The 57,671-nt window shown below is 68.9% G+C and carries 46 protein-coding genes (1 of these 46 running past the window's edge); 25 read left to right on the forward strand and 21 right to left on the reverse strand.

The window, feature by feature from the left end:
* Positions 1-275 precede the first annotated feature (275 nt).
* Positions 276-863: a hypothetical protein gene (locus NR810_RS44230; RefSeq protein ID WP_257461577.1), complete on the reverse strand. Its 588-nt coding sequence runs from the start codon at positions 861-863 to the stop codon at positions 276-278.
* A 159-nt stretch (positions 864-1,022) separates the two neighbouring features.
* Here NR810_RS44230 and NR810_RS44235 point away from each other — a divergent pair, with 159 nt between their 5' ends.
* A complete protein-coding gene (locus NR810_RS44235; protein WP_257461579.1) occupies positions 1,023-2,012 on the forward strand; it encodes a cupin domain-containing protein in 990 nt (329 codons plus the stop codon).
* A 31-nt stretch (positions 2,013-2,043) separates the two neighbouring features.
* On the opposite strand, the gene NR810_RS44240 is transcribed toward NR810_RS44235, so the two are convergent.
* On the reverse strand, positions 2,044-3,180 hold the full coding sequence (locus NR810_RS44240; protein ID WP_257461581.1) for a DUF819 family protein: 1,137 nt from the start codon (positions 3,178-3,180) through the stop codon (positions 2,044-2,046).
* Between the two features lie 196 nt (positions 3,181-3,376).
* On the opposite strand from NR810_RS44240, the gene NR810_RS44245 reads away from it, so the two are divergent.
* Both NR810_RS44245 and NR810_RS44250 read left to right on the forward strand, forming a co-directional pair.
* Positions 3,377-4,591 carry a CPBP family glutamic-type intramembrane protease gene (locus tag NR810_RS44245; protein ID WP_257461583.1) on the forward strand — a complete coding sequence of 405 codons (1,215 nt, stop codon included), beginning with the start codon at positions 3,377-3,379 and terminating at the stop codon, positions 4,589-4,591.
* A 75-nt stretch (positions 4,592-4,666) separates the two neighbouring features.
* Positions 4,667-5,221, forward strand: coding sequence for a hypothetical protein (locus NR810_RS44250; RefSeq protein ID WP_257461585.1), 555 nt, complete (start codon positions 4,667-4,669; stop codon positions 5,219-5,221).
* Positions 5,222-5,321: 100 nt separating this feature from the next.
* Here the strand turns inward: NR810_RS44250 and NR810_RS44255 are convergent, their stop codons facing one another.
* From NR810_RS44255 to NR810_RS52400, 3 genes are all read right to left on the reverse strand, one after another.
* Positions 5,322-6,830, reverse strand: coding sequence for a methyl-accepting chemotaxis protein (locus NR810_RS44255; protein ID WP_257461588.1), 1,509 nt, complete (start codon positions 6,828-6,830; stop codon positions 5,322-5,324).
* 132 nt (positions 6,831-6,962) lie between these two features.
* Positions 6,963-7,808: an aldo/keto reductase gene (locus NR810_RS44260; protein WP_257461591.1), complete on the reverse strand. Its 846-nt coding sequence runs from the start codon at positions 7,806-7,808 to the stop codon at positions 6,963-6,965.
* A gap of 132 nt (positions 7,809-7,940) precedes the next feature.
* The gene (locus tag NR810_RS52400) at positions 7,941-8,663 is read right to left on the reverse strand and encodes a L,D-transpeptidase family protein (protein WP_306819034.1); all 723 of its coding nucleotides are present in this window, start codon (positions 8,661-8,663) and stop codon (positions 7,941-7,943) included.
* A 133-nt stretch (positions 8,664-8,796) separates the two neighbouring features.
* Between NR810_RS52400 and NR810_RS44275 the strand changes: the two genes are divergently transcribed.
* A complete protein-coding gene (locus NR810_RS44275; RefSeq protein WP_257461592.1) occupies positions 8,797-9,882 on the forward strand; it encodes an aldo/keto reductase in 1,086 nt (361 codons plus the stop codon).
* Here the strand turns inward: NR810_RS44275 and NR810_RS44280 are convergent, their stop codons facing one another.
* Positions 9,883-10,254, reverse strand: coding sequence for a hypothetical protein (locus NR810_RS44280; protein ID WP_257461594.1), 372 nt, complete (start codon positions 10,252-10,254; stop codon positions 9,883-9,885).
* Positions 10,255-10,345: 91 nt separating this feature from the next.
* On the opposite strand from NR810_RS44280, the gene NR810_RS44285 reads away from it, so the two are divergent.
* From NR810_RS44285 to NR810_RS44310, 6 genes are all read left to right on the forward strand, one after another.
* The gene (locus tag NR810_RS44285; protein WP_257461597.1) at positions 10,346-11,473 is read left to right on the forward strand and encodes a spore photoproduct lyase family protein; all 1,128 of its coding nucleotides are present in this window, start codon (positions 10,346-10,348) and stop codon (positions 11,471-11,473) included.
* A gap of 34 nt (positions 11,474-11,507) precedes the next feature.
* Positions 11,508-13,010: a pre-toxin TG domain-containing protein gene (locus NR810_RS44290; RefSeq protein WP_257461598.1), complete on the forward strand. Its 1,503-nt coding sequence runs from the start codon at positions 11,508-11,510 to the stop codon at positions 13,008-13,010.
* Between the two features lie 9 nt (positions 13,011-13,019).
* On the forward strand, positions 13,020-13,796 hold the full coding sequence (locus tag NR810_RS44295; protein ID WP_257461600.1) for a hypothetical protein: 777 nt from the start codon (positions 13,020-13,022) through the stop codon (positions 13,794-13,796).
* A gap of 157 nt (positions 13,797-13,953) precedes the next feature.
* The gene (locus tag NR810_RS44300) at positions 13,954-15,393 is read left to right on the forward strand and encodes a pre-toxin TG domain-containing protein (protein WP_257461603.1); all 1,440 of its coding nucleotides are present in this window, start codon (positions 13,954-13,956) and stop codon (positions 15,391-15,393) included.
* A 7-nt stretch (positions 15,394-15,400) separates the two neighbouring features.
* Positions 15,401-16,162, forward strand: a complete 762-nt coding sequence (locus NR810_RS44305; RefSeq protein ID WP_257461604.1) for a hypothetical protein — start codon at positions 15,401-15,403, stop codon at positions 16,160-16,162.
* A gap of 14 nt (positions 16,163-16,176) precedes the next feature.
* Positions 16,177-17,211, forward strand: a complete 1,035-nt coding sequence (locus NR810_RS44310; protein ID WP_257461607.1) for an alpha-hydroxy acid oxidase — start codon at positions 16,177-16,179, stop codon at positions 17,209-17,211.
* Positions 17,212-17,222: 11 nt separating this feature from the next.
* Here NR810_RS44310 and NR810_RS44315 read toward each other — a convergent pair whose 3' ends face one another.
* The 5 genes from NR810_RS44315 to NR810_RS44335 all read right to left on the reverse strand — a co-directional run bounded on the left by NR810_RS44315 (position 17,223) and on the right by NR810_RS44335 (position 21,538).
* On the reverse strand, positions 17,223-18,428 hold the full coding sequence (locus NR810_RS44315) for a hypothetical protein (RefSeq protein WP_257461609.1): 1,206 nt from the start codon (positions 18,426-18,428) through the stop codon (positions 17,223-17,225).
* Between the two features lie 61 nt (positions 18,429-18,489).
* Positions 18,490-19,458: a DMT family transporter gene (locus NR810_RS44320; RefSeq protein ID WP_257461610.1), complete on the reverse strand. Its 969-nt coding sequence runs from the start codon at positions 19,456-19,458 to the stop codon at positions 18,490-18,492.
* Between the two features lie 104 nt (positions 19,459-19,562).
* Positions 19,563-20,813 (reverse strand): hypothetical protein, encoded by a 1,251-nt coding sequence (locus NR810_RS44325; RefSeq protein ID WP_257461612.1) that lies wholly within the window; start codon positions 20,811-20,813, stop codon positions 19,563-19,565.
* Between the two features lie 110 nt (positions 20,814-20,923).
* The gene (locus NR810_RS44330; protein WP_257461614.1) at positions 20,924-21,325 is read right to left on the reverse strand and encodes a phage holin family protein; all 402 of its coding nucleotides are present in this window, start codon (positions 21,323-21,325) and stop codon (positions 20,924-20,926) included.
* A 39-nt stretch (positions 21,326-21,364) separates the two neighbouring features.
* On the reverse strand, positions 21,365-21,538 hold the full coding sequence (locus tag NR810_RS44335; RefSeq protein WP_257461615.1) for a hypothetical protein: 174 nt from the start codon (positions 21,536-21,538) through the stop codon (positions 21,365-21,367).
* 171 nt (positions 21,539-21,709) lie between these two features.
* Between NR810_RS44335 and NR810_RS44340 the strand changes: the two genes are divergently transcribed.
* Positions 21,710-23,035: an MFS transporter gene (locus NR810_RS44340; protein WP_257461616.1), complete on the forward strand. Its 1,326-nt coding sequence runs from the start codon at positions 21,710-21,712 to the stop codon at positions 23,033-23,035.
* Between the two features lie 46 nt (positions 23,036-23,081).
* On the forward strand, positions 23,082-23,462 hold the full coding sequence (locus NR810_RS44345; RefSeq protein ID WP_257461617.1) for a VOC family protein: 381 nt from the start codon (positions 23,082-23,084) through the stop codon (positions 23,460-23,462).
* A gap of 104 nt (positions 23,463-23,566) precedes the next feature.
* On the opposite strand, the gene NR810_RS44350 is transcribed toward NR810_RS44345, so the two are convergent.
* Together NR810_RS44350 and NR810_RS44355 are read right to left on the reverse strand one after the other, a co-directional pair.
* Entirely contained in the window at positions 23,567-24,589 is a 1,023-nt protein-coding gene (locus NR810_RS44350; RefSeq protein WP_257461618.1) for an Rpn family recombination-promoting nuclease/putative transposase, read from the reverse strand.
* Positions 24,590-24,925: 336 nt separating this feature from the next.
* Positions 24,926-25,252 (reverse strand): hypothetical protein, encoded by a 327-nt coding sequence (locus NR810_RS44355; RefSeq protein ID WP_257461619.1) that lies wholly within the window; start codon positions 25,250-25,252, stop codon positions 24,926-24,928.
* Positions 25,253-25,303: 51 nt separating this feature from the next.
* Between NR810_RS44355 and NR810_RS44360 the strand changes: the two genes are divergently transcribed.
* The 12 genes from NR810_RS44360 (at position 25,304) to NR810_RS44415 (ending at position 43,927) form a co-directional block, all read left to right on the forward strand.
* Positions 25,304-26,662 carry an MgtC/SapB family protein gene (locus tag NR810_RS44360; protein WP_257461620.1) on the forward strand — a complete coding sequence of 453 codons (1,359 nt, stop codon included), beginning with the start codon at positions 25,304-25,306 and terminating at the stop codon, positions 26,660-26,662.
* Between the two features lie 150 nt (positions 26,663-26,812).
* Positions 26,813-27,184 carry an STAS domain-containing protein gene (locus NR810_RS44365; RefSeq protein ID WP_257461621.1) on the forward strand — a complete coding sequence of 124 codons (372 nt, stop codon included), beginning with the start codon at positions 26,813-26,815 and terminating at the stop codon, positions 27,182-27,184.
* A 141-nt stretch (positions 27,185-27,325) separates the two neighbouring features.
* Positions 27,326-30,343 (forward strand): tetratricopeptide repeat protein, encoded by a 3,018-nt coding sequence (locus tag NR810_RS44370; protein ID WP_257461622.1) that lies wholly within the window; start codon positions 27,326-27,328, stop codon positions 30,341-30,343.
* A gap of 22 nt (positions 30,344-30,365) precedes the next feature.
* Positions 30,366-31,301: a sigma factor-like helix-turn-helix DNA-binding protein gene (locus NR810_RS44375; RefSeq protein ID WP_257461623.1), complete on the forward strand. Its 936-nt coding sequence runs from the start codon at positions 30,366-30,368 to the stop codon at positions 31,299-31,301.
* 68 nt (positions 31,302-31,369) lie between these two features.
* Complete coding sequence (locus tag NR810_RS44380; RefSeq protein WP_407653897.1) at positions 31,370-33,589, forward strand: ATP-binding protein; 2,220 nt, start codon at positions 31,370-31,372, stop codon at positions 33,587-33,589.
* Between the two features lie 587 nt (positions 33,590-34,176).
* On the forward strand, positions 34,177-35,223 hold the full coding sequence (locus tag NR810_RS44385; protein ID WP_257461624.1) for a hypothetical protein: 1,047 nt from the start codon (positions 34,177-34,179) through the stop codon (positions 35,221-35,223).
* On the forward strand, positions 35,216-36,064 hold the full coding sequence (locus NR810_RS44390) for a hypothetical protein (protein ID WP_257461625.1): 849 nt from the start codon (positions 35,216-35,218) through the stop codon (positions 36,062-36,064). Before NR810_RS44385 ends, NR810_RS44390 begins: the two co-directional genes overlap by 8 nt.
* A gap of 182 nt (positions 36,065-36,246) precedes the next feature.
* Positions 36,247-37,200, forward strand: a complete 954-nt coding sequence (locus tag NR810_RS44395; RefSeq protein ID WP_257461626.1) for an efflux RND transporter periplasmic adaptor subunit — start codon at positions 36,247-36,249, stop codon at positions 37,198-37,200.
* A 96-nt stretch (positions 37,201-37,296) separates the two neighbouring features.
* Positions 37,297-38,244 carry an efflux RND transporter periplasmic adaptor subunit gene (locus NR810_RS44400; RefSeq protein ID WP_257461627.1) on the forward strand — a complete coding sequence of 316 codons (948 nt, stop codon included), beginning with the start codon at positions 37,297-37,299 and terminating at the stop codon, positions 38,242-38,244.
* The gene (locus NR810_RS44405) at positions 38,237-40,465 is read left to right on the forward strand and encodes a peptidase domain-containing ABC transporter (protein ID WP_257461628.1); all 2,229 of its coding nucleotides are present in this window, start codon (positions 38,237-38,239) and stop codon (positions 40,463-40,465) included. The genes NR810_RS44400 and NR810_RS44405 overlap by 8 nt, the downstream gene beginning before the upstream one ends.
* A gap of 259 nt (positions 40,466-40,724) precedes the next feature.
* Positions 40,725-42,590, forward strand: a complete 1,866-nt coding sequence (locus tag NR810_RS44410; protein WP_257461629.1) for a hypothetical protein — start codon at positions 40,725-40,727, stop codon at positions 42,588-42,590.
* Positions 42,587-43,927, forward strand: a complete 1,341-nt coding sequence (locus NR810_RS44415; RefSeq protein ID WP_257461630.1) for a hypothetical protein — start codon at positions 42,587-42,589, stop codon at positions 43,925-43,927. Before NR810_RS44410 ends, NR810_RS44415 begins: the two co-directional genes overlap by 4 nt.
* A 19-nt stretch (positions 43,928-43,946) precedes the next feature.
* Here NR810_RS44415 and NR810_RS44420 read toward each other — a convergent pair whose 3' ends face one another.
* The 3 genes from NR810_RS44420 to NR810_RS44430 all read right to left on the reverse strand — a co-directional run bounded on the left by NR810_RS44420 (position 43,947) and on the right by NR810_RS44430 (position 49,795).
* Entirely contained in the window at positions 43,947-44,822 is an 876-nt protein-coding gene (locus tag NR810_RS44420) for a fibrinogen-like YCDxxxxGGGW domain-containing protein (RefSeq protein WP_257461631.1), read from the reverse strand.
* Positions 44,823-44,908: 86 nt separating this feature from the next.
* The gene (locus tag NR810_RS44425; RefSeq protein WP_257461633.1) at positions 44,909-46,342 is read right to left on the reverse strand and encodes a DUF4114 domain-containing protein; all 1,434 of its coding nucleotides are present in this window, start codon (positions 46,340-46,342) and stop codon (positions 44,909-44,911) included.
* 84 nt (positions 46,343-46,426) lie between these two features.
* On the reverse strand, positions 46,427-49,795 hold the full coding sequence (locus NR810_RS44430; protein WP_257461634.1) for a PA14 domain-containing protein: 3,369 nt from the start codon (positions 49,793-49,795) through the stop codon (positions 46,427-46,429).
* Between the two features lie 480 nt (positions 49,796-50,275).
* Between NR810_RS44430 and NR810_RS44435 the strand changes: the two genes are divergently transcribed.
* Positions 50,276-51,286, forward strand: coding sequence for a hypothetical protein (locus NR810_RS44435; RefSeq protein WP_257461636.1), 1,011 nt, complete (start codon positions 50,276-50,278; stop codon positions 51,284-51,286).
* Between the two features lie 15 nt (positions 51,287-51,301).
* Here NR810_RS44435 and NR810_RS44440 read toward each other — a convergent pair whose 3' ends face one another.
* From NR810_RS44440 to NR810_RS44460, 5 genes are all read right to left on the reverse strand, one after another.
* Positions 51,302-52,054 (reverse strand): SDR family NAD(P)-dependent oxidoreductase, encoded by a 753-nt coding sequence (locus NR810_RS44440; protein ID WP_257461638.1) that lies wholly within the window; start codon positions 52,052-52,054, stop codon positions 51,302-51,304.
* A gap of 161 nt (positions 52,055-52,215) precedes the next feature.
* A complete protein-coding gene (locus NR810_RS44445) occupies positions 52,216-54,102 on the reverse strand; it encodes a M4 family metallopeptidase (protein ID WP_257461639.1) in 1,887 nt (628 codons plus the stop codon).
* A gap of 110 nt (positions 54,103-54,212) precedes the next feature.
* A complete protein-coding gene (locus NR810_RS44450; RefSeq protein ID WP_257461640.1) occupies positions 54,213-55,598 on the reverse strand; it encodes a HEAT repeat domain-containing protein in 1,386 nt (461 codons plus the stop codon).
* A 36-nt stretch (positions 55,599-55,634) separates the two neighbouring features.
* The gene (locus tag NR810_RS44455; RefSeq protein WP_257461642.1) at positions 55,635-56,693 is read right to left on the reverse strand and encodes a TIGR04500 family putative peptide maturation system protein; all 1,059 of its coding nucleotides are present in this window, start codon (positions 56,691-56,693) and stop codon (positions 55,635-55,637) included.
* On the reverse strand, positions 56,690-57,671 hold the 3' portion of the coding sequence (locus NR810_RS44460) for an MvdC/MvdD family ATP grasp protein (protein ID WP_257461643.1). 50 nt of this gene lie beyond the right edge of the window; only the last 982 of its 1,032 coding nucleotides appear in the window; its start codon lies beyond the right edge, outside the window; its stop codon occupies positions 56,690-56,692. Before NR810_RS44460 ends, NR810_RS44455 begins: the two co-directional genes overlap by 4 nt.

A 57,671-nucleotide genomic window follows, 5' to 3' on the forward strand; every position in this document is an offset into this window, starting at 1 on the left:
CGCGGCACTCGCCTCCGCTTCGTCGGCTGCTCTTCTGGTGGGCAGCAGGTCGTCTCCAGCATGGTTGCTTGCTGTTACCTACTTTTCCCGTCACCTTATTCCGACCAACCCTGCCATCGGACCAGTTGCTCGAACTCGCGCCCGGAGACCACCTCTTGTCGCTCCGAGACTATGTTGAAAAACCTGTCGGACACTCCACCAGTCCGCCACCCGAGCGCCGAGCACCCTCCTACAGGAAGTAGGGCGAGGTGGCGTGGTCAATCCGGCTGGCGAGGTCATCCGTCGCGAGCAGCTCCGTCCCCGACAGGCCCGGGCGTGCCACGGTGAGCGCCTCTCGGGCCTCCCGTAAAATGGCGAGGGCCTGGAAGCTCTGCATTCAGGAGCCAGTTGATGTCGACGTAGACGCTGGCACCCCGTGTCTCGCCCGTGTTCGGATTGCCTCGCACGCTGACGAAGCTGGAAGCCAAAGGCCATGTTCCACCCCTCCACGCCCCTGCGCACCGCGCCCACGATGTCGTACTGGCTGAATAGTGCTCCTTCTCGGGCAGTAGGGCCGGCGTATAGCCCTGTCCTTCCTGATAGCGGCGCAGCGCGATGCCGAGCGTCCCCGAGGCGCGGTAGAGGTTGTGCTCCACCTCGTCATCCCAGTCCTCGCTGTCCCTGAGCGGCTGGTCCGAGTACCCGGTGAACAGCGTCTCGAAGGTGACGCCATCGGAGGTCCTCCTGAAGTTCTGGGCGAAGGTGAGCTCCGCCTCGAAGCGCCGGAGCGGCGCACCATCCCAATCATCCATCACGCCGAACCGGTTGAGCCCGACCGCCGGGTCGACGAGCACGCGCCACGGGCATGGAACCGCCCTCTTCATGTCGTTCCTCGCTTCAAGGAGCGCAAGGCGCGTCAGGGCATGTCGCCTCCATGCGCGGGAACCCGGGCGCCGAGGAGGTTGGACCTCACGGCACCACACCGTCTAGAATTCCCGGCCTACGCGCTGCGGTCGAGTCCGGGCACGACAAGGGAGCACTCCATGGAGCAACAAGGCCTGTCTCCAGAGTTCTGGAACACGTTCGTGAAGGAATACTGGAACAAGAAGCCCGTGGTCTTCAAAGGAGTCCTTCCGAAGGACCTGCTGACCGACGAGGACGTGCTCGAGGCCCTGGGCAACTACGCGAACGCGGCGCTCCGCGATGAGTTGGATTCCTTGCGCCCCAAGCGTCCCGGTGGCTTCGCCCGCCTCTATGTCGAGGGACGGCAGATCGGCCCCATGGAGATCGGCAAGTTCATGCCCCGAGGGGCGAACGTACCGGAGTACATCAAGGAGGTCGGCGGTTCCTTTGGCGGCTCGCGGGTCGGCGTCATCCTGAATGATGTCGAGTTGTTCAGCGAGCGCGTCGGGGCGGTCAATCGCCAGCTGGTCGTTCCCATCATCGAGCGGGTCGGCATCCCCTCCAGGAACGTCGAGGCGACCATCTTCGCCGGCGACTACGACGTGACTCCCTTTGGCATCCACAAGGACGATCACGCCGACGTGATGACCCTCGTCATCGCGGGACGCAAGCGGATGCTCGTCTGGCCGGAGGAGTATTTCGATCAGCACCCCGAGCGCATGGAGCAACTCACCCTCCGGGAGGATGCGATCGAGCTCTTCAGCAAGGATGCGACCGTGCTCGATGCCAGCCCCGGAGACCTGATGTACTGGCCCGGCTCCGCCTACCACGTCGCCACGAGCATGGGCGGCGTCGTGGCCACCTGCGGGCTCGGCTTCTGGCACAAGACCGCGCTCTCCGAGGTGATGAGCGAGTTCGTGAGCGAGTTCCTCTCCGCGAAGCTGGGCGCCAGGAACAAGGTCATCAAGACCTGGCAGCCCGACGTCGAGCTGCCCTCGGAGCTCGACGCCGCCACCCAGGAGCTGCGCGCGCTGCTGGACAGCGGCGAGTTCCGCGAGGCGCTCCGCAAGGACTGGAAGCAGCGCGTCGACAGGCTCGGGTTCCTGGCGTGCAGGAAGAGCAAGGACTGAGGACCTCGCGCACCTCGAGCCCGGGGTGCGCTCAGCCGCCCGCGAGCCAGCGCAGCCCCCAGGCCGTGGCGAGCCCGAGGTAGTTGCCCAGCGCCAGGCCCGCCAGCCCGAGCGTGAGGCCGGGCCCCACCAGGCTGCGGTTCTTCAGCGCCGCCGCCACCGGGCCTATCTGCGCCGGTCCGTAGATGGTCGCGGTCGAGCAGATGATCGTGCTGTCCACGTCGATGCGCAGCAGCGCCGAGAGCGCGACGTGGAGGACGATGGCGAGCCCCATCACCAGCACCACGAAGAGCGCCAGCATCATGCTGCCCCCGCCCAGCAGCCGCGCATCCGCCAGCGAGCCCATGGCCACGCAGAAGACGAGCAGCACGTACTCCCCCAGCTCATAGGCCCCCGTCAGCGCGCGGATCCGCTTCGACAGCGAGGCCAGGATGCCCAGCGTGGTGATGCCGAGCAGGGCCGGGCCGGCCTCCAGCTTCCGGAACATGGCCCACGTCGCGCCCAGGGCCACCGCCACGATGAGCACCGAGAGCGCGAAGCCGAGCCCCATCTCCCGCAGGTGGTGCCGCGTCCAGACGCCGAGCCGCTCCCCGGGGTGCTCGAAGGCCTCGTGGTGCGGCGCCGCGGTGAAGGGCCGCATGAAGCGCAGGAGCAGCCGCTGCGCGAAGGTGAGCAGCACGATGAGGTAGGCGCCTCCCGCCGCCAGGTCCGCCGCGTTGAGCAGGATGAAGGTCTCGCTCCGCGCCTCCAGCACGCGCCCGATCGCGGCCATGTTGGCGGTCCCCCCGACGTACACTCCCACCAACATGCCGGCGATCTTCCACCACTCGTCCGTCCTGTCCCGGAAGAACCAGCCGACGAGGCCCGCCGAGACGACCGCCGCCACGCACGCCAGCGCGAAGGAGATGAGCAGCGAGCGCGCGAGCTTCGGCCACTCGCGTACATCCGTGGAGAACAGCAGCAGGGGAATGGCCAGGGGCACGGCGGCCTCGCTCACGCTCATCGCCGTCTCCCCCGAGAGCCGCACCCCGGGCACGTTCGCGGCGAACACTCCCGCCACGTAGCAGAGCGTCACCGGGCCGAGGAACCGCACCGCGCGGAAGCGTTCCGACGCCCAGATGGCCACCACCGGGAAGAACACGCAGAACAGCACCTGGATGATCGTCATCGGCGAACTTCCTCCCGGGGACTCCACCCTACTGGAACGCCGGGCATCCCGTGCGCCGCCTGTCGCGCAGCCGGGCCAGCACGCAGCCCAGGGTGAGTCCGGCGAGCACTCCGTCGAGCCCGTGCCACACGAGCCATTTCAGCTGCATCTCGACGTGGACTCCCGGTAGCGTGCCACGGAACACAGGAACCTCCTCGTGCGGATCTCCGCCCAGCTCCTCCCCAACACGCCTCCACGCGGACGGGCGCTCGCCGAAGCGGCCCTCGTGCTCTTCTCCGTCTTTCTCCCGGCGAACTTCGCCGTGCTCGGAAGGGCTCCCCTCCTCGCCGCCACCTGCATCCTGTTCGCGTGGGGCCTCCTCCTCCTGCGCCCCTGGGCGGACTGGCGCTCCGGCCATGCCGGCCGCGCCCTCGTCCTGCTCCTCCTCTTCTCCATGGCCCTCGGGGCCCTGACGGCCAGTGAGTGGTTCGGCGAGGCGCCCTCTCCCCGGCTCGGCGTGACGCACCAGAGCGTCTCCCTGCAACGCGACGGGCAGCCCGCGCGAGAGGTCGTCGAGCTCACCCGTGTGCTGCCGGGTCTTCCCGCCGACGGGCTCCTGGAGGTGGGAGACCGCATCCTCGCCGTGGACGGTCAGCCCCTGTCCTCCTCCGACCCCGAGCTGGACTTCCAGAAGCACATCCGCGAGGCCGGTGGCGGAAACAGCACCGCCCTCCGTCTGGACATCGAGCGCGAGGGAGAGCCTCGAGAGGTGACCGTCCAGCTCGGGCCCGCGCGCAAGGCGGGGCTCGCCAGGTCCGGCGCCATCCTCTGGCTGTGCCTCCGCGCGCTCGGCGCCATCCTCCTCGTCGCGCTCCTCCTCTGGCGGGATGGGCAGGGCCCCGCTCAGCTCGGGCTCGTCCGCGACGGGCTCGGCCGCGAGCTCCTCCTCGGCATCCCCGTCACCCTCGGCACGTACGCCGCGCACATCGCCGCTTCCGTTCCCATCGCCTTCTTCGGCGCGCTCCTGAAGCTCGCCGGCAAGGAGACGCTCGCGCGCAAGGAAGTCGCCACCGCGCTCGTCGAGACCGGCCTCAGCGTGCCCGCCTTCGCCGCCGCCATGGTGCTCGTCACCGGCTTCGAGGAGATCGCCTTCCGCGGCTTCCTCGTCCCTCGGCTGCGCGCCGTCCTCGGCCACTGGTACGCCGCCGTGGTCGTCTCCGCCGTGCTCTTCGGCCTCGGGCACTTCTACCAGGGCACCCTCGCCGTCTTCCAGACCGCCGCCCTCGGCGCCTGGTTCGGCCTCGTCTTCATCTACCGCTTCCGTCTCCCCTCCGTGATGCTCGCCCACGCCGCCTTCAACACCCTCAACTTCGCCTTCATGCTGTGGCTCCAGCGCTCCGGGCTCCTCGAGAAGCTCACCGGACAGCAGTAGGCGCGCCGCGCTCCGCCCCACCTCCGTCACATTCCTCGTCCACCCCCCGTCTCCCCGGTGGGGAGGAATGCACCCATGGAGATGATCATCCAGGCCGCCGCCGTCATCGCGGCCTTCGCGGCGGTACATGAGCGCGTTCTCGAATTGATGCGCAACTGGCTCGTCAAGCAGTGGAAGGTGATGTCCGAGGACCAGTTCGACCGCCGCAACATGCTGTTCGCCGTGGGGCTCGCCCTCGTCACCCACGCCAACCTGCTCGAGCTGTTCACCCCCGTCACCCGCGACGGAGCGCCCACCCTGCTCTTCTTCGAGCACTACATGGACTGGGACGACGTCCTCGCCGACTGGAAGGCCCGCGGCGGCATCGTCTCCAACGTCCTCCGCGATGCCCTCGGCTGCACCTTGATGGGCTTCGCCACCGCCTTCGGCGCCAAGTTCTGGCATGACGCCATCAAGAGCATCGCCAGCTTCCGGCAGCAGGCCCGCTCCATCGGCAAGCTGACCGACCTGAAGGTTCAGCAGCCGGCTGTCCCGGCCTCCGCCTCCATCGCCACCCCGGTCAATCCCCAGCCGGAAACGCCTCCCGCACCGCCCTCCGAGCCTCCCGCTCGCGCGTCCGGTTCGAAGTGACGGGCTCGGAGTGACTGGCTCCGAGTGACTGACCCTCACCCCAGCCCTCTCCCAGAGGGAGAGGGGGCTTACACGGGTATGACCCGGGGAACCCTTACCCTCACCCTTTCCCTCTCCCGGAGGGAGAGGGGGGGGTCTTCGGTTGTGACTCCTCTGGCAACAGCTTCTTCAGCTCGTCCGCCATCTTGCCCAGCTGCAGCGCCGTCGCCGATACGTCCGTCCCCATCTGGGCGTACGTGTCCACCAGCTCCAACAGCCTCGCGCACCCCTGCGAGATGTGCGTCGTCTGCTCCGCCTGCCGCTCCGCCTCGCCCGAGCTCTTCTCCATCAACTGCTGGTTCTGCAGCACCGTCTCGCGGATGGAGCGCAGCGTCGTCCTCGCCGACTCCAGCACCGGTGTGAAGCGCGCCGTCGTCTCCCGGATGTTCCCCACCGCCTGCAGCGTCTCCGCCATCTGCCGCGTCACCCCACCCACCACCGCTCCAATCTGCGCCGAGCTCCTCCCCGACTCCTCCGCCAGCTTGCCCACCTCCTTGGCCACCACCGCGAAGCCCCGGCCGTGCTCCCCCGCTCGCGCCGCCTCGATTCCGGCGTTCAGCGCCAGCATGTTCGTCGCCGCCGCCATCTCCTGAATCGTCTCCACGAAGCCGTGGATCCGGTCCGAGCTCTCCTCCAGCTTCTGCACGCTCAGCGCGCTGCGGCCCACCGCGTGCGCGATGGCCGTCATGCTGCTCTCCATCCCGCTCACCAGCGAGTCCACCTCGCCCGTGTACCGCTGCGCCTCCTCCGCCTGCGTCGCGCTCGCCCTCGAGTGCCGGAACAGCGTCCCCGCCGCGCTCGCCATCTGCTCGCTCGCCGAGGCGATCCGCAGCGCCGCCATCCGCACGTGCGCCGCCTGCTGCGACATCTCCGAGATGGTCGACGACAGCACCTGCGCCGAGCCCGCCAGCGTCCGCCCCGTCTCCACCACCTTGCTCCGCGACGTCTCCAGCTCCTTGAGCGCCGCCTGCATCTCGCGCCGCAGGAGGAACTGCCGCCGGTGCCCACCGTGCAGCGACTCCAGCAGCACGCCCACCGCCACCAGGGCCACCAGCAGCGTGACGTCCAGCACCAGCTTGCTCGCCAGCGGCGCGCCCGACAGCAGCATGTCGAAGGCCACGTGCGCCAGCGCCAGCAGCCCGTAGAAGCCCAGCCTCGCCCACCGGCCGATCGGCATCACCGACGGGCCCACCAGCGCGTTCAGGAACACCAGCACCACGTGGTAGCCCGAGCCCGCCGTCCCTATCTGGTAGAAGGTCCAATCGTTGCCGATGGAGAACAGCCCCGTGGCCAGGAACGCCGCCACCGGCACGTCCGCCGGGCCCAGCACCCCACGCAGCACCCCCAGCAGCAGCGGCACCAGCACCCAGGGCAGCCGCGCCAGGGCAATGTCCCCCAGGCTGGCCTCCCCGCCCGTCGCCACGAGCACGTTCAGCACGTCCAACGCGAACAGCACCGCGGTGGCCACCACACCGAGCACGGACAGCTGGCGCAGCCGGCCAGGACCTCGCGTCAGCAGGAACTCGCGGTAGGCCTCATCGGCCTGGAGAGAGCGGGGGGATGTGTCCATGTCGCTACGCCGGGCCCGAGGACCGATGCCTCGTCACCCATCGTGCCACCGTATCAGATCGCCGAGCACTCCCCGGCGCGGGCATTCGCACGCCCGCCCGCTCTCCCGGGTCCCCACCCACCCACGCGGGTCCTACACCACCGGCAGCTCCCGCTGTACCGGCCCCGGGGGGAAGGCGGCCTCCAGCCGGGCGAGCTCCTCCCCCGTCAGCCGCAGCCCGTCCGCCGCCGCGTTGTCCCGGGTGTGTGCCTCGTGGCTCGCCTTGGGGATGGCGAAGAGGGGTGCACGGCGCGTGAGGAACTTCAACGCCACCTGGCGCGGCGTCGCCCCGTGCGCCCGCGCCACCTCCTCCAGCACCCGCCCGTCCGGACTCTCAGCCCCTGGGAAGTCTCCGCTGCCAAAGGGGCTGTAGCCCACCAGCGCCACCCCGTGCCGCTCGCACCACGGCAACACCCGGTGCTCGATGTAGCGCTCGCGCAGGTGGTAGAGCACCTGGTTGCAGGCCAGCTTCCCCGGCCCCACCAGCTCCAGCACCTCCTCCAGGTCGTCCACGTCGAAGTTGCTCACCCCCCAGGCCCGGATTTTTCCGTCCGTCCGCAGCCGCTCGAAGGCGCGAAGGGTCTCCTCCAGGGGGTGTGCCCCCGGCCAGTGCAGCAGGTAGCAGTCCAGACGGTCCGTCTTCAGCTTCCGGAGGGAGCGCTCGCAGGCCTTCAGCGTCCCCTCGTAGGTGGCGTTGTTGGGCATCACCTTGGACACGAGGAAGACCTCGTCGCGCCGCCCGGCGATCGCCTCGGCCACCAGCTCCTCCACCTCGCCGTAGCCGTAGAGCTCCGCCGTGTCCACGTGCGTCAGGCCCAGGTCCAGCCCCACCTGGAGCGAGCGGATGGCTCCCTCCCGGTCATCTCCCTCCATCTGCCAGGTGCCCTGCCCGAGCACCGGCACGGACACACCCGTGGGGCCGAAGACGCGCTTCTCCATGTGCCTCCTCCTTCACGCAGGCTCGCAGGCCCCCGGCCCCGCCGCACGCCAGTCCCCGCCGTCCGTTCCCTGGCCCACACTCGCTCCCTGGTGGGCCAACCCCCGAGCCCCCCACCGCTCGTCCCGGCCTCTCTACCGCCCGGGCCGCACGTGGTAGGCCCCTGTCCTGGAATCCACTGTCACCCGGGGCGGGCGCCGCGTCTCCTCGAAGAGCCGCCAGCCCGGCTCCAGGCCGCGCCAGAAGGCCACCCGCTCCGGTGTGGCCCGTGGGTGCTTCGCCAGCGCCGCCAGGCCCGCCGCGTCCAGCCGGCGCGGGAAGATGTGGATGGGCACGTCCCGCTTCATCCGCGCCCGCGCGTCCAGCACCATCAGGTACAGCTCCTCGATGGGGCCATCCTCGATGGCGATGCAGCCGAGGCTCGCGCAATCGCCGTGGATATAGATGTTGCCGCCCAGGGGACGCTCGCCCCGGACGCGGTCCGCGTCGTTCGGGTAGCTCACCCGCATGGACAGGTGGAACAGGCTGCGCGGGTTGAAGTGGTCCAGCGTGTAGAAGCCCTCCGGCACCTGCTCGTCGCCCTCGCGGCGCTTGGGCCCCACGTCCCCCGAGGCCGCGCAAAAGGGGAACGTCTTCACCATGCGCAGCGGCTGACCCCGCGCCCCCGCCCAGACCTCCAGCTCCCGCTCCTGTTTGAAGGCCCGCACGTACAGCTCGTCCGGCGGCCAGGAGACTCCCGCCGCCGCGAAGGTGTCCGCCACGACGCGCGCCTTCGCCCGCCTCGCCTTCTCCACCCGATCCTCCGCACCCGCAGTCAGCGCTGTCAGCAGCCCCACCATGAAGAGCATTCGTGTCATGCCCCGGGTACGCCTCGCACGCCTCCAACGTTCCATGGATGTCACAACGAAGCGAGGACGGGGCTCCCGCGTGGCGGGCCACCGGGGGACGCGTTAGCACCGGGCTCCCCTCCACCTGGAGAGACTCCACACCATGCCTCTCAACCACTACGTCACCCTCGGCCGCTCCGGCCTGCGCGTCAGCCCCCTCTGCCTCGGCGCCATGACCTTTGGCGATGACCTCGGCTGGGGCTCCAGCGTCCAGGACTCCAACGCCATCATGGACCGCTTCCTCGCCCTGGGCGGCAACTTCATCGACACCGCCAACGCCTACACGCGCGGCCACTCGGAGAAAATCATCGGCGACCACATCGGCCGCACGCCCTCGCGCCGCGACCGCGTCGTCATCGCCACCAAGTTCTTCGGCAACCTCTTCCCCGAGGATCCCAACGGCGGCGGTGCCGGCGCCAAGGCGCTCATCGCCTCCACCCACGAGTCCCTGCGCCGCCTGCGGACGGACTACATCGACCTGCTGTGGATGCACGCGTGGGACCGCCACACCCCCATCGAGGAGACGATGCGCGCCCTGGATGACCTCGTGCGCGCCGGCAAGGTCCGCTACATCGGCTTCTCGGATACTCCCGCGTGGAAGACGGCCCAGGCGCAGCTCGTCGCGCAGTTCCGCGGCTGGACACCGCTCGTGGCGCTGCAAATCGAGTACTCGCTGCTGGAGCGCACCGTGGAGGGCGAGCTCATCCCCATGGCCCAGGAGCTGGGGCTGGGGGTGACGCCCTGGTCCCCCCTGAAGAGCGGCGTGCTCAGCGGCAAGTACACCCGGGAGAACGCCGGCAAGGTGAAGGCCGGCCGCGGCGCGTGGGTGGAGAGCAACCTCAACGAGCGCGCCTACTCCGTCATCGACGTGCTGCAACGCGTCGCGAAGGAGGTGGGCGCCACCCCCGCGCACGTGGCGCTCGCCTGGGTGCAGAACCGCCCCGGCGTCACCTCCACCATCATCGGCGCTCGCACGATGGAGCAGCTCGAGGCCAACCTGGGCGCACTGGACGTGAAGCTCTCCCCGGCCCACGTGGCCGCGCTCGACGAGGTCTCCCAGCCGACGCTCAACTTCCCCGCCGCCTTCCTCCAGGGCTCGCCCACCTTCATGCACGGAGGGCTCACCGTGAACGGCGTCTCCGCGCCCCCGCTGCCCTGGGCGCCGAAGTCGGACGCGGAGCGGTACTAGCTACTTGGAGGAGCCGCCCTGACCGGACCCCGAGGTCGAGAACCAGGCGGGTCCGGAGAGGTTCTGCGGCTCCACCGAGGAAGGCAGGAAGGGGGTCGCGTCCTCGGCCCCGGCCTCGGAGAACGAACCCTCCCGGGCCGGACGCAGCGGTCCTCCCGCCTCGTCCACGGAGTCGATCGCCATCATCAGCAGCGACCCCATGACGCCCACCAGCACCACACCCGTCAGCAGCACCCCCCACTTCATCCGGCGCGCCCGGACGACATGGAGGGGCTCGCGAGGGCGCTCCACCACGGGGACGGTGGGCAGAGAAGGGCGAGGTTTGACGGGGAGCCGGATGACGGGCGCCAGTCCTGGCTCTTCAGGGGGCATGGCGCCATTCTAACCGATGTCCCGCGAGCAAGGTACCGCCTGCCCGCCCTCTCGCCGCAGCTCCGCGCACCCTGGAGGAACGTGTGGGTCCGTGACGCATCCTACCTGGACCGTGACGAACCTGGACCTGTTTCCCCCAGAGCCACTCCCGCCCGGCCCGCTCGCCCACCTGCTGAAGGTCTCCCGCATCTATCTGGAGCCCGGCATCGAGCGCTTCACCCGGGGCCGGGACATCCTCGCGCGCTTCCCCGGCGCCGAGCGCATCGAGGTGCGCTCGCACTGGAACATCCCCGGCCTCTTCGGCAACGAGGGCAACGCCGAGGCGTGGAACCGCATCAAGGGCAGCACCCTCGTGCTGGGCGTGAAGAAGTCCATGTCCTTCGAGGAGAACGGCCGCAGCGCCGACTTCCTCCCGCCCTCGGCCGCCAACGGCTGCGTGATGAGCTGCGCCTACTGCTACGTGCCGCGGCACAAGGGCTACGCCAACCCCGTCACCGTCTTCGTCAACATCGAGCAGATCGTGGCGGCCATCCGCCGCCACGCGGGGAAGCTCGGGCCCAAGACGGAGCCCAACTCCGTGGACCCGCGCTACTGGGTCTATGACATCGGCTGCAACAGCGACTGCTCGGCCGACGCGGCCCTGAGTGACAACGTGCGGGACCTGGTGCGGCTCTTCACCACGCTGCCCAACGCCATGGGCTCGTTCGCCACCAAGCTGGTGAACCGCGAGCTGCTCACCTACTCGCCCCGAGGCAAGACGCGCATCCGCTTCAGCCTCATGCCGCACGGCAAGGCGAAGCTGCTCGACGTGCGCACCAGCCCCATCGCCGAGCGCATCGCCGCCATCGACGACTTCGTGGACGCCGGCTACGAGGTGCACCTGAACTTCTCGCCCGTGGTCATCTCCGAGGGCTGGCAGGACGAGTACGACGCGCTGTTCCAGCAGGTGGACGACACGATTGGCGACAAGGCGAAGGAGCAGCTCGCCGCCGAGGTCATCTTCCTCACCCACAACGAGCGGCTGCACGAGGTGAACCTGCGCTGGCACCCGAAGGCCGAGGAGCTGCTGTGGCGGCCCGAGCTCCAGGAGGCCAAGGTGTCCCAGGGCGGCGGCGCCAACGTGCGCTACCGCACCGGGCTCAAGGGCAGGCTCGTCGAGGAGCTCAAGCAACTGCTCGCCCGGCGCATGCCGTACTGCCGCGTGCGCTACGCGTTCTGAGCCGGGCACGGGGCCTCTGACATAGCCTGGGGCCGTGCCGGCTCCGCGCTCGACGCTTCCGCTCCTGTCCGCAGCAGCCCCGCGACCCATCGCGGCCCTGCTCCTGTTGTGCCTCGTGGCCTGCGCCGGGCCTGGGTACCAGGGCGGGCCACTTCGCCTGGGCACGCTGCGCTACGAGCCCGGGGGCTCCTTCAGACACTCCCGCGCCCTGAGCCCGGAGGAGGCCGCGCATTGGAAGGCCGTGGAGGCCAAGCTGGAGGAGTACCTGCAATGGGGCATGCTCCTCATGGAGACCCATGCCTCGCACCTGCGCCGCATCGCTCCCGGCTACCTCCTCACCGAGCACCCCCTGCGTGAGAAGTCCCTCGATGCCCTCGTGCGCGCCACCCTCGCCTGGGCCTACTCGCACACGCAGGACCCCGACTTCCTGCGCCGCAGTCCCTCCGAAGTCGCCCTCTACCTGCTGGCCAGCCGATCCTCCCTGGCCACCGCCATCGAGCTGGGCAAGCGCGCCCCTCCCCACCTCGACTACTCCCCTCCTCCCGCCGACTCCTACTCCGAGGGCGAGCTGGTGGCGGAGCTGGCCATCGGCCTCACTCCCTTTCTCGGGGAAATCACCGACCTGACGGCGGCCCTCTCCGGCGAGAGCTTTACTGGCCACCCCCTCACTGACACCGAGCGGCTCATCCACGTGCTGGGCGTGGTGCTGCCCTTCGCTAACGGCAAGCTGCTCAAAGAGGGCGGACAGGCTGCCCTGGAGCGGGTGGCACTCGTCACCGGCAGGAGCCTGCACGAGGTGCGGGTGCTCTCCCGCGTCGCTTCCCAGCTGAGCGCCCAGGACGTGAAGGAAATCGAGCGCATCCTCCAGCGGGCCGCGGACAGGGGTGGCACCCTGGCCGATGAGGAGCTGGCCTTCCTGCGGAAGGTGGCCGGCAAGTTGGAGAAGCCCTTGGACGAGGCTACCGCGGCCCTGCGTCGCGGGCAGAAACCACCCCTTCTGGGAGCGCGGGCCCTTCCCACGGGCGCACGCATGCTGCCCGGCAGCGCCGAGCACCTGGCACAGTGCTGGGTGGACTACCAGTTCCGCCACCCGCTCAAGTACCGGCGCTTCTCCTACGCCGTCGACCCCGAGTGGGAGCGCCTCTACCGCTCCATCCTCGCCAACAAGCCGGCGGGCAGTGCCTTCGAGGACTCCATCCTCAAGGCCGCCAGCTTCGAGAAGAACACCGCGCTGATGCTGCCCCCACCGGGCAGCCAGGCCGTGGGCTTCATCCCTGACTCAGTGCGTGGCAACCCCGGCGAGTTGCTGTGGGGTCAGCCCTACCACTTCGTCGAGGCCAAGGGTCGCCAGGAATTGGCGCTCACTGGAAACCTCAAGGCCATGCTCGACTACGTGCGTGATCATGGAGGTCACGTCGAGTTGTGGATTCGTTCCGCCAGGCATCCCGCCGGCAAGACTCGACTCACGGAGCCGCTCCGACGGTATTTGGATGAACTCGCCGACGATGGCAAAGCGAGCTTGAAGGACTCCCCTTAGGATTCACACATGCCCGTGCGGTACCTCTCCACGGATATCTACCTGCCGCCAGGACCACCATCGAGCGTGGTCATCGAGAAGTTTCTCAGGCTCGTTTTCGAGAAGTATCGATGGTTCGTCCCCGTACGCTACGGAAGGTCCCCATCCTGGGACGAGAGGCTCGAGCCGGGACACATCAACTATGACGCGCTGATTTCGGTCTACGAAAAGTACCAATCACTCTGCGTCGCTGCCCGGACTGACAAGGACTTCATCTGCATCTTTCCGGCCCGCGCCGATTCCCCACCGCACAAGGGGAAGCTCCTCTGGGATACATCCGTGAGATCCGCCCTTGGGGCCTCCTGGCGTGTAGCGCATATCGACCAGGTTGCCGAGGTGATGCGAATCGTGCGTTCGCCTCTGGCAGTGGCCGCGTTGGCCGAGGATCGCGAGCGCAAAACCAGGCGGATGGTTCCCTGTGACGACGGCATTGGCTCAATGGAGAGCCCCACCGTCCGCAACTACAGCGAAGGTCTCGCGGGCCTCTTCTGGCGCAACTTCTTCGGCCCTCCCTTCGTGAGCATGTTCGGCGAGCGCCTCGCTTCACTCCCCGAGGACTGTCGCAAGCCGCTCGGTGACGGCCTCGTCCTCGTGCAGCCCTATGAGCTGCCCACCGACGCCGGCACCGAGCACGGTGACGCCCTCGAGCGCGCCCTCATCGAGCACCTCGGCCCCGAGTGCTTCTACGACCATACCCACCACCTCAAGCCCTCCCGCCTCCCCCTCCTGGCTCCTCCTGGGACCTGAAGAGGCCACCCGGCTCCCCGTGTTGCACCCGCCTGGTTGACGAATGAGCCCTCTTTGCAACTGCTCGCCCAGCGCATGCGCATAGCCTGGGGCCGTGCCGGCTCCGCGCTCGACGCTTCCGCTCCTGGCTGTCGCTTCCACACGGCTCCTGGCCGCGATGCTCCTGGTGTCCCTGGTGGCCTGTTCCGGACCCGGGTACGCGGGCAGGTCGCCTCGCTCGGGCACGCTGCGCTACGAGCCTGGCGGCTCCTTCAGACACTCCCGCGCCCTGAGCCCGGAGGAGGCCGCGCATTGGAAGGCCGTGGAGGCCAGGCTCGAGGAGTACCTGCAATGGGGCATGCTCCTCATGGAGACGCATGCCTCGCACCTGCGCCGCATCGCTCCCGGCCACCTCCTCACCGAGCACCCCCTGCGTGAGAAGTCCCTCGACGCCCTCGTGCGCGCCACCCTCGCCTGGGCCTACTCGCACACGCAGGACCCTGACTTCCTGCGCCGCAGCCCCTCGGAAGTCGCCCTCTACCTGCTGGCCAGCCGCTCCTCCCTGGCCACCGCCATCGAGCTGGGTAAGCAGGCTCCTCCCCACCTCGACTACTCCCCTCCTCCCGCGGACTCGTACACCCAAGAGGAACTGGTGGCGGAGCTGGCCATCGGCCTCACTCCCGTTGTCGGTGACGTGTCGGACCTCGCGGCCGCCCTCTCCGGCCAGAGCATCACCGGCCATCCGCTCAGTGACACCGAGCGGCTCATCCACGTGCTGGGCGTGGTGCTGCCCTTCGCCAACGGCAAGCTGCTCAAAGAGGGCGGAGAGACGGCCCTGGAGCGGGTGGCGCTCGTCACCGGCAGGAGTCTGCACGAGGTGCGGGTGCTCTCCCGCGTCGCTTCCCAGCTGAGCGCCCAGGACGTGAAGGAAATCGAGCGCATCCTCCAGCGGGCCGCGGACAGGGGTGGCACCCTGGCCGATGAGGAGCTGGCCTTCCTGCGGAAGGTGGCCGGCAAGTTGGAGAAGCCCTTGGACGAGGCTACCGCGGCCCTGCGTCGCGGGCAGAAACCACCCCTGCTGGGAGCGCGGGCCCTTCCCACTGGCGCACGCATGCTGCCCGGCAGCGCCGAGCACCTGGCACAGTGCTGGGTGGACTACCAGTTCCGCCACCCGCTCAAGTACCGGCGCTTCTCCTACGCCGTCGACCCCGAGTGGGAGCGCCTCTACCGCTCCATCCTCGCCAACAAGCCGGCGGGCAGTGCCTTCGAGGACTCCATCCTCAAGGCCGCCAGCTTCGAGAAGAACACCGCGCTGATGCTGCCCCCACCGGGCAGCCAGGCCGTGGGCTTCATCCCTGACTCAGTGCGTGGCAACCCCGGCGAGTTGCTGTGGGGTCAGCCCTACCACTTCGTCGAGGCCAAGGGTCGCCAGGAGCTGGCTCTTACCGGGAATCTCAAGGCGATGATTGATTACGTGAGCAAGTATGGGGGCCACATCGAACTGTGGATTCGTTCCGCCGGCCACCCAGCAGGCAAGACTCGACTCACGAATCCGCTTCAGCAAGATTTGAGAGCGCTCATCCAAGATGGCAGGGCAGCCATCAAATACTTCCCGTAGAGTCCTGATGCGACACCTCGAAACGCAGATTGAGCTGCCCCCCGGTCTTCTCTCATCCGCTGTCGTCCGTGAGTTCCTCCGACTCGGCCTTGAGCAGTATCGGTGGTTCACGCCCATGCGGTACGGCACGGGCACTCTGCGGGAGACGCTCGACCCGAAACATGTCGACTTCGATGTGCTCCTCGCCTTCTACGAGGAACGCGAGTGCCTGTGTGTCGCCGCCAGGACCGACCAGGACTTCTTCTGGCTCTCGCCCGCCAGACCGGAGAGCCAGCGCCGTTTTGGAAGGCTCGTCCTGGCCACGAGTCCCAACACCGCCAAAAAATCCGCCTGGCGAGCCGCGCATATTGAACAGGTGACCGAGCTCATGCGGCTCTTACGCGCCCCCCTGGCTTTCGCCGGTCACCAGGAGGACATCGATCGCAAGACCGATCTTCTGGTTCCCGAGGAGCTCGGCAGCAGGCTGGACTTCACCGTCCGCAACTACAGCGAAGGGCTCGCCGGCCTCTTCTGGCGCAACTTCTTCGGCCCTCCCTTCGTGAGCATGTTCGGCGAGCGCCTCACCTCCCTCCCAGAAGACTGTCGCAAGCCGCTCGGTGACGGCCTCGTCCTCGTACAACCCTACGAGTTGCCCACCGACGCCGGCACCGAGCACGGTGACGCCCGCGAGCGCGCCCTCATCGAGCACCTCGGCCCCGAGTGCTTCTACGACCACGCGCGTCATCTCAAGCCTACCCGGCTCCCCGTGTTGCATCCGCCAGGGATGTGACAGGCTCCCAGGTCATGCTCCCCTACGACGCCCTGGAGGCACTGGCCCGCGAGCGCCTGCCCCAGGCCGTGTTCGACTACTTCGCCGGCGGCTCCGGTGAAGAGTCCACCCTCGCCGAGAACTCCGCCGCCTGGGCCCGCCTCCGCCTCCGCCCTCGCATTCTCCGCGACGTGTCCTCCGTCGACACCTCCACCGAGCTGCTCGGCACCCCGCTGCGCGCCCCCGTCCTCGTCGCTCCCACCGCCTTCCACTCGCTCGCGCACCCCGAGGCCGAGCTCGCCACCGCCCGCGGCACCCGCGAGGCCGGCTCCCTCCTCGTCCTCTCCTCGCGAGCCTCCCGCCGCATCGAGGCCGTCGCCTCCCACGCCGGGCCCTGGTGGTTCCAGGTCTACGTCTTCCGCGACCGCGGCCTCACCCGCTCCCTCGTCCAGCGCGCCACCGCCGCCGGTGCCCGCGCCCTCGTCCTCACCGCCGATACCCCCTACGTCGGCCTCAAGCGCAGCAACCGCGGGGACTGCACCCTCCCCCTCCCCGATGAGGACTTCCTCGCCAACCTCGAGGGCCTCACCCACCGCTCACTCGCCGAGCAAGCCCCCGATGTCACCTTCGCGGACATCGACCGCCTGCGCCAGGACTCCGGCCTGCCCGTGCTCGTCAAGGGCGTGCTGCGCGCCGATGACGCCCGCGAGTGTCTCCACCACGGTGCCGCCGGCCTCATCGTCTCCAACCACGGCGGCCGGCAGCTCGACGGCGCCCTCGCCACCGCCGACGCCCTCCCCGAAGTCGTCGAGGCCTCCGAGGACCGCGTCCCCGTGCTCGTCGATGGCGGCGTGCGCTCCGGCCGCGACGTGCTGCGCGCCCTGGCCCTCGGCGCTCGCGCCGTGCTGCTCGGCCGGCCCGTCCTCTGGGGACTCGCCACCAACGGCGCCGACGGCGTGCGCCAGGTGCTCGACTCCCTGCGCGAGGACACCGCCCATGCGCTCGCCCTCGCCGGGCTCCCCCGCCTCTCCGACGTGGGCCCCGACCTGCTCGCCCCTCGCCGGCCTTGAGCGAACCTCGCCTACGCCCCGCGCGCCGCCTTCTCCGGAGGTGACTCCTGGCGCCGCGCCTCCGCCTCCGCGGCGAGCCGCTGGCGCACCAACGCCGCCGCCCACTCCAGCTCCTCGCGTGGCAGCCCCGCCCCCAGCGCGAGCAGCTTCCCGTCACTCCGATCGATGATGAGCATGGGACAGGTGGAGGGCTCGAAGACCCCCGTCATCGGAGCTCCGTCCGAGTGGTCTCGCACGTCGATGTCCCGGATGAGGTGCGCCGGAATCCGGATGGGGCGGGTGAGCCCGCTCGTGGAGCGCTCCACCGCCAGGCCCGGCCGTGACACGGAGAGATGACAGGTGGTGATGGCCCCCATCGCCGCCTTCCACACGAAGCGGGCTCCGAACAGTCCGAGCACCAGCACGAAGGGCATCACGGTGAGGTAGAGCAACGCCTCCATGCTCAGCGAGAGCAGGTAGCCACACACGCCCACCGTCAGCACCAGCGTCACGACGCCCATACCGAACTGGACGCGGAACCCATTCACCCAGCCGGGCTCGGGGAGGATCAGCCTCCACTGTCCGTCCCCCTCGTGGACCCGGACGCGGCAGCCCGGCGGAGGCGCGGGCACCTCGATGGGCTCGGACCGCGAGGCATCCAACAGGGAGCCCGCCCCCGCGCCTTGAAGACGGGCGCTCAGCTGCGCCAGGGCCCGTGCGCGCTCGGGTGAATCCAGCTCGCCGGGTGGACGCACACGCCCGGTGCCCACCTGCAATCCCAGACGGACGTGGCGGACCACGGCCTCGGCCAGCGCGAACACCTCGTCGGGGTCCGTGCCGCTGGCCAACAACTGGTCCCTGCCCGGCCCGACGAGCCGGACGTCGCGCACTGGCGACTGCTCCTGGGTGAAGAGCCGCACCCGGTCGAAGTCCGCGACTCGCCGCGACCACCGGAACATGGGCACCCCCAGTCCCCACACCCAGGACACCTTCCCGCGCACCCGGTCCAGCGACACCTCCCAGACCCCCAGCGTGCTCTTGAGCCCGTAGGCGAACGCGAGCGCCACGAGGAGGAGCGCCTGCGGATCCCACGAGCCTCCCTTCACCAGGAAGAACGACCCCGCCGCGGACAACGCCAGGGCCGCCACTCCCTTCAGGACCCGCTTCACCCCGCGCTCACGCCGCACGTGCAGCGTCGCGTCGTCGATCCACCACCGGTTGGCACCACAGCGCCTCATCGTGGGGACGACGTTAGCCGAGCCTCCGCCCCGGAGGGGAGACGCGGGCGAGCCCCGGGCCTCAGGTCGCCTCGCGGGGAGAGGAAGTCACGGGCTCGGAGCGTGGCGTCCCGGGGGCCTCATCGGGAGGCGGCTTGGACGAGGAGGGCGAGAGGTTGGCCAGGGCGGCGCTGACGAGGATGAGCGCACCGCCCATGAGCAGTGAGGAGTCCACGCGCTCGCCGAGCATCAGCACGCCGAGGAACACGGCCACGAGCGTGTCCAGCAGGGGCATGGCGCCGACAACAGCGAGCGGCACGCGCTGCAGCAGCCAGAAGAGGAGCTGGTAGGTGAGGGCCGTGGCGCCCACCGCCAGGTAGACGACGGCGAGCACGGCGCGAGGCGTCCAATGGCCGGGCAGGTGGGACTCGAAGACGAACGAGGCACCGAGCAGCAGCACGGAGCTGCTGAGCGTCTGCACGCACACGGACAGGCTGGTGGACACGTGCGCCAGCGAGCGCCGGACGAGCACGTTGGCCACGGAGATGGAGATGGTGGCCACCAGCGTGAGCAGACACCCGGCCACCACCAGGCCCGAGAGGCTGAGGCCGCGCAGGTGCTCGTGCTGGAGCGCGACGATGCCGGCGAGCCCCAGTCCCGCGGAGACGAGCTTGAGCGGCGTGAGCGGCTGATCCGGCAACAGCATCCGGCCCACCAGCAGCAGCCACACCGCATAGGTGGAGAAGAGGAGCGCGGACCAGCTCGACGGAATCCACTGCTGCGCCACGAAGAGCAGCCCGTAGGGGAGGGCGATCTGCAGCACACCCACGCCCGCCAGCATCCCCCACGTCCGGGCGTCCGGACGCACGCGGCGCAGCCCGCTGAAGGGCAGCAGCACCAGGCCGGCGAGCAGCATGCGCGTGGCGGCGAAGCGCAGCGGCGGCAGGTCCGCGAGCCCCACCTTCACCACGGACCAGGTAGAGCCCCACAGGACGAAGCAGGCGATGTAGGCGAGCAGCATGCGGGCACGCGAGGCCCCGGGAGCGGACATGGCGGCGCCAGTACCACGCGAAGCCCTCCGCCGCCACGGACCGGTGGTTCTGCCTGCCACCGCCTCGATTCGAATGCCTTGGAGGTCCGAGAAGCGGAAGCCCGTCAGGGCGAGCCACTCACGCTCACCCGCTCCTGCACCATCCGCAGGTTGCCCGTGAAGGACACCTCCGCCTTCTCCACCATGCCCTGGGCGTCCACGGTGAGGGTGGCCTCGAGGGGACCCATCTCCAGCTTCAGCTCGCGGCCGGTGTCCGACTCCCTGCGCAGCACCTGGTCCACCGGGGCGACGGGGTTGGCCGCGGGGTCGTAGACCCGCAGCGTCAGCTCCTTCTTCTTGCCCGCCAGCAATTGCTCGCGCACCAGCCGCGCGGTGCCCGGGCCCGTGGACAGGTCCTTCTTCACGGTGAAGGTGCCGCGCAGGTCCTTGCCGCTGTGCTTGCCCTCGTAGTGGTACTCGCGCCCCCCCACCAGCTCGAGCGACATCTGGATGTCGAGCTCGCCATTGGTGGAGCGGGCATAGTCGCGCGCCACCAGCCTGCCCTCCTTGTCCGACAGCTCCGTGGAGACGGTGTCCTGCACCATCAGCTCCCGGGCCGTGCGCGGCAGCAGGAGGCTCGTCTCCACCTCGGTGAGCTTCGCGCCCCCCGCCGAGTCGCGGATGACGCGCTTCTCGAACCCCACCGGCCGGCCCTCCACGCGGACGAGGTGGAACTCGGAGTAGCGCGAGGCCTTCCGCTTGCCGGCGGAGGGGCTCGTCAGCGAGCCGGCCAGCGCGCTGGTGATGCGCACGAAGCTCTCCGAGTAACCCAGCTCGTCGTGCGAGCACACCAGCGGAACCTGGTCGTCCACGTGCACCATCAGCCGGGCCTGGCCCACGGCCTTGCCCTGGGGCGTGTCCACGAGGTACTGCGCCTCGGCGAACACGGCCGGGGCGTCATCGATGAGCCGCACGTCCGTGGCACGCGCGAGCTGGATGTCCGTGTGCTGGCCCACCTTGGACAGCAACCGGTGGACAGCCGCGCCCGCGTCCAGGGGCTCGGAGTAGATGAAGCACGTGAGCGGGCTGCGGGTGCCGAGCGGCACGCTGAGCACGACGAAGCCCTCCTGCTGCTGGATGGTGGGGGTGCCCGCGGCCTCCACCTCGCCGGTGAAGGAGCCATCCGGCGCGGACACCTGCTGCTTGGAGAGAGGGGCCAGCTCGCGCGCCGAGAGCGCCTTGAAATCGAGCTTCGAACCGGCGGCGGACGGGGCCTGCGCCGAGGCGGTGCCTCCAGCGGAAGCCTCGGGCCTGGAGGAAGCCGTGGTGGCACAGCCGGTCAGCAGGCCCAGCAGAAGCGTCGTGCGCAGCCGCATCGTCGGTGTCTCCGGAGGTGTCCGCGGGGGCCTCGATGGCTCCCCGGTGCACGCGAGACCCTAGCGGCCCGGCTCGGGGCCGTGCCAGCGCTGGATGCTCCCCAAGCGCCTCAGTGCTTCCGGAGCTCGACGTGCTGGCGGATCTCCTCCAGGTCCATCGACAGGCGCTCGAGCGTGTGCCGCATGGGCTTCTTCGGCAGCTTCACCCAGCCGATGGCCGCGCAGATGGCCGCGAGCACGAAGACCACGCCCGCTCCGAGGAGCGCCCCCGCCCAGAGCGGCAGGGCCAGCGCCGCCGCGCCCGCGGTGAAGAGGAGCGTCAGCCCCACCAGGGACAGGGCCGCCGCGCCTCCCAGGAACACCCCCGAGAAGCGCGCCGCGCGAGCCTCCTTCGCGAGCTCCACCTTGGCGTGTAGCAGCTCCGCCTTCGCCAACAACCGCGCCTCGTACATCGCCCGGCGGACGAGCTCGTTCGTCGACATGCCCGCCTCGGGATTCCTCCAGCTCTCCACGGCCTGCCTCCTCTCGACCACCGCCGCACGCGGCCCGGCTCACGTCACCCCGCGCCTCCACTCGTAGGCGAAATGAAGGATGGCCAGCAGCACCACGCCCACCGCCACCCCGAAGGTCAGCCAGAGGAACCAGTCCACCACCCCTCCCTGCACCAGGGCGACGATCCACAGGGCCAGCAGCCCCAGTCCCATCAGCAGGTAGAGAATCGGCATGGCTCCCCTCTTCCAGTCGGCCCAAACGTGTGGCCCTGAACGGTTCCCGGCAAGGCAGGGCAGCCGTACCGAGCTCCCCTGACTGGGCAGGCGTGGGTATCCGACTCCCGGGCTCGATTGGCTGGCTGCTGGTCCTTGCCCGCCCGGTGCCTGTCACGCTCTCATCCGCCCATGCCGACTTCCCCGACTCCCGAGGCTGGCCAGCCAGCCGCCCAGCGACCGCTCACCCGCCAGGATGCCAAGACGCTCGCGCTGGCCGCGCTGGGCGGCGCGTTGGAGTTCTACGACTTCATCATCTACGTGTTCCTCGCGCCGGTCATCGGCCAGCTGTTCTTCCCGCCCAACACGTCGGACGTGCTGCGCCAGTTGCAGACGTTCGGAGTCTTCGCGGTCGCCTATTTCGCACGTCCGCTGGGCGGCATCATCATGGCGCACTTCGGCGACCGGAGCGGCCGCAAGCGCATGTTCGCGCTGAGCGTGTTCATGATGGCGGTGCCGACGCTCATCATCGGCCTGCTGCCGACCTACGCCACGGCGGGGTACGCGGCGCCCCTGGCCCTGCTGGCGCTGCGCGTCCTGCAGGGCGCGGCGGTGGGCGGCGAGGTGCCGGGCGCCTGGGTCTTCGTCTCCGAGCACGTGCCGGAGCGCCGTGTGGGCTTCGCCTGCGGAACCCTCACCGCGGGCCTCACGTTCGGCATCCTGCTGGGCTCGCTGGTGGCGAGGGCGGTCAACGAGGTCTACACCCCGGAGGAGGTGCGGACCTTCGGCTGGCGCATCCCGTTCATCATCGGAGGCGTGTTCGGCTTCTTCGCCGTGTTCCTGCGCCGGTGGCTCGCGGAGACGCCGGTCTTCGAGGAGATGCGCCAGCGCAAGGCCCTGGTGCGGGAGTTGCCCATCAAGGCCGTGCTGCGCGGCCACGGCGTCGCGGTGACGGTGTCGATGCTGCTCACCTGGGTGCTCACCGCTGGCATCGTGGTGGTCATCCTGATGACGCCCACGCTGCTCCAGCAACACTTCGCCATCTCCCCCACCCACGCGCTGAAGGCCAACAGCATGGCCACGCTGAGCCTCACGTTCGGCTGTATCGCCTTTGGCCTGGCCACGGATCGCTTCGGAGCCGGGCGTGCGCTGGGCGCCGGGTGCATCGCGCTGCTCGTGACGGTGTACCTGCTCTATCGCGGCGTGGCCGGAGCGCCGGAGCGGCTCGTCGAGCTGTACGCCCTGACCGGCTTCTGCGTCGGCGTGGTGGGCGTGGTGCCCTCGGTGATGGTGCGCGCCTTCCCCGCGGCGGTGCGCTTCTCGGGGCTTTCGTTCTCGTACAACGTGGCCTACGCCATCTTCGGTGGCCTGACGCCGCCGGTGGTCACCCTGCTGACGAACACGAACCGGCTCGCACCCGCGCACTACGTGATGGCGCTGTGTGGCGTGGGACTGCTGGTGACGCTCTACCTCTTGAGCGTGGGCCGCTCACGATTCGCCGCGGTGAGCGCTTCATAAAGGAGTGTCCACGAAGTTCTTGAAGCCAGACGACAAGGAGCCATCCATGACGGTCCGTTTCAACCACACCATCATCGCCGCGAAGGACAAGGTGCGCTCAGCGAAGTTCCTCGCCGAGCTCCTCGGGCTCCCCGAGCCGAAGCCCTTCAGTCACTTCCAGGCGGTCACACTGGATGATGGGGTGTCGCTCGATTACATCGACACCGACACCGACTTCCCCGGCCAACACTATGCGTTCCTCGTGTCGGACGACGTGTTCGACGCGCTGATCACCAAGCTGCGCGATCGGGGGATCGAACACTGGGCGGACCCACGCGGCCAGCGCCGCAATGAGATCAACACCAACTACGGGGGCCGCGGGGTCTATTTCCAGGATCCGTCAGGACACTACATGGAGGCCATCACCGTCCCCTACGGTGGCTGGTGACGGCTCGCCGGAGGTTCCGTCATCCCGCCTTGCACTGACACACATCGAGGTACGAGCGCTCGGGTGAGAGCGCTCGTACCGTGAGCCGCACGCCAGGAGTTGGCTCAAACGGACAGGTCGTCCAGCACGTCGGAAAGCGTGGTGGCGTTCAAGGAACGGTCGAACCAGCGGTCGAGGGTGGCCACGTCCGTGCAGGTGAGGACGTGCTGCCGGGCCACCTCATCGACGTGTACTCCCCGCGCGACGAGAATCCGCAGGATGTCCTCGGCACGCCCTCGGCTCAGCCCCTGCTGCCGGCCCTCCTCCAGGCCCCTCGCCAGACCCTGCTGGAGTCCCCGCTCGATGAGTTGCTCGCCATAGCTGCGCATCAGCTCCTCCGCTCGTTGCTCATCCAGCACTGAATGTAACACCCCTCTGGCCGCTTCATGGACGGTCTCATCCCCCACCCACAGCAGGTACCGGATGAGCACCACCAGATGCTCGGCCCCCTCCGGTCCCTCCTGCACCTGGGCGAAGAGCGCCACCCACTCCGGTAACTTCCGGGCCAACTCCCCACTGCGCCCATGGCGCAGCACGAGCCAGGCCAGCCGGGCCAGCGGCGGACCGGAGCGCATCCTCAACGCCTCTTCCCGCTCGGCCGTCAGGTCGTCGAGCAGGTATTCGAATCGAGGCACCAGTGCTCGCCACTGCTCTCGCTCCTCTTCGGGTAGCTCGAAGAGTTCCTCCACCCGGCGCGGGGCGGTCCAGGCTCCCTCCGACCCGTGGTACATGACGAGCGGGATGATGAGGGGGAGCAACACACTCTCGGGGTGCTCCTGGCGCCAGCGCTCCACCTGGCGCACCACGTAGCGCAGCATTCTCAGCGCCATCCACCCATCCACCGACGACTGGTGCTCCAGTAGCACGTACAGCAGCAGCGGGTGGCCCGTGCGCAGCCGGGCCGAGAAGAGCAGGTCGCTCTCGGTCTCCCTCAGCTCCGGGTCCACCACACTGCCGGGCTCCCTCCTCAGGGACGACCAGTCCACCTGCGAGACGACATGAGAGGGCAGGACGGCGCGCAGCTCGGCGGCGGCCCGCTCGGGGTGGCCGAAGGTGTAGCGGGCGAAGAGGTCATGAGGCCCTGACATGGCGAGCCTCGCCCAAGCACGTGGCGGGCCAGCTCGTGGAGCCTTTGAACCTTCCCCGGGCCTGACACATCGCGAGCCCCACTGACGCCCGTCCTCCGCGAAGCAGGAGGGCGTCAGCAGGAAGCCTCGAGTCCCTCTGGTGTTACCACCCGTTCGGCGCCAGCGGCGGGCAGTCTTTCTTTCAATGTCCGTGGAACGGACACCTCAAACCTCTCGCTGCGCGAAGTGGGCGTATTCATGACCGCCCTGGCGGATCTCGACCGCCTGGGAAAGCCGAATCGCGAGGACCAGGACGTGGAGGAGCATTGATCTCGAGAAGTACGCCCGGGATGCTCCTCACGAGCAGTAGTCGTTGTTGCCACACCCCGCGTTGATGCATGACCGGTAGCAGGTGTAGCGCTGGACTTCGTAGCACTCCGTCCAGGGCCAATCGCGCTTGTAGAAGACGAGATCACGGCCATCGCAATACCACCCATTGCCGCAGGAACAGGCCCCCTCGGGCACGGCGGAGGACGAAACCGGCCGGGCGGTCTCCCCCGACGTATCGGCTTGTGGAGCCACGGATCGCGGAGAGCCGGGCTCGGGATATTCCTCCTCCAGCACCGGACCGCCGCATCCCACCGCGCCAAGAACAAGACCCGCCACCACGAACAAGTGCTTCATCTGGATGTCCCCCTTTGCTTCCTGGATGTCCCCCTCTAGAACCCCACGAGCATGCTCGGCAAGGGGGAGCCGTTTCCCATCGCGAGCCTGGTGACGTCGAGGAATCACATGGACACCTATGAGCCCTTTCTCTCACTCGGCCTCGCCCTGGCGGCCGGCTTCCTCATCGGCCAGGAGCGGGAGTACTCGGCGCCGGACCCGCGCGAGGGCAAGGAGTCCTTCATCGGCGGCTCGCGCACCTACCCGCTGGTGTCGCTGGCGGGAGCGGCCTCGGCGCTGGTGGCGCGGCAGTTCGGCCCGTGGCTCCTGCTGATGTCGCTCGCCGCGGTGGGGGCGCTGCTGGTGGTGTCCTACGCGGGCGACGTGCGCAAGGGGTACTCGCACGGGCTCACCTCCGAGGTGGCGCTGCTGCTCAGCTACCTGCTGGGCGTATTGGCGCTGACGGAGGGTGTGTTCGGCTCGCCGCGGGTGAAGGTGCTGACGGTGTCGGGCCTCACCGTGGTGGCCACCCTGCTGCTGTCCATGAAGCCCGTGCTGCACGCCTTCATCGGCCAGCTGCAGCGGCGCGACGTGTGGGCCGGGGTGCAGCTGCTCTTCGTCGCGGTGGTGGTGGTGCCCCTGTTGCCGGACGCCACCTACGGGCCCCTGAACGTGCTCAACCCCAGGCAGCTCGGCTGGCTGACGCTGCTCATCGCGGGCATCGGCTTCGCGGGGTACGTGGCCATCCAGGCGCTGGGCTCGCGGCGAGGTCTCGTGGTGACGGGCCTCATCGGAGGGCTGGTGTCCTCCACGGCGGTGACGCTGTCCTTCTCCGGGAAGGCCAAGGGGGCGCCGCGCGAGCTGCGCCTGGGGTACGCGATGGCGGTGCTGCTGGCCTCGGCGCTCATGTTCGCGCGGGTGATGGTGGAGGTGGCGGTGGTGCACCCGCCGCTGCTGCAGCTCGTGGCGGTACCCATGGGGGCCATGGCCCTCACGCTGCTCGGGGCCGGCGTCCTCTTCTACCTCCAGGCGCGCTCGGTGCGCGACGAGGGCACCCAGGTGGAGTTCGCCAACCCCTTCGCCCTGGGCTCGGCGTTCAAGTTCACGCTGCTCTTCGCCGTGGTGCTGCTGGGCGCCCGGGCCGCCACCGAGTACCTCGGGCAAGGCGGTGCGTACCTCGCCGGCGTGCTGGCGGGGCTCACGGACGTGGACGCCATCACCCTCTCCATGGCGAAGCTGGCCCAGGGCGGCTCGCTCCCCGAGCCCGTTGCAGTCACCACCATCTTCCTGGGCACGGCCTCCAACACCCTCACCAAGGGCGTGATGGCGACGGTGGTGGGCGGGTGGAGCTTCGGCCGGTGGGTGCTGCTCGCCTTCGGCGCGACGCTGGCCGTGGGCGCGCTGGCGCTCGGCATCACGTACTGGTTGTGAGTGCTCTCCTCACCGGGGCTGAGGGAGGGCGCAGCAACTGCACGCCGAGGTGTACGGAAGCGCACGAATTGCACCCCTCCCTCCGGATTCCCGGGCAGATCGGCTGGCATGCAACTTCCAAGCAGGGTGTCCTGGAAAGGAGGAACGCCCATGAACCCGTCCGCGCCCATTCCGCAAGACAGTGAGCGTCTCTCGACGCTCTCCTGCATCCAGTTGCACGGAGCCTTCGATGCCAGAGCGGCCCGGGATGTCCTGGCGCTCCTCCAGCGTCAAGCCGACGCGGGCCACCTGGAGCTGGATTTCAGCAAGGTGAGCACCTTCCAGGACTTCGCCCTGGATCTGCTCGTCCAGGGATTGGGCCGGCTGCCGGGGCTCCATCTGAAGACGCGGGGGATTCCCAGCCACCCGGCGCGGGTGCTCCAATACCTGAGCATCGACCCGCACACGCTCGCGCCCATGCGCCGGAGCCTCCAGTGCCCCGCCTGTCTCCCGGTGAGCGACCATCGGGACCTCGACGACTGAGCGGCTCCCCCTTCATCCGTCCCCATCGAGACCCCTCCTTGCCCTCCCGGGCCCGGTCGGGAGAGGCTTTTGCATCCGCCTGCTCGTGCTCGTCGTCCTGTCCGACAGGCACAAGCAGGTCTCACGTGCCCAGGGGGGCGGATGAGCCAATCCTCTTCATCAGGAGCCTCGGGGTGCCCCCCCGAGCAGGTGCTGGCCGGCTTCGCATCGGGTTCGCTCCCGCGGACGGAGCGCTCGGCGCTCGAAGCACACCTGGCGCGATGCAGCGTGTGCTTCGAGGTGGTCTCCGCACTGCTCGCGGAGCTCGGCCCCGCGGCCAGCGTCTCGTCACCGGCCCAGCCGGCCCCCGTGCTGGCTCGCGGCACGGCCATGGGGCGCTACCTGCTGCTCGATCCCATCGGGGTCGGTGGCATGGGCGTGGTGTACTCGGCGTATGATCCAGGGCTCGACCGGAAGGTCGCGCTCAAGCTGCTCTCGCCCCACGGTCCTCACGGAGCCTCGTCTCCCGAGGGGAGGCTCCGGCTGCAACGCGAAGCCCGCGCCCTGGCCCGGCTGTCCCATCCCAACGTCGTCACCGTCTACGACGTGGGTACCGAGGGCGAGCAGGTGTTCGTGGCCATGGAGTTGGTGGAAGGGCAGACACTCGGGACGTGGATGTCCGCCGGCGCCCACGGCTGGCAGCAGGTGTTGCACTGCTTCCAGGAGGCGGGCCGGGGGCTCGCCGCCGCCCATGCGGTGGGGCTCGTCCATCGCGACTTCAAGCCCGACAACGTGCTCATCGGACGCGAGGGCCGGGTGCGCGTCACGGACTTCGGCCTGGCGCGGGTGACGGAGGCCACGCCGGACCCCCGCCCTGAAGACGGAGTGGGGGCCGCCCCTGGAGCGCGCACGGGTGCCCAGCCCTCGAGCCTGTCGGGCACCCAGGCCGGCACTCCCCGCTACATGGCGCCCGAGCAGTGGCTGGGCGCGGCCTCGGGCCCGTGGACGGATCAGTTCAGCTTCTGCGTGGCGCTCTGGGAAGCGCTCTACGGCGAGCACCCCTTCACCAGCGGCCCACCCGCCGCGCTGAGACAGGAAGTGGTTGCGGGCCACCTTCGCACCGCGCCCGCACAGCGGCAGATTCCCACGCGAATCCACGCGGCACTCGTGCGCGGGCTCCAGTCGGAGCCCTCGGCGCGCCACCCTTCCATGGAGGCACTGCTGGCCGTCCTGGAGATGGATCCGGCACGGCGGCGCAGGCGCGTCGCGGCGCTGGTGGGAGCGAGCGTGTTGCTGGTGGGGTTGCTGGGGGCGGGCCTCGCGCAATGGACGTACCGCTCGGCCCAGCTGTGTGCCGGAGGGACGGCGCGCGTCCAGTCCGCGTGGGGAGCCGCGGCCCGGGAGAGCGTGCGCCGCGGACTGCTGGCCAGCGGGGCACCCGGCGCGGAACGGACCTGGGAGCTGCTCACCCAGCGCGTGGATGCCTACACCTCGGACTGGGCCTCCATGCACCGCGAGGCCTGCGAGGCCACGCGCGTCCGGGGTGAGCAGTCCGAGCAGCTGCTCGATCGCCGCATGCTGTGCCTGGAGCATGCGCTGCGGCGCATGTCGGCCCTGGCGCGTCAGCTGGAGCACGCCGATCGCGCCACGGCGGACAAGGCGCTGGACGCAGTGCATGCGCTCCCCTCGCTGACCGAGTGCGCCAACACGGCGGCGTTGCTGGGAGCGCCGGGGTTGCCCCAGGAGGACTCCGTCCGGCAGCAGGTGCTCACGCTGCGCGGGCAGCTGGCGGAGCTGGAGACGCTCAAGGAGCTGGGCCACCTGAAGGAGGCGCTCCCGCGCGCCGAGGCGCTGACCCGGGCCGCCGAGGCGCTGGCCTACCCTCCCCTGCAGGCTGAGGTGCTCCTCCTGGAGGGTGAGCTGCTGCAACTGGATGAGCAGATGCCGCGAGCCATCGAGCGGGTCCACCTGGCGGCGCTCCGGGCGGAGAGGGGGCACGAGGACACGCTCGCCACGCGCGCCTGGACGATGCTCGGCAGGATCCACGGCGTCGAGCGCAAGGAGTTCGCCGAGGCACACCGCAGCATCGACTATGCCCAGGCGAAGCTCGACCGGCTGGGCCACCGGGACCTGCTCCTGGAGACGGAGCTGCTGGGGATCCGGGCGGGGCTGGCGGACCGGGAGGGGAAATACGCCGAGGCGATCGCGCTGGACCAGGAGCGCGTCAAGGTCCTGGAGCAGCAGCTCGGGCCGGACGCGCCCGCGCTGGCCAGCGCCCTGTACGGACTGGCCGCCTCGCTCTACATGCAGGGGCGCCTGGATGAGGCCCATACCGCCATCCGCCGTTCCGTCGCGTTGAGCGAGCGTCACTGGGGACCCGAGACCCTGAAGCTCGCCACGGGGCTCAACCTGCTCGCCATCATCACCAAACACCGGCATCAACTGCCCGAGGCCCGCGAGGCGTATGAACGCGCGCTGCGCATCCACGCCCGCCTGTCCGGTGAGACGTCCTCCCGTTACGCCCAGACACTGGCCAACCTGGGCTCCCTGTTCAACGCCCTGGGAGAGAACGAGAAGGCACTCGCCGCGTTCCAGCGCGCCGTGGACATCGAGCGCGCGAGCAAGGAGCGGGACACGGATTCCCTGGCCAATGTCCTCACGAACATGGCCTCCGTGTACCGGCAGCTCGGGCGGTTCGAGGAGGCGCTGGCGGTCAACCAGGAAGCGCTCTCCCTGCGCACCGCGAAGTTCGGTCCCCGCCACGTGCTGGTGGGGGTGTCGCTGGACTCGATGGGCATCTCGCTGATGAAGCTGGGGAGGCACACCGAGGCCCTGGAGCACTTCCGGCGCGAGTTGGAGATCTTCACCGCCTCGTTCCCGGAACATCACCCCCATGTGGCCACGGCCCACTACCAGGTGGGGCTGGCGCTGACCCGGCTGGGGCGGCTCTCCCAGGCGCGCGCCTCCCTGGAGCGGGCGCTCGCCATCTTCGAGCGGCATGCGGACCTGGGCCCCGAGCAGGCGGAGACCCGGTTCCGTCTGGCGCTGCTCCAGTGGGAGAACGGCGGCGCGGATCGCTCGCGGGCGCGTCAGCGGATTCTCGAACTGCGAGAGCAGCTGGAAAAGGAAGCCCGTGCCGAGGTGGACGAATGGCTCGGCAATCATCCCGCATCTCCCTGAGTGCTAGACTGCCGGCAGCCTCATGTCATTACCCTCGCCGCCTGCCCCTCCTCCCGAGCCCGACCTCTCACCGGCAGGGCTCCGCGCACGGGCCCTCGCGCTGCTGCCCCCTCCGGCCGCTCGCGCACTGGAGAAGGAGGAGCAGCTGGGGCCGATCCTCCACGCGCTCTTCGAAGCAAGCGCCCAGGGCCGGGCACGGTTCGAGATAACGGAGGACGAGTTCCTCGAGGCGCTCCTGCGGCAAGTGCCGCCAACGGGGGATGCGCTGGGGACGCTGCGGTCCCTCCACGCCGCGGACCTCGCGCTGGCATTGGGGTGCGCCGCGGGCCACCCGTTGGCCCTGGCCGGGTTCGACCAGCGCTTCGGTGCCGCGATGAGCGCCGCGCTGCGGCGGTTGGATCCCTCCCCCTCCTTCGTCGACGAGGCGCTACAAGCCGTGCGCGAGCGGCTCTTCCTGCGCCGGGAGCGGAGCGGCCCGAAGATCGCGTCCTACGCGGGCACGGGGCCGCTGGAGGGCTGGGTGCGCGCCGTCACGCTCCGGTCGGCCCTCAACCTGCGCCGCGGGGCCGCGGCCGGGGTTCCGCTGGATGAACGTCTGGCGACCGGGCTCGGGACGGACAGCGCGGGCCCGGAGCTCCAGCTCATCAAGAGCCAGTACCGAGAGGCCTTCCAGCGGGCCTTCCGCACCGCGCTCGACACGCTCACCGACCAGGAGCTCAACATCCTGCGCCTGCACTTCGTGGGAGGGGCCACCCAGGAGCAGCTGGGCAAGCTGTACAACGTGCACCGCATCACCATGGCACGCTGGCTGACGCACGCACGGACACGGCTGCTGCTCGCGACCCAGCGGGAACTGCAGGCACTCCTGAAGGTGGAGGACGAGGAGCTGAACGACATCCTCGAGCTGGTGCGCAGTCAGCTGGCCATCACCCTCACCCGGGCGCTCCAGGCACGCTGACCGAGGAGCGCGGGGCTCGGACATCCGCCCGCGCGGCCGTTCAGCGAAGCCCCGCCAGCGCAATCACCATGAATTCCTCGTCCCGTCCCCGAGCACCCCTGGCCCGCTCGACGCTCCTCAAGATGGGAGTGCGGATCGCGGTCGTCATCGCCCTCTCCACGCTCTTCAGCTACCTCCACATGCTCCGCACCCTGCGCGCCGAGGCCCTGGAGCAGTTGCAGCGGCATGTCGCCGAGCGCGGCCAGCGGGAGCAGGCCATCTTCACCCTGGCCGAGGACAACCATGACTTCCTCGAGAAGGCCCTGGAGGAGAGGATCCGGGAGCTGCAACGGGAGGACGTGACCGCCCGCTTCGACAGCCTGCTCCTGCGGCTGCCCGATGGCACGGTCCGCAACCGGCTCGAGGTCGCGGACGACACGAAGAGGGTGCATGTCTTCATTCCTCCGCACGTGACGCTCGACGCCTGGTTCCGCACCCGGCTCCTGGCCGCGTACGACGTGCTCGCCAGGTATGGGCCCGCGCTCCACGTCCGTTTCAAGACGACCTACATCACCCTTCCGGAGGGGGTGATCGCGGGCTTCAGCCCCTGGACGCCCAAGTGGAGCCACGAGCTCGCGTCGGACTTCTCGCTCGCCGACTTCGAGGACTTCAAGCTCAGCAAGCCCGAGAACAACCCACGCCGGCAGACCACCTGGACGGGCATCTACAAGGATCCCGTCACCCATGAATGGATGGCCGCGGGCGCCACCCCGCTGGACCTGGACGGCCGCCATGCCGCGACGATCGGCCACGACGTGCTGCTCGACGAGTTGATGGCCCGCACCATCAACGAGCACATCCCGGGGGCCTACAACGTACTCTTCCGCGACGATGGCCAGCTCATCGCCCACCCCGAGATGCGGATGGAGAACGACAGCAGCGCCTACAACATCCTGAGCGCCACCGGGCAGGGCTCCTTGAAGGACGCGGCCCATCTGCGGAGCATCTTCGAGCGGGTGAAGAACCGCGAGCCCACGCAGACCCTCCTGGAGCTGCCGGAGTACGACGAGTACATCGCCGTGACGCGGCTGCGCGGCCCCGGCTGGAACCTCGTCACGGTGCTGCCCGAGAGCGTGGTGTCCGAGCCCGCCGTCCTCGCGGCACGCTACGTCCTGCTGCTCGGCATCCTGTCGCTGCTGGTGGAGTTGCTCATCATGTACCGGGTGCTCCAGCAGCAGATCACCCGTCCACTGCTGACCTTGAGCCAGGCCACCGACAAGGTGGCGGCCGGTGACTTCAAGGTGGCGCTGGACACCGCACGCGGTGACGAACTGGGGCAGCTGGCCCGCGCCTTCCAGCTCATGGCCGACGAGGTTCAGCGGCGCGAGGAGGCCCTGCGCCAAGCCAACGAGGGGTTGGAGCAGCGCGTCGAGGAGCGCACCCGCGAGCTCAAGGACGTGCACAGGCAGCTGGTGCAGACGGCCCGCCGCACCGGCATGGCGGAGATCGCCACCAACGTGCTGCACAACGTGGGCAACGTGCTCAACAGCGTCTACACCTCGGCCCAGGTCGCCAAGGAGCGCATGAAGGGAATGCGGCTGGAGCACGTGGGCCGGGTCGCCCAACTGCTCGAACAGCACCAGGCGAACCTCCCGGTCTTCCTCTCCCAGGACGAGCGCGGACGGCACCTGATGCCCTTCCTGAACGGCTTGGGGCAGAACCTGCTCGAGGAGCGCACGGAGATCCTCTCATTGCTCGATGACGTGGGCCGCTACACCGAGCACATCGGTGACATCGTCAAGATGCAACAGAACTACGCCCGCACGCCCCGGATGCACGAGCCCGTCAACGTGGCGGAGCTGCTGGAGGATGCCTTGCGCATCAACGCGGCCGGGCTCACCCGCCATCAGGTGAAGGTGCAGCGGCACCTGGCCGCCCTACCACCGGTGATGACCGACAAGCACAAGATGCTGATGATCCTGGTCAACCTGGTCAGCAACGCCAAGTACGCCCTGGACGAGGCGCCGTTGGGCGAGCGGCTGCTGACGGTGAAGCTGGAGCGGACCACCGCCGACCGATTCCGCATCGGCATCCACGACAACGGCATGGGCATCGCGCCGGAGATGCTCACCCGCATCTTCCAGTACGGCTTCACCACGCGCGAGGAGGGACACGGCTTCGGCCTGCACTCCAGTGCCCTGGCGGCCCAGGAGATGGGCGGCTCCCTGACCGTCCACAGCGAGGGACCCGGGCGCGGAGCCACGTTCACCCTGGAACTGCCCTACCATCCACTCCAGCAGACGGCATGAGGTCCTTGGAGAGAGCGCTCGCGCCGTGAGCCGCACGCCAGGAGCTGGCTCACACGGAGAGGTCATCCAGCACGTCGGAAAGCGTGGTGGCGTTCAGGGCCCTGTCGAACCAGCGTCCCCGCTCGATGAGTTGCTCGCCGTAGCTGCGCATCAGCTCCTCCGCTCGTTGCTCATCCAGCACCGAATGTAACACCCCTCTGGCGGCTTCATGGACGGCCTCAGCCCCCACCCACAGCAGGTACCGGATGAGCCAGTGCCACGTGGCCGGTGTTGGCCATCCGGGTGGGTTCAGCCCACGGCGGGCGACACGATGGACCGTCCCTGGTGGCAGCATCCGCATCGGTGGAGGAAACAGCGGCGACCACGGCCTTGAGCGCGTAGTCGGCGGCGTGACGCGCGCTCTAGGAGGCCGAGTGCTTGCCCTCTCGCCTGCTTTACCAAACCCCTCTCCTTCATTGTCCAGTGAAGAGCCCATATTCAGTGAAGCAGGCCTGCCAGAACTCTTATAAAATCAGGCACTTGGGCCCCTGACTTCACTAAAACACCCTACTTTACTTCCTAGTAAAGGGGGTTTATTTAGTGAAGTGATGTGGGAGCAGGCGTTCGAAAAGGAAGCACTCTCGGTCCTGTCGGATGTCCTGGAGACGTCCCTGCTTCCACGTAGGGGCACCTTCAACGCCGGCTCCGCCGCGGGGCAGCAGGTGGACCTCATCGTCGAGAGCAACGAACACCTGTTCATGGTGGAGTTCAAGCGCTCCGCGAACATCCGAAGCCTCGAGGCGGCCGTAGAGCACCTGAAGCGAGCGCACCCGTACTTCAGCCCCAAGCCAGCCCTACCAGTCATCGCGGTTCCCTTCATGGGGGAGGTCGGCAAGCAATTCTGCCGTTCGGCCTCCGTGTCCTGGATCGACCTGGCGGGGAACGCCCATCTCCGAGGACCAGGGCTCCACATCCGGATCGAAGGCCGCCGCAATCCGCATCGAAAGCCGGGCCGGCCCGAGAATGTCTTCGCGCCCAAGAGCGCCCGCGTGACACGCCGGTTGCTCCTCGAGCCGACCCGGGTCTTCCGACAGCGGGAGCTCGCCCGTGAGACGGGATTGGGGGAAGGGTTCGTCAGCCGCATCGTCCGACAGCTCGAGGCCAACGGCTTTCTCTCCAGGGAGGGCGGCGCTCTCCGGGTCAGGAATCCAGGCCTTCTCCTCGATGCCTGGCGAGAGGCGTACGCCTTCAACCGCCACCACATCATCCGAGGCCACATCCCAGCACGCTCTCCCCAGGTCGTGTTGAGCCTTCTCTCGGATTCGCTTCGGGAGAGGTCGATTTCCCATGCCGCCACGGGACTCGCGTCCGCGTGGCTCCACGCGAGGTTCGCCGGGTTTCGGGTCGTCACCGTCTTCGTCCAGGAACTTCCCTCGTTGGACTCACTCCATTTCCGGCAGGAGGAGCGAGGTGCCAATGTCTGGCTGATCATGCCCGAGGACACGGGTGTCTTCGATGGGGCCGTCGACATCGACGGCATCCGCTGCGCCAGCGCCGTACAGACCTACCTGGATCTGCTCGCCATGCCCGAACGATCGCAAGAGGCCGCGGAGGAACTCCGCCGCAGGCAACTCCCCTGGAGCCTCCATGCCTGAGAAGCCATCGACACGTGCGGGATATCCGCCCGAACTGGCCGAACTGGCCCGCTCCACGTGTCTCTACGTGGCGACCATCCTGGGAGATCTCACCGAGGAGCTCACCGTCGTCGGTGGACTCGTTCCCTCACTGCTCATCTCTCCTGAAGACGCGGATGACTCCGTCGAGGCACACGTTGGAACCCTGGACCTCGACCTTGGCCTGTCGATCGCGGTGTTCGACGAGGCGCGCTATCAGAAAATCGCCGAGCGGCTGAGAGAAGCGGGCTTCAAACAGGCGCCGAATGACAAAGGCCGGCCTTCGCGCCAGACGTGGGGAATCGAAACCCACCTGGGGCGGATGACGCTGGACTTCCTCATCCCCCCCACGCTCCCGACGGACCAGCCCGGCAAGCTGCGCAACCTGGAGCCGGACTTCGCGGCCATCATTACGCCCGGGCTGCATCTGGCGTTCACCGACCGGCAACGCGTGCCGCTGAACGGCATCACCATCCGAGGGGAGCGCACCCAGCGCGACGTCTGGGTATGCGGCGCGGGCGCCTTCATCGTCCTCAAGGCCCTGGCGTTCAAGTTCAGGGGGACGAACAAAGATGCCTATGATCTTTTCTACGTCCTCAAGTACTTCGGACGAGGTGTAGAGGACGTCGTCGAACGGATTCGACCGTTCTTACAAGATGAGCATTGCCGCCAGGCACTCGCGGTCCTGCGCCAGGACTTTCTCGCCCATGATGCCCTGGGCCCGATGCGGGTCGCGCACTTTCTCGAAAGCGGGCCTGACGACACCATCCAGGCCGACGTGGTCGGCTTCGTGCGTCTCTTGCTGAGCAGCCTCGAGAAGTGAGTAGGGCCAATTAAGGTAATGCCCGGGTCCAATCCATGGGCTCGGCCCCAGAACGAGCAGGCAGGCGGACGCATCCGCCCGCTAGGGACTGGAGACGAGGCCATGTCCGCCTATGCTCCGGCCCGCCCATCCTCTACCCTGGGCGCTCCACTTCACGACGCACGATGGACGGGCACTCAGCAATGACAGGCGGGCGGGGCAGACGGCGGCTACCTCCAGGCACGTGGCTCATCGCCGGGCTGCTGGGGCTGAGTGGGCTGGGCGTATTCCTCGCCAATCGCGGCACCCAGGCGCCCTCCCCCACGAGCACGGCCCCCACTCCCGAATCCTCACGGGTACCCGGCGCGGACGTGGTGGAGCCGGGAGAGCAGTTCCTGGGCGTGGTCCTCCACGGTGAGGTGGTGGAGCTCACCGCTGGAGTGGAGGGGCGGCTGGCCTCCGTCTGCTGCCAGGTGGGTGAGCGCGTCAACCGGGGCACGGTGGTGGCGGCCCTGGATGCCCGGGAGACCCAGCAGGAGCTCCTGGCCGCCGAGGCCGCGCTGCAGGTGACGATCGCCGAGCGGGAGAGCATCGCCCTGGAGCTCGAGGAGGCCAAGGAGCGCCTGGCGCGGCGTCAGGCCACCAAGGAGGCGGCCCTGTCGGCGGAGGAGCTCTCCATCGCCGAGTACCAGAAGCGTGGTGCCGAGGCGCGCCTGGTGGCGGCCGAGGCCCACCAGAAGGAGCAGCAGGCGCGGGTGACGCAGCTGCGCACCCAATTGGAGGAGGGCCGGCTGCGCGCGCCCTTCGATGCCATGGTGGCCGCGCGCTACGTGAGCCCTGGCACCCGGCTCGCCAAGGGCACCCCCGTGCTGCGGCTGCTCAGCGCCGACGTCCTGCGCGTGCGCTTCGCCGTCCCCGAGCAGGTGGCCGCGCGGCTCGCCCCGGGCGCTCCCGTCCAGGTGTCCGTCGAGGCCACCGGCCGGCAGCTCCAAGCCACCGTGGAGAGCGTGGCCCCCGAGGTCGACGCGGCCTCCCAGCAGGTCTTCGCCCTCGCCACCCTCACGCCCGACGCCGGGGCCGCGCGCGTCTTCGGCGGCACCACCGTGCGCGTGGCACTCGGCGGACCCCGGACGACGCGGGCGGGCGAGTCACCATGAGAAACCCGGCCCCGCATCGGAGTCTCTCCTCCCACCGGGCCCGGTGTGGTAACTGCTCGTCACCAGCGCGGGAGAAGCGCCGGGGAGGTCGGGGCGTTGCCGTCAGAGCCTGAATCCATCTTCCGACGCCAGGCACTCGAGGAGCATGCAGCCGGAGCCGACAAGGGCAACCTGCTGACGCTCACGCCCTTCTGGTTGCGCGCGGGCTTCTGGGTGCTCACCGGAGCGCTGGCCACGGGCCTGCTGGGCCTCCTGCTGGCCTCCATCGACGAGTACGCCGAGGGGCCCGCCTTCGTGCAGGTGGAGGGCGGGCAGGATCTCACCGCGACGGCCTCGGGCATCGTCACCAACGTGGACGTGCGGCCGGGACAGCGCGTGACGGCGGGCAGCCTCCTGCTGCGCCTCTACCCCGCGCAGGAGCTCGCCGAGCGCGACCGGCTCCAGCGCGAGCTGGACGCGCAGCTCGTGCGGCGCATGTTGGATCTCACCGACGAGAGCGCGCGCCAGACGCTCACCTCGCTGCGGGCGCAGCTGGCGCTGGCGCAGGCCCGACTCGACGAGCGCTCACTCCGGGCCCCCACCGACGGCGTGGTGGGCGACATCCGCGTCCGTCCGGGACAGGCGGTGGGCCCGGGCGATGTGCTGATGTCGCTGCGCCGGGACGCGGCGCCCGTCTCGGTGACGGTGCTGCTGCCGGGCTACGCCCGCCCGATGCTGCGCGTGGGAGGACCGCTGCGCCTGGAGCTGCACGGCTTCCCCTACGAGTACGCGGACCTGACCATCTCGGAGATGGCGGACGAGCTGGTGGGCCCCACCGAGGTGCGGCGCTACCTGGGGCAGGCGCGAGGGGACGTGGTGTCCCTGCGCGAGGGCTCGCTGGTGCTCGTCCGGGCACGACTGCCCTCGCGGGAGTTCTCCAGCGAGGGACGCACCTACCGTTACCATGACGGGATGACCGGCACGGCGCGGGCGCGGATCGACTCGCGCGGCGCACTGGTGGCGCTCTTCCCCGTCCTCAAGCCGCTGTGGCCCTCCCGTGAGTGAAGAAAACCCCCGCCGAGGCTTCTTCGACAGGTTCCCCGCCCTGCTCCAGCTGGGGAGGAGCGGGCGCACCCGGCGCATTCCGCTGGTGCGGCAGCTGGCGGCCACCGAGTGCGGCGCGGCCTGTCTGTCCATGGTGCTGGCGTATCACGGCCGCCGGGTGAGCCTGGACGAGCTGCGCGGCACGATGGGAGTGGGCCGCGACGGGACGACGGCGCTGGACGTGCTGCGGACGGGCCGGGCCTACGGCCTGCGCGGGCGGGGCGTGAAGGTGGAGATGGAGGAGGTGGAGCTGCTCGAGCCCGGCGCCATCCTCCACTGGGAGTTCAAGCACTTCGTCGTCTTCGAGGCGGTGCGCGACGGCGGGGTGGACCTGTTGGATCCGGGGCTGGGGCGGCGCCACGTCTCCCTGGAGGCCTTCGCGCGCTCCTTCACGGGCGTGGCCGTGCTGCTCGAGCCGGGCGAGGGCTTCGAGACGGGTGGCAAGCGGACCAGTCCGGCGGGGCGCTACGTGCGCCAGGTGCTCCAGCAGTGGCCGCTGCTGGCGCGCGTGGCGCTGGTGTCCGCCGCGCTGCAGGTCTTCGCGCTCGCGGTGCCCTCGCTCACCGGGGCGGTGGTGGACAGCATCATCCCCCGGGGGGATGGACGGCTGTTGATGGTGGTGGGCGCGGGGCTGGTCTCGCTCACCGTCTTCCAGTTCCTGGTCACGCTGGTGCGCGCGCACCTGCTGCTGCACCTGCGCACGTGGCTGGACGCGCGCATGACGCTGCGCTTCCTGGACTACATGGTGGACCTGCCGCTCTCCTTCTTCCAGCTGCGCTCGGCCGGCGACCTGATGGGGCGCGTCAACAGCCACAGCACCATCCGCGAGATGCTCACCACGGGAGCGCTCTCCGGACTGCTCGATGGCGTGATGGTGTGCGGCTACCTGCTGCTGCTGCTGCTGCTCAGCCCGGCGATGGGGCTGCTCGCGCTGGGACTGGCCGTGGTGCAGGTGCTGGTGTTCGTGCTGCCCATGGCGAAGCAGCGCGAGCTGATGGCGCGCAACCTCGAGGCGGAGGCCACCTCGCAGAGCTTCCTGCTGGAGATGCTCACCGGGATGCCGACGCTCAAGTCGCTGGGAGTGGAGCCCCGCTCGGTGGAGCACTGGTCCAACCTCTACGTGGACGTGCTCAACAGCTCGCTGGACCGGGGCCGCCTCAACGCGCTCACCGAGGCGGCCGGCAACGCGCTGAAGCTGGCCTCGCCGCTCGTCATCCTGTGCGTGGGAGCCTGGCTGGTGCTCCAGGGCCAGCTGTCGCTGGGCAACATGCTGGCGCTGAGCGCCCTGGCCGCGGGCTTCCTCACGTCCCTGGCCACGCTGGTGAACACCGCCAACCAGTTGCAGATGATGGGCAGCTACATGGATCGGCTGGGGGACATCCTGGACAGCCCTCCCGAGCAGCCGCGGGGCGAGCCGAGGCCCGCCCACACGCTGCGCGGGGGCATCAAGCTGGAGCAGGTGTCCTTCCGCTACTCGGCCCAGGGCGCGCTGGTGGTGAAGGACGTGACGGTGGACATCCCGGCCGGGAAGTTCGTGGCGATCGTCGGCCGCTCGGGGGCGGGGAAGACGACGCTGGCGCAGCTGCTGGTGGGCATGTACCTGCCCACGTCGGGCCGGGTGCTCTACGACGGGGTGGACCTGGCCTCGCTGGACCTGCGCGCGGTGCGGCGGCAGCTGGGCATCGTCATGCAGAACCCGGCGCTCTTCCGAGGGAGCATCCGCAGCAACATCGCGCTGGCGGATCCGTCGATGACGCTCGAGGAGGTGGAGCGGGCGGCGAAGATGGCGCAGGTGCACCAGGACATCATGTCGATGCCCATGGGCTACGAGACGCTGCTGTCGGACATGGGAGGAGCCATCTCGGGAGGCCAGAGGCAGAGACTGGCGCTGGCGAGGGCGCTGGCGATGAAGCCCGCGGTGCTGCTGCTGGACGAGGCCACGAACGCGCTGGACACCGTCACCGAGCGGCGGGTGCAGGAAGCGCTGGCGGAGCTGCGCTGCACCCGGGTGGTCATCGCCCACCGGCTGAGCACGGTGGAGGCGGCGGACCTCATCCTGGTGATGGACGCCGGGCAGGTGGTGGAGTCCGGCACGCACGAGGAGCTGATGCGCCGGGGAGGCTTCTACGCCGCCCTGGTGCACGCCCCTGGATCCGAGCTGAAACACGACAAGGCGGGCTGAGGCCCACCTCGAGGGGTGGAGCATGTGCACCGAAGCCTTGACGCCCAGGTGGGTAGTGATGCTGCTGGGGGCTGCCCTGCTCACCACCAGTTGCGTCACACTGACACCGCCTCCGGGCTGGTGCGAAGGGACCGTCCCCCAAGGCCCCGCCACCTGCGGAGGCCAGGCGGTTCCCTCGAATTGGCCCGACTTCTTTTCCGGCGATGAGGCGCTCCTGGCCCCATTCCTGGCCTGCACATCGCCCGCCGGATTCATCTCATTGCAACAGCAAGTCGACATGCCCCGGCTGTTGGAAGCCCTGGACGACTGGGGCGCGGTACGGCTGGGCGCCTTGGGGCCAGTGAGTGAGGACGCCTCCCACCTCCTGCAACGCAAACGCGCCGCATTCCTCGTGAGTGCCACCGAGCGTTACGGCCCCTTCCACGCCGAGGTGTTCGCCCTCTTCGTGCTGCACTCGGCTCATGACGACGAAGTAGACGCGGTACTTCGGCTGCTGGCCAGAGACAAGCAGCTGGGCCAGACGCTGGCCCTCATGCCCGCCGTGCGCCAGGAATTGGAGAAGAGGGGCCTGTCCCTCTCCCACTACCCGGAGCGGGCCGAGCAGTCCGGGGACGTGCTGCGGGGTCTGGGCCGCGCCGCCCGCGACGCGCTCTCCACCAGCCAGACGGTGGAGGGCCCGCGTTACATGGAAATGACCGGGCGGTGGACGCAGTTGCCGCCGCCCTACCAGCAAGCTGCGCATGAGGTGGAACGGGCCCTGGCGCTGCGACACTTCTCGGCGGACAGCGTGGCACTGGGCACCTTCGACGCAATGACGTTCGGGGTGCCACTGGGCTTCTATTACCTGGTGGCAGGCACGGGCCAGGGAGCCTCCTCTCTCTCCCAGGGACACTACGAACAGGCCACTCGCGAGCTGGCGCCCGCGTTGCTGCTGGGGACTCTGTACGCTGGCGGCAAGGGCCTGCGCACTCCATCCGAAGTCCGGAGCGCAACGGGTGTCCAGGCAACGGAGCTGCGCTCGAGGGGACTGCGGGAGCTGGCACGGCAGGTGGAGGCGAAGCTGGGCGTGGACGGCCTGCGGGAGCTGGCCCAGAACATACGCGCCCGCCGGGAGGTGGGCCGCTTCGTGGCCGTGGGGGGAGTGGACGCCGCGTTGGCACTGCGCCAGGCCAGGGGAGATGTAGCCCGGGCGCAGGCCCTCATGTCCAAGGCCCGGCCCGGGGCCGCGGGCGCCTCGGCGACGAGGAGCGGGGTGCAAAAGGGACCCGAGCAGGTGGCCATCCTGGCGGATGACGCAGCACGTCCCCTCCTGGATGGGACCGGTGCAGCGGAGCGCGCTGGGAGCCTGGCATCGCTGGTGGACGAGGGAGCGGGCCTCACTCGGGAGGTGGTGGAGGCCCGGCTGGCGCAGGTGGAGTTGGAGTCCCCGGGCCCGCGTCTGCCCAGGAATCTGGCGGTGCTGGAGAAGCAGCGTCCCTCCGCTGATGCTCCGCCGCCTGGTGCTAAGGTCAGCCCACTCTGGCCTGAGTACGTCGCCTACTACGAGAAGCGTCTGGGGGAACTCAAGCAGGGCACGGCGGTCGAAGGGCCTCTGCGCTGGGCGCCCTACGAGCTGATGCGGGGGTGGTTTGACCGGGGGCTGGCCTTCGAGCGCTTCATGATGACGTTGCTGGAAGCCGACGCGAGACTTCCTCGGGCAGAGCGCCGCTTCCTCGGAGCCTTCCACGAGCCTCGAATCCACAGGTACGTGGGCGTGAAGAAACCGGAGAGCGGCCTGCGCTATGCGGATGTGCTCATCATTGAAGAGGATGGACTCGCCGGAGGACCACCCCGCGTCGAGACCTTCAGCTTCAAGAGCCGAAATCTCTCGGGGCTGAAATATGAGGCCCTGGTGGCGCAGATGATCGCGGACGCGAGAGAAGCTCTAGGGAAATACGGCGGGACGCTGGACATCCGCCGGGACTCCCTCCAGTTCCTGCTCCGCGGGGGCAGCAAGGTGCCCGTCCAGCGGGTCCGCCTCGTCTACGAGGGCGGCCAGCTCAAACCAAAGGACGTAGATGCATTGCGAAAGGCCGTGACCGCGACCCGGGAAGAAGTTCCGGGAGTGGAGGTGCTGTTCCAATGAAGGTGCTGGAATTTCATGACCTGCCGCCAGCGGACAGCCTCCGGCTCGACTTCGAAGGAGCTTTCGACCCGGGGGCAGCACGGGAAGGTGCGCTGGAGCCCTTTCTTCAAGTGCTCGAGAAGTACGCGGGCGATTGGATGCCGGACGTCGTGGGAGGCAAGCGGCAACGGAAATACTCTCGCGCGGCCCTCTGGAAGGCATTGGAGGAGAGAAGCGGCGAAAGGTATACATTCTGCGGTCTCTATCGCACGGAGTGGCCCGCGCTGGACATGTCGCTCGGGCTCTACCCATCAAAGCGTCCGCCCAGGCTGGACATTGCGCTCAAGGTGCAGCCGCTCCCCTTCTTCGCGGAGGCAAAGCGCTGCCTCGATTTCGTGGAGATGGTGCGAGCCTGGGCCTCTCATTACCCGGTCACGCATGCCGCGGCCCACAGCATGGCAGACAGGGGGTTGGCGGACTCGCCCCTCTTCGGCCGCGACATGGAGACGTCCATTCGGGACGGCTTCGACAAAATCTACGAGGTGTTCTGGCTCAACGTCTTCGGCCCGAAGCTGGTGGAGTCCGTCGGCCGCGAGCGCATGCTGTCCGCACCGGCATGGAGGGTCGAAGAGCTCCCCAACGGCTGTGTCCTGCTGGTGACGCGGCCCACCGCCGCGGACTTCGCCTGCGAGGAGGCGCGCATTGCCCAGACCCGCGCCCACGCCCACCTCCGGCCGGACCTCGACTTCGACACCCTGCTGCGCACCCTGCGCGAGCGCAGCGCCACGCTGGCTACCGTGGAGCCTCGCTTCCACCCGGACGTGGCGCCGCTCCTCTCCCGCGTGGTGGATGACGTCGCCATTCACGAGCGCCAGCGGAAGATCGCCGAGCTCAACGCCTGGCAGCCTCCCGAGCCCGAGGAGTGGCGCCCCGCCAGTTCCGCCCTGCCTCCGGACGTAGAGGACCCGAAGCATGCCATCGAGCACTACGGAAGCCTCGCCGAGCTTCTCGTGGCCTTGCTGCACACCGAGGTCCCCTCCGTCTTCGACACCACGCCCGAGTCCCTCACGAATGCCGACTTCTACTTCTGGCGTGAGGATTTCCCGACCAGGCGCCCAAGAGAAGCCGTTGACGAGCGCGCGGTACCCGCCATTGGCGCCTATCTGGGCCAGGTGCTGGTGCGCCACCTGGGCGGCCGGTGGATACCGCGCCAGAAGCTCGAAGAGGCCCAGGTTCTCGTGGGCCACCGTGTCTGGTTGCCCTTTGCCAGGGCACGCCATTACATGCGCTCGCGCCAATCGCTCCTGAACTACTCCCTCAGCCAGTTCTACCGCGCGGCCGAGCGGCACCGGGGCTGAAGGGCGGTCCCTCAGGCACTCAGCGCACGGCGATGCCCCACGCGTAGTCCTCACCCACCAGCGAGCAGGAGTCATTGTCCGCCCAGGCCCAGGCACGGTTGGGGTCGTAGGTGGGCACGGGCTTGCAGTTGTAGTCCAGGGCGTAGTCCGCGACATGGCCCCGGGCCGTGCCGCCCGCGCTCGTGTCGGTGACACAAGCCCACTCGGCGGAGAGCGCGCCGTTGTAGCTGAAGCCCACACAGGCCTGGGTGATGGGCGTATAGGAGGGCGAGTCCGGACCATAGCGGCCCTGGTTGAAGGAGTGGCCCGGGACACCCAGCGCGTAGGGCACGGAAGACACCCGCGAGGGCTCGCCCGGCAGCGAGTCGGTGAAATACGCCCCCGTGGTCTTGTTGAAGATCATGACCTCGCGGAAGGACAGACACTCGAGCGAGCTGCTCCAGTTGCTGGCCTGGGCCGAGGGCGTGTCACGGCGCTCCACGCCCAGGGTGGTGATGGCCGAGGCGGGCTGCCAACCAGCCACCGTCCAGCCGCCACGGGCGCCATTGGAGCCCGGCCTGTCCATTTCACAGTAATAGAGGGCCTGCCGCGCGCCCTGGGTGCCACAGGGGTCCAGCCAGTACCAGTCGCTCGGGGCGCTGGGATTGCGCGCCTTCACCTCCTGGCAGCTCGCCGCCGGGTCTTTCGCGCGGGGGGGCACCTGCGAGCCGGGCCGTGGTATCTCCGGCAAGGGGGTGCCCGCATCCGGCTCCGGTTCGGAACCTCCATCCACGGGCGTGCCCGCATCGAGCGTACCCGCGTCGGGCGTGGGCTCGGGCGGTGGGTGGGGACAGCCAGACAAGGCCGCGAGGGCGAAGGCGGCGGCCAACGAACGGACACACGAGCGGTTGCGCATGATGGGGGCTCTCCAAAAAGACACGAGCACCCGGAGTCCGCACGGGCCCTCCGGGTGCTCATGAAGGAATCCAGACGCTCGGACTCTCAGCGGACGGCGATGCCCCACAGGTAGTCCTGGCCGACCAGGGAGCAGGTGGAGTCATTGGCCCAGGCCCAGGCCCTGGACGGGTCATAGGCGGGGGCGGGGTTGCAGTTGTAGTCCAGGGCGTAGTCGGCGATGTGGCCCCGGGCGGTGCCGCCCACCGTGTAATCCGTCACACAGGCCCAGTCGGCGAAGATGCTGCCGTCATAGTTGTAGCCCACGCAGCCCTGGGTGATGGGGGTGTAGAAGGGCGAGTCCGGCCCGTAGCGGCCCTGGTTGAAGGAGTGGCCCGCCTCGCCCAGCGCATAGGGCACGGAGGTCACCCGGAACTGGCTGCCCTTGAGCGTGTCGGTGAAGAACTGGCCGTGGGTCTTGTTGAAGACCATGACCTCGTTGAAGGGGAGGCACGTGAGCGGGCGCGACCAGTTGGTGGCGCTGTTCGACTGGACGCCGCGCTTCTCCAGGCCGAGGGTGGTGGTGGCCGAGGCCTCCTGCCAGCCGGGCACCGTCCAGCCGCCCTTGATGCCGTTGGCCCCCACCTTGTCCATGTCGCAGAAATAGGTGTCCTTCTGCGCGCCCTGGGTACCGCACGGGTCCAGGTTGTACCAGCCGGTCACCGCGTTGGGACTGCGCGTCTTCACGGCCTGGCAGCTCGAATCCGGATCAATGCCAGGATTCTGGATGATGAGACACTCCTGGGGCGCCCAGTTGATCGTGAACACCACGTCGTTGAAGTCGTTGTCGGCGGAACCGTCGCGGTTGAGGTCCTCGAAGCCCATCACCAGCCGCTGCGCGTCCGCATGGTGGACGATGAGCCCGTGGCGCTTCTTGGCGGCCGTCGACTCCGGGTTGAGGGCGTCCACCGTGTAGTAGGTGGGCTTGTTGAAGTCCACCGCGGAGCCATTCCAGCCATCCGCCACCAGGTAGAAGCCGATACGCGAGCCCTTGGAGAAGGTGGTGTCCAGGCCGGTGCCGAGCAGGAAGCGATTGCCCTGCACCAGATTGCCACCGCTGCCCACGGCCGAGGAGTTGGAGAAGATGATGTTGGCCTGGCGGGTGGCCAGCGGCACGCTCGAGGGCGGCGCGCCATCCTGATAGACGAAGTAGCCCAGCGCGTTCTTGTTGCCGGCCCCCTCGCTGTAGAAGGACACCCACACCTTGCACAGGTCCTGCCCCACCAGCAGGTCCGGCACCAGGTTGGGCGGGAGCAGCTCGGGATGCACGATGGGCACCGACTGGGACTCCGCCAGGGCGGCGGCGATGTCATTCTTCAGCTGCTGGGTGAAGGTGTCATTGGTGGCCGGGGTGACCCCGGTCGGCACCAGGGCCGACTCCACCTGGCCTGGCTGCTCGGAAACGGCGTCGGGGCCACCACACCCCACGCCAACGGCCACCAGTGCACCAGCCATCAGCCGGTTCTTGAAACGATTGCGCATGAAACGTCTTCCTCGAGGAAAAGGGGTGATAGCCACCCCAGGGGCGGAGCCCGGCAGGCCCCAGCCCCCCGGGGAGTCACGGCATTACGGCCGGGTGGACACGGGCGCCGGGTACAGGCGCGTGCCGGGGATGAGGCTCTTGGGCTCGCTCTGGCTCGCCCAGAAGAGCTGCATCAGCGTGGGCGTCGCCGAGTTCTTGTAATACTCCACCTTGACGGGGACCAGGGCGCCCGCCGTCAGGCCGATGGGCGCCGAGGCGGTCTGCCCCGGGTTGGCCTGGGTGTCGATGACCAGGTTGTTGTTCACCCACACCCGGGCCGGGTGGTTGGCGTTGATGGAGAAGGTATAGGCCTGCGAGTAGGCGGGGATGGTGGTGCCCGTCCACCGCACCGAGTAGCCATCCGGATTGAGGATGTCCTGCGGCAGCGGGTTGTTCTGGTTGCCGTCCAGGAAGAGCGTGTACTCGGAGCGGGTGAACTCGAACTTCTGGAAGTTGGAGCCGTTGAAGTAGTCCGCCGTCAGACCGTAGCCCACGCTGGTGCCGGCGGGCGAGGGCAGCACGCGCACGGACGCGGGCCTGGCGTACTGGACGAGCGGCACCGCGCCACTGGCACTGGTGCCCGTGGCCTCCACGCGCGCGGTGACGGTGTAGACGCCAGCGCCGAGCGGCACGGGCCAGGCGAAGGGCGCGGACGTCTTGGCGCCCTGGCTCACCCCATCCACGAACACCTCCACCTTGTTGATGGTGGCGTACAGGCCCTGCACCTCCACGTCCACCATGACATTGGCCGGGGCCAGGTAGGTGGTCTGGTCCAGCGGGCTGCGGATGCGGATGGGCACCGGGTTGTTGACCGCCGGGGTCATGCTGGAGGAGGTGATGACGGAGGCGGTGGCCTGCGTGGGCGGCTGCCACTGGAGGCTCACGTTCGCGTTCCCGGTCCCCTCGTAGTACTCGAGCAGCACGCTGTAGCGCTTGCCGGCTTCCAGGAAGATGGTCCCGCTGTCCAGGGTGGAGGCGTGGCTGGTCCAGTTGTCGATGATCAGCTTGCCATTCACCCACAACCGCACGCCCTCGTCGCTCTGGGTATAGAACCAGTAGCGGCCGGTGTACTTGTCGGGGAAGTTCGTGTCGAAGGGCGTGGTGATGTCACCCGTATACCGGGAGGAGAAGTTGTCCGCGTTGACGCCGGGATAGGGCGCGTTGGTGCCCCAGCTCCAGTTCACGCTCGTCTCCACCCGGTTGTAGACATACGGCTCGCTCACGGTGGTGTTGTTGAAGTACCGGGCGTTGAGTCCCTTGGGAATGGTCTTGCAATCACCGTTGGAGCACGACGCGCTGTTGAGGCCGCACGAGGTGCCGTTGGCCGCCAGGGTATCCGTCGCGGTGCAGACGGTGGAGACGCCATCACACGTCTCCGCCACGTCGCAGAAGCCGCGCGAGGGCCGGCAGATGGTGCCCGCGTTCACCGCGCCGCAGACGCCATCCGAGGCGGCGCCAGCCAGCCGGCTGCAAGCCTGGCAGTCATTGGGGCTCCCGTCGCCACACGCCGAGTTGCAGCACACCCCGTCCACACAGAAGCCGCTCTGGCACTGGGCACTGGTCGTGCAGAAGAAGCCATTGGCGTAGCCGATGGTGAAGTTGCCGTCCGCCTTGGAACCCTTGTAGTCGATGGAGTGGTTGGCGGTGGCGTAGCCGTTGTAGGTCGCCGTGAAGCTCTGCGGCCCCAGCGGCGCCGAGCCCGGCACGGGCCAGTTGTAGGAGAAGTTGCCGCTGGCATCCGCCTGCACCGTGGCGATGGCCGTACCGCTCGAGAAGAAGGTCATCGTCCCCAGGGTGACGGCATTGCCGGAGGCGGCGAGCCTCACCCGGGCCGACAACCCCACCGAGGTGCCCGGAGCAATCACCGCTCCGTTGGCGGGGCTGAGGATGGTGGTGATCGTCTCCAGGCCGTTGACGGTCGGCCGCGGAGGAACGATGACGCTGAAGGTCACGGTCTTCTCCACCATGCCGCTCCGGGTGCCATAGGACACCTTGATGGACACGGGGATGACGGAGCTCTCGGGCAGGTTGGCGGGCATCGTCACCGTCACCACGTCCACGGCCTCCTGGCCCGGCTCCAGCGTGAGCGAGGGATTGTTGTGGCTGACGACCATGCCCGGCCAGTTGCCGCTGGGGACCAGGGTATAGGTGTTGCGGGTGTAGCCCGTGTTCCGGACCCGGACGGTGAAGCTGGTGGTCTGCGGGACGGCCAGCAGGGGCTCGAGCACCACCGACGGCGGCGTCAGGGTGACGTCCACGTTGAGCGAGCCGTAGCAGGACATGGCCAGGGTGGCGAAGATGGTGGGCACGTCGCCCTCGTGGCCAGTGAGCACCCAGCTGCCATTCTTGGCGGCGGAGCCGGTGCCGCAGTAGTTGTTGGCCGAGGTGCACTGCTGGTTGGCCAGCCAGGTGAGGGCGTTGGCCACGGTGGCGTTCTCGTCCTGGCGCACCTGGAGCTGGCAGAGCGCGTAGAGCGCGATGCCCGTGGTGTACACGTTGGGGCTGCCGATGCTGACATCACCCCAGCCGCCACCGCTGTAGCGGCTGAGCAGCTCGTCGCGCATGGCCGCCACGCTGGCGTTGTTGGCGGGATTGCGGCCATCCTGCACCGTGCCGATGGCCGCGAAGGCCACGTCCTGCGGGAGCCAGGCACCCGCGGAGCGCACGTACCGGCCCTCGAGCGAGTCAGCCATGTTCTTCAAGAACAGACTGTAGTTGTCGCGCTGCAGGGGAGGGATGCCGCTGCCCACGTCCAGCAGGGCGCGGGTGGCCACCGCCATGTACGCGGTGGGCATCTGCCAGCCCAGGGTGACCGGGTTGGAGCCGTGGTCCTGGGGCATGTAGGCGCTCGTCACGCCCTGCAACGCCTTGCCATCCACGGGGTTGGTGAACTTGTAGCCGGCCGTGGCGCCCATGGCCCAGTCGACGGCCTTCTGCAGCTTGGGCAGGTACACGTCGCTGTCGTACTGCGAGTAGCCCGCCAGACCGAAGGCGTTGTAGGCGGTCTTGATGTACGTGTAGGAACCGCTGTGCGTCCAGGAGCCGTTCGCGAGCTGCTCAGTCGAGAGGAAGCTGGCCAGGTAACCGGTGCCGGTGGTCTGGCTGGTATTCACCTGGTAGCCCGTGTACGCCGCGAGCGAGGCGCCATACAGAGGCGCGCCCACGCGGTGGCAGGCGCCGCAGCCGTTGGTCTTGGTCCACGTCACCGTGTCCGGAACGACGAAGTTCAGACCCCGCTGTGCATAGACATCCAACTCCTGGGCCGTGAGCCTCGAGAACATCTGCCCCACGTCGTTGGACCGCGCCTGCTCCGGTTGCGGCTCGGGCCGAGGCTCCTCCGCCGAGGTACACCCCACCACTGCCAATGCCGACAGCGCGAGCGCCGCGGCAAGACGACTCCAATGCTTGTTCATGCTGCTCCTTCACCTGTTCTTCAGGAGTTTTCGAGACATGCGCCGCAGATGACGGGCCCCCCCTGGCGCGCATGTCTCTCGAGCAGAGCGTTGAAAGGCTCAGGCCCCGGGTACACCTCACCTGGGCTGACGCACCTCTGCCTATGCCTTTCGTGACCCCTCAAGGAATTCGATTCCGCCTATAGCTAATTGAAAATATTCCCCGAAGCAAAGCACTGTGACGAAAACTTCACACAGCGCGTGCCCTTGAATTCTGAGAATTTGTTCGAGAGATGTCGGCGATGCACCGAGCCAGGGCGGCGCTTCGTGGACCCGCTCAAAGCCATACGCACATGAGGTGATGTGAAGACGGCGGGCACGGCCTCGCTTGTCCGCCTGTCGTCAGGGCCACCGGGCGAGGGCCTGCCCCGGGATGCTCACAACGCCTGACGGCCTCCTCAGTCTCCAGCGCGGTGCACTTCCAGCCACGTGGAGACAATCATGCCGACCGACACACAGCAGGCCTCATCCACCCAGGAGCAGTCCAATGCCAAGGCCCCGGACGTCCGTTTCGATGGAGAGCTCGAGGGCTATACCTTCCTGGCCGGGAAGCTCGAGCGCGCGTACACCCAGCGCGACGTCCGGAGCACATGGGATCTGATCATCCCGGGTGCCTACCTGGAGTTCACGGAGGCCACGAACCTGCTCTTCTATGACCGCGCGGCGGGAGTGGGAGAGTTCTACCTGCCGAGCGGAGAAGGGGGAGCGCCCCAACTCCTGAAGCGTCACACCGACTGGCGCCGTGGCTGGGACCTCATCGTCCCGGGCACCTTCCTGGAGGCCAGCAGGGGCGACTCCCTGGTCTTCTACGATCGCGAGGCAGGGCTGGGAGAGCTCTACGGAATGGACGGAGAGGGGGGCGTCTTCCGCGCCGCCCGATTCACGAACTGGCGCCGCACCTGGAGCGCCATCCTTCCCATCCACTCCCTGGACGTGGCTCCCGACGCCACGCGGGCCTTCGCGTCACTCCTCTTCTACGACCGGTCCGAGGGCCACGGGGAGTTCTACGCGACGGATGGACAGGGGAACCTCTCCCGGGTGGCGCGTCACACGAACTGGCGCCGCACCTGGGACCTGCTCGTCCCCTTCACCCAGTCCACCAGTGACGCCAACCGCACCGTGTTGGTGTTCTACGACCGGAACGCGGGGCACGGAGAGCTGCACGCGGTGGATGGGCACGGAGGCCTCGTCCCGCTGGCGGCGTACACGAACTGGCGCCGCACCTGGGACATGATCATCCCGTGCAGGATCTCCGACACCGGCGCCAACGGCCTGTTGTTCTACGACCGGAACGCGGGGCAGGGAGAGCTATACGCGGTGGACGGACGCGGCAGCATCTCCCGGGTGGCGCGCTACACGAACTGGCGCCGGACCTGGGATGCCATCGTGTTCGGCACCCTGGCCGGCTCCGGGCCCATCCTCGACCCGAGCCTGCTCTTCTACGAGCGGTAGGAGCGCTCGGAAACCCTAGCGGGCCGTGTACCCGCCGTCGATGACGAGCGACGTGCCGGTGATGTACGACGACCAGTCGGACAGCAGGAACATCACCGGCTTCGCCACCTCCTCCGAGCGGGCCGCGCGCTGCATCGGCACGCCGTCGACGAACGCCTGGCGGACCGGCTCGCCCTGGTGGATGTGGCTCCAGATCTCCGTCTCGATCGGACCGGGCATCACCGCGTTCACCCGGATGCCCTCCGTCGCGTAGTCCAGGGCCGCGGCCTTGGTCATGCCCAGCAGGCCATGCTTGGCCGCCGTGTAGGCGCCAAAGCCCGGCCCGCCGACGAGCCCGAGGATGGAGGCACAGTTGACGATGGAGCCACCACCGGTCTTCTTCATCGCCTGGATTTCGCAGCGCATGCACAGCAGGGCGGAGTCCAGGTTGATCGTCATGAGCTGGCGGTACTCGGCCGCCGGGAGCTCGGCGAGCTTCCCGAGGGGGCCGGGGATGCCCGCGTTGTTGAAGGCGCCATCCAGCCGGCCGTACTCGCTGACGGTGCGCTCGACGAGCGATTCGATCTCCGCCTCCTTCGAGACGTCCGTGCGGATGAAGAGCGCCTTCCCGCCCTTGGCGCGGATCTGCCCCACCAGCTCCTCGCCCCTGTCGGCGCGGCGGCCAGCGAGCACCACCCGGGCGCCCTGACGGGCCGCCTCGATGGCGGTGGCGGCTCCAATTCCCGACGTGGCGCCGGTGACGATGATGACCTTGTCCTCGAGCAGCATCTCTTCCCCTGCCCTGCCGCGGGAGGGGAGCCTCGGAAGTGGGCTCCACGTCCGTGCAGGGCGGCGGGATGCTCCGTGGCCGAAGCCTCATGTGTCAAGCAATACACAGTGAGGGGCACCCCGGGTGAGGTGACCCCACGGAGCCCATCGGCGGGCTGGCGCTAGTAGGTGCCCTTGAGCGAGGCGCCCGCGTACGCGTTGAACCCGCGCAGCATCACGTAGACACGGGTGGCCGTGGTCTTCGCCGGGATGTTGCACGTCTCGTTGCTGCCGGACAGGTACGGCCGGCAGTCGTACGAGGACGTGGTCGGCGCGGAGCCGGCCTTCACGTACAGGTCCGCGTCACCCGTGCCGCCGCTGAGGGCGAAGGTCGATGCCACGCCGGCCGGGACGTCCAGGTAGTAGTAGGTCTGCGAGCCCGAGGCGCCCGACAGGCCCGTCTTCGCCACACCGTTGGTCAGCGCGGTGGCCACCGGAGGCGGAACCGCCGCGCCCACGCCCACGGCCAGCCAGGCCTGGGTGACGGAAGCCTGCTCCGCCGAACCGGAGCCATGGAGCATCACGGCGGCCTGCTCGGTGTAGGTCTTCGCCTGGGCGAAGGTGGTGCTGGCCGTCATCAGGTCCCTGCCGGCCCTGTAGAAGATGGCACCGGCCTTCTGCACGCCAATGCCTCCCACGCCGACGGTCGACTTGCCGCGCGGGTGCGTGCCGCCCGTCGCCAACAGCTTGAACGCCAGGTTGGCGATGCCCGAGTTCCAGTGCACGCCCCCGTTGTCGGAGGTGCCCGTGTAGCGGTCCGGGTAGTAGTCCCTCGACGAACCATCCAGCATCGGGTCGTACATGTACCGGAGCGCATCGCCCGCGGTGGCGGGCGTCCAGATGTCCTCGCCGATCTTCCATACGTCCAGGTCGGTGGACCAGCTGCGCGTCCAGCTCTCGCAGTAGGCGGCGAAGATGTCACTCATGCCCTCGTTGAGCGCGCCGGACTCGCCCGAGTAGATGAGGTCGGAATCGCTATCGGTCACCGCGTGGGTGAACTCGTGGACGACGATGTCCAGGTCGTTGCACAGCGGGCCACTGGTGACGCCATCCCCGTCACCACAGGTCATCTGCGCGCCGTCCCAGAAGGCGTTGCTGCTGTAATGGACGGTGGCCCTCAGCTGCGCCCCGGCCCCGTTGAACGAGTCACGGCTGAAGTTCTGCTGGAAGCAATTGTAGAAGAGGCCGAGGTTGTCATACGCATTGTCCACGACGGCATCCCCCGTGGGAGCCTGCCCCTCGCTGCGGACCAGATGGGTGGGCGGAGGGGTCGCCGAGTAGATGGCACGGTTGAGCGCGTCGTGGATGTCCGAGGTGCGCTCCACGACGGAGCCGTCGAGGGCGTCGACGAAGACGTGGTCCCTCACGGGCATGCCCGCGTGCGAGCCCGTGACGACGGTCTCGAAGGTCAGCTTCAACCGCCCGTCCGCACTGGAACGCACGTAGACGAGCCGCGGCGTCTCCTCCGTGAAGCCGCCACCCGGAGTGCTCTCGAGCGCCACGACACGCGCGGCCTCGGAGGAGATCCGCGCCTGGGAGGGCAGCTGCTCACCATCGCGGGCCGAGCCGTTGGCGGAGTAGATGCGGCCTTCCGCGTCCACGTGGACGACCAGCTCGTGGCCCACGACGGGCAGCCCGTTCTTCGTCTGGGCATAGCGGATATGGGTATGACCCCGCTCGTCCCGGGAGAGCTGGCGCACGACGAGGTCCGAGGCCTTCAAGCGGAACATGGGAGCGATGCCAGCCAGGGCCTGGCTGACGTGCGCGTGGGCATCCCGGGCCGCGAGTCCCTGAAGCGACAGGGCGGTCGAGCCGAAGTGGCCACGGACCATGTACGGAACGCCGTTCTCGTGCGTGCCGAGCACCTCCGTCGCGGGGAAGGCGGCGAGGGCCGCGGCGATGTCCTGGGTGGAGCCGAGGTCCACAGCATCGGCCTTCGCCTCACCGGCGGGGTCCGACTGTTCCGTGCCACAGGCCGTGAGCGCGAACGAGAGACAAGCTGCGAGCATCCGGGTACGCATCCAGGTCTTCCTCCCCATCGACGGCAGGATGCCGCCGAGCCAGGGGAGCATGAATGCGAGCCAGACATTGAATCAAGGCGAGCGCAGGAAAAACCGGCTCATGGCAGTTGTTGCTTCTGAAGCCACACCCGCCAGCCCTCCGCGTCATGCTGCTCACCCGAGAGACGCTCCAACACGGTGCGGGCCGGGTCGCGGTTGATGGGCTGCTGGAGCGCGGTCATGGCCACGAGCTGCTCACCGGCCTGACGGAGGATGTCCGCGAGCCGGGCGGCCCGCTCCGAGGGGCTCATCTTCTCGAGCACGGCCACGAGCAGGCTGGTGGCCTTGTTACGATCGGTCGTCTGGGGAAGGGCCATCGCGTCGAGCACGCGGGGCAGCTCGACGAGCGGACGGTCCGCGTGGCGCTGCAGGGCCCCCAGGACGCGGAGCACGTTGTTGCGCACCAGCGGGGAAGAATCCCGGATGGAGCCCACGAGCCGCTCGATGGCCAGACCCGGCTCGGAGACATACGCGAGCAGGAAGGCCGCGGCGGCCCGGTTCTTCGGGTCGGCGTCCTCGCGCAGCACGCGGCCCAGCGCGTCCACGTGCGCGGGAACCTTCTCCACGAAGACGGGCTCGAAGGACGACAGCTCGGCGTGGCCGAACCCCAGCGAGCAGTGCGTCACCCGGCAGACGGGCTTCGCGAGGTCCAGCTCGCCCCGGCGCAGCAGCGTCCAGGCCCGGTCCTCGTATTCCCGCCACCGCGCCACGAGCCCCTCCGGATCCTCCGGGTGCCCGGCCGGCTCGGGGAGGAACTTCAGCCGCCAGGCCTCGTCCTCGTCCACCAGGTCCACGGTGATGTAGTCGCGGCCGGCCTCGGGGCCCGCGTGATAGCTGATGTACGCCACATGGGAGAAGGCCAGGGCGTACTGCCGCCGGAGCCCGTTCTCCTTCATCGTCACCAGGGCCTGGCTGTACACGAACGGTTGACCCACCTCGAAGCCAAACGCGCGGCGCACCGTCTCGGCATCGACGCGGCGCGAGCCGTACACGTCCACCCCCGCGAGCACCCGGAGGGGCGGTGGGGGCTTGAGGGCCTTCTGGGCGTTGGCCCTCGCCTGAGCGAGCACCGCGTCCCACCCCTCGAGCGCGTGCAGCGGGCGGAGCTCGGGGTCATGCGCCAGCGTGTCGGCCTGGGCGTAGCCCTCCTGGACGGCGCGCCGCAGCAGCCCGAGCCCCTCCTGGGACACACCCGCCAGCGACGCGCAGCACGCCGCGGAGTAGAGGAGCTCGGCACGGGAGGCCGCTTCCTGGCTCGCGTCCGCCGACGCGCGGTAGCTCCCGGCGCAGCGAGGAAAGTCGAGCGCGAAGTACGCCGCCTCGGCCTGTTGCCTCAGTGCATTCGCATCCGCCGGAGCAACAGCGGGCGCCGGAGCGTGGGCACACCCCGGCCCGAGCAGGGCCACGGCCACCGCGCACGCCAGGAACGAGAGGAACCTCTTCATGGGGGACCTCCGGGCGGGGGCGCGAGGCCCCTCGGCTCACAAGGACACGGCGGGCAGCGGAGCGGCCTCGGCCGCGCCCCAGTACCACTCCACGCGGGCCTCGCTGCGCTTCTGGGCGAGCCACTCCTCGAACATCAGGTCCGCGACCCTTCCGCGCGTCGCCTCGTCGAACCGCGCGGGGAGGAAGCGCAACACCTGCACCAGCTCGTAGCCGCCCCCGCTGCTGACGGGAGGAACCAACTGCCCCGGCGCGGTGGCGAAGAGGAGCCCGGCCTGCTGGGGCTCGAGCTCTCCGCGCCGCAGTGTGACGAACAGGTCGTTCGGCTCGTTGCGCTCCAGGAAGCGCGTCTGGGCCATCTGGAGGAACTGGTCCGGGTTGCCGCGCAACTGCTCGTACGTCCGATGGGCCTCGGCCTCGTCGGGGATGAACACCCGGGCGACCTGGACGCGGTCGAATTCGGCGCGGTGGCTGTTGAACCAGGCCTCCTCGCGGCCCTCGGACACGCGCTTGCGCAGCTTCTTCTGCGCCACCGTCGAGCGCAGGTGGTTCTCCAGCAGCTGCTCGGTGGTGCCGTGCTCGAGCATCCAGCGCTCCACCTGGGCCGCGGTGAACAGCCGCCGCCGCTGCCGGAACTCGAGCAGCGCCTCGGCGAAGTCCTCGTCGGTGACCTCGACGACGCCGCCCTGGAGCTCCTGCTCGATGATCGCCACGTTGATGAGGTGACGCCCGATGTGCAGCGTGTGCCACGCATAGTCCAGGCTGGTGATGACCTGGTTGATGCGGATGGGCTCTTCATTGACTCGCACCACGAGCGACTCGTTCATCCGCTGGAGCCCGCGCGCGGGCCAGGGCAACGACTCATCGGCGCAGTAGCCCAGGGAGTACGTGCCGTCCTCATCGCCGACGAGGATGTCGTAGTGACGCTTGTCCTCGTACGTCTCCTGCTCCCAGACCATGTTCATCCAGTGAGCGGGGTGACGGGCCTTCAAGCCACGGATCAGCTCCTTGGCCTGGTCGGGCTCGAGCCGCTCCTGGCGCAGCCGCACCAGCAGCTCGAGCGAGTCGCGGACGGCGGCAAGCAGGGACTCCTTCATGGCGACTTCTCCTGTGAGGCGCGCGAGGGCCGGGCAACGGGAAAACGGGTGGGAGCGCCCGGGTTCATGAGCGCGGTGCAGATGGCATCGCCGATGGGCAGACCCGTCTGCTCCTCGATCCACAGCCACTGGCCGTTGGGGTTGATCTCCAGGAAGACGTAGCGGTCATCCGGGGTGACGATGATGTCGATGGCGCCGAAGCACAGCCCCAGCCGGGCGACGAGCTCCAGACAGGCGCGGCGGATGGAGTCCGGCAGGTGGTGCTCGCGGTGCGGCGTGTGGCCCAGGTCATAATGGCGCCAGTCGAGCTGGGTGCGCCGGGTGGACTGGGAATGGATTTCGGCGGCGAGCACCGCCTCACCGACGACGGTGATGCGCAGCTCGAACTTCTTGGGCACCCGGGCCTGGAACAACATGGGGCTGTGGCGCAGGCGCCGCGCATAGCCCACGTCGCGGGTGGTGACGGGCTGCGTGTAGCGGATGAGCTCGCGGCCGGTGCGCTGGCTGGCGGGCATGGCGACACTGGGGAACTTGTCGATGAGCTGCCCGTCGTGCTGGCGGTAGAACTCCAGGAACTCATCCGGCTCGTTGGTGATGAGGGTGGGCGGAATCTCGAGCCCGAGCTGCGTGGCCAGTTGGAGCTGGAGCTGCTTGTTGTCCGCGCGCCGGATGGCGTCGATGGGCCCTGGCAACCAGGGGACCTCCTCCAAGGCGTTGGTGGTGTCCTGGACGAGCCGGTAGCACTCCTCGTCCGCGTACTCCTTGAGCAGCGGGATGGGAATGTGCGTGGGAAGGCGAGGCTTGTTCGGGCGGCGCAACCAGGCGCTGGTGCACTCGGCCAGCTCGAACACCTCGCCGCCACGGGTGAGCCGCACGCTCTTGCGCCCGCCGCGATAGGAGATGGACATCGCCGCCGTGCCAGGGAACTCGGCCCAGTCGAAACGGCACACCTTGGCGCCCCGTTGGAGCAGCTTCGCC

This window comes from Archangium lipolyticum, from assembly GCF_024623785.1.
GTDB lineage: Bacteria > Myxococcota > Myxococcia > Myxococcales > Myxococcaceae > Archangium > Archangium lipolyticum.

Bases quoted from the DNA above. Each gene is read 5' to 3' on its own strand.
- NR810_RS44230 (WP_257461577.1), bottom strand. From the start codon at position 863: ATGAAGAGGGCGGTTCCATGCCCGTGGCGCGTGCTCGTCGACCCGGCG.
- NR810_RS44235 (WP_257461579.1), top strand. From the start codon at position 1,023: ATGGAGCAACAAGGCCTGTCTCCAGAGTTCTGGAACACGTTCGTGAAG.
- NR810_RS44240 (WP_257461581.1), bottom strand. From the start codon at position 3,180: ATGACGATCATCCAGGTGCTGTTCTGCGTGTTCTTCCCGGTGGTGGCC.
- NR810_RS44250 (WP_257461585.1), top strand. From the start codon at position 4,667: ATGGAGATGATCATCCAGGCCGCCGCCGTCATCGCGGCCTTCGCGGCG.
- NR810_RS44255 (WP_257461588.1), bottom strand. From the start codon at position 6,830: ATGGACACATCCCCCCGCTCTCTCCAGGCCGATGAGGCCTACCGCGAG.
- NR810_RS44260 (WP_257461591.1), bottom strand. From the start codon at position 7,808: ATGGAGAAGCGCGTCTTCGGCCCCACGGGTGTGTCCGTGCCGGTGCTC.
- NR810_RS52400 (WP_306819034.1), bottom strand. From the start codon at position 8,663: ATGACACGAATGCTCTTCATGGTGGGGCTGCTGACAGCGCTGACTGCG.
- NR810_RS44275 (WP_257461592.1), top strand. From the start codon at position 8,797: ATGCCTCTCAACCACTACGTCACCCTCGGCCGCTCCGGCCTGCGCGTC.
- NR810_RS44280 (WP_257461594.1), bottom strand. From the start codon at position 10,254: ATGCCCCCTGAAGAGCCAGGACTGGCGCCCGTCATCCGGCTCCCCGTC.
- NR810_RS44295 (WP_257461600.1), top strand. From the start codon at position 13,020: ATGCCCGTGCGGTACCTCTCCACGGATATCTACCTGCCGCCAGGACCA.
- NR810_RS44300 (WP_257461603.1), top strand. From the start codon at position 13,954: ATGCTCCTGGTGTCCCTGGTGGCCTGTTCCGGACCCGGGTACGCGGGC.
- NR810_RS44305 (WP_257461604.1), top strand. From the start codon at position 15,401: ATGCGACACCTCGAAACGCAGATTGAGCTGCCCCCCGGTCTTCTCTCA.
- NR810_RS44310 (WP_257461607.1), top strand. From the start codon at position 16,177: ATGCTCCCCTACGACGCCCTGGAGGCACTGGCCCGCGAGCGCCTGCCC.
- NR810_RS44315 (WP_257461609.1), bottom strand. From the start codon at position 18,428: ATGAGGCGCTGTGGTGCCAACCGGTGGTGGATCGACGACGCGACGCTG.
- NR810_RS44320 (WP_257461610.1), bottom strand. From the start codon at position 19,458: ATGTCCGCTCCCGGGGCCTCGCGTGCCCGCATGCTGCTCGCCTACATC.
- NR810_RS44325 (WP_257461612.1), bottom strand. From the start codon at position 20,813: ATGCGGCTGCGCACGACGCTTCTGCTGGGCCTGCTGACCGGCTGTGCC.
- NR810_RS44335 (WP_257461615.1), bottom strand. From the start codon at position 21,538: ATGCCGATTCTCTACCTGCTGATGGGACTGGGGCTGCTGGCCCTGTGG.
- NR810_RS44340 (WP_257461616.1), top strand. From the start codon at position 21,710: ATGCCGACTTCCCCGACTCCCGAGGCTGGCCAGCCAGCCGCCCAGCGA.
- NR810_RS44345 (WP_257461617.1), top strand. From the start codon at position 23,082: ATGACGGTCCGTTTCAACCACACCATCATCGCCGCGAAGGACAAGGTG.
- NR810_RS44350 (WP_257461618.1), bottom strand. From the start codon at position 24,589: ATGTCAGGGCCTCATGACCTCTTCGCCCGCTACACCTTCGGCCACCCC.
- NR810_RS44355 (WP_257461619.1), bottom strand. From the start codon at position 25,252: ATGAAGCACTTGTTCGTGGTGGCGGGTCTTGTTCTTGGCGCGGTGGGA.
- NR810_RS44360 (WP_257461620.1), top strand. From the start codon at position 25,304: ATGCTCGGCAAGGGGGAGCCGTTTCCCATCGCGAGCCTGGTGACGTCG.
- NR810_RS44365 (WP_257461621.1), top strand. From the start codon at position 26,813: ATGAACCCGTCCGCGCCCATTCCGCAAGACAGTGAGCGTCTCTCGACG.
- NR810_RS44370 (WP_257461622.1), top strand. From the start codon at position 27,326: ATGAGCCAATCCTCTTCATCAGGAGCCTCGGGGTGCCCCCCCGAGCAG.
- NR810_RS44375 (WP_257461623.1), top strand. From the start codon at position 30,366: ATGTCATTACCCTCGCCGCCTGCCCCTCCTCCCGAGCCCGACCTCTCA.
- NR810_RS44380 (WP_407653897.1), top strand. From the start codon at position 31,370: ATGAATTCCTCGTCCCGTCCCCGAGCACCCCTGGCCCGCTCGACGCTC.
- NR810_RS44385 (WP_257461624.1), top strand. From the start codon at position 34,177: ATGTGGGAGCAGGCGTTCGAAAAGGAAGCACTCTCGGTCCTGTCGGAT.
- NR810_RS44390 (WP_257461625.1), top strand. From the start codon at position 35,216: ATGCCTGAGAAGCCATCGACACGTGCGGGATATCCGCCCGAACTGGCC.
- NR810_RS44395 (WP_257461626.1), top strand. From the start codon at position 36,247: ATGACAGGCGGGCGGGGCAGACGGCGGCTACCTCCAGGCACGTGGCTC.
- NR810_RS44415 (WP_257461630.1), top strand. From the start codon at position 42,587: ATGAAGGTGCTGGAATTTCATGACCTGCCGCCAGCGGACAGCCTCCGG.
- NR810_RS44420 (WP_257461631.1), bottom strand. From the start codon at position 44,822: ATGCGCAACCGCTCGTGTGTCCGTTCGTTGGCCGCCGCCTTCGCCCTC.
- NR810_RS44425 (WP_257461633.1), bottom strand. From the start codon at position 46,342: ATGCGCAATCGTTTCAAGAACCGGCTGATGGCTGGTGCACTGGTGGCC.
- NR810_RS44430 (WP_257461634.1), bottom strand. From the start codon at position 49,795: ATGAACAAGCATTGGAGTCGTCTTGCCGCGGCGCTCGCGCTGTCGGCA.
- NR810_RS44435 (WP_257461636.1), top strand. From the start codon at position 50,276: ATGCCGACCGACACACAGCAGGCCTCATCCACCCAGGAGCAGTCCAAT.
- NR810_RS44440 (WP_257461638.1), bottom strand. From the start codon at position 52,054: ATGCTGCTCGAGGACAAGGTCATCATCGTCACCGGCGCCACGTCGGGA.
- NR810_RS44445 (WP_257461639.1), bottom strand. From the start codon at position 54,102: ATGCTCGCAGCTTGTCTCTCGTTCGCGCTCACGGCCTGTGGCACGGAA.
- NR810_RS44450 (WP_257461640.1), bottom strand. From the start codon at position 55,598: ATGAAGAGGTTCCTCTCGTTCCTGGCGTGCGCGGTGGCCGTGGCCCTG.
- NR810_RS44455 (WP_257461642.1), bottom strand. From the start codon at position 56,693: ATGAAGGAGTCCCTGCTTGCCGCCGTCCGCGACTCGCTCGAGCTGCTG.